General features: G+C 55.3%; 45 protein-coding genes and 1 other annotated feature. Of the genes, 41 read left to right on the top strand and 4 right to left on the bottom strand.

The genetic code is table 11. The features are described 5' to 3' along the window. The first annotated feature begins 38 nt into the window (after positions 1-38). Positions 39-812, top strand: a complete 774-nt coding sequence (locus tag GXX34_09345; GenBank protein ID HHW07714.1) for a GHKL domain-containing protein — start codon at positions 39-41, stop codon at positions 810-812. Positions 813-947: 135 nt separating this feature from the next. Then, on the top strand, positions 948-1,688 hold the full coding sequence (locus tag GXX34_09340; GenBank protein HHW07713.1) for a F420-0--gamma-glutamyl ligase: 741 nt from the start codon (positions 948-950) through the stop codon (positions 1,686-1,688). On the opposite strand, the gene GXX34_09335 is transcribed toward GXX34_09340, so the two are convergent. After that, complete coding sequence (locus GXX34_09335) at positions 1,678-3,270, bottom strand: polysaccharide biosynthesis protein (GenBank protein HHW07712.1); 1,593 nt, start codon at positions 3,268-3,270, stop codon at positions 1,678-1,680. The two genes, GXX34_09340 and GXX34_09335, sit on opposite strands and share 11 nt — an antisense overlap. A 180-nt stretch (positions 3,271-3,450) precedes the next feature. Next, positions 3,451-3,671: a binding site (T-box leader), on the top strand. A gap of 55 nt (positions 3,672-3,726) precedes the next feature. On the opposite strand from GXX34_09335, the gene GXX34_09330 reads away from it, so the two are divergent. From GXX34_09330 to rpmA, 22 genes are all read left to right on the top strand, one after another. Beyond that, positions 3,727-6,387, top strand: a complete 2,661-nt coding sequence (locus GXX34_09330; protein ID HHW07711.1) for a valine--tRNA ligase — start codon at positions 3,727-3,729, stop codon at positions 6,385-6,387. Between the two features lie 28 nt (positions 6,388-6,415). Then, a complete protein-coding gene (locus tag GXX34_09325) occupies positions 6,416-7,711 on the top strand; it encodes a bifunctional folylpolyglutamate synthase/dihydrofolate synthase (protein HHW07710.1) in 1,296 nt (431 codons plus the stop codon). Between the two features lie 138 nt (positions 7,712-7,849). Then, entirely contained in the window at positions 7,850-8,491 is a 642-nt protein-coding gene (locus GXX34_09320; protein ID HHW07709.1) for a redox-sensing transcriptional repressor Rex, read from the top strand. A 47-nt stretch (positions 8,492-8,538) separates the two neighbouring features. Continuing rightward, positions 8,539-9,111, top strand: a complete 573-nt coding sequence (locus GXX34_09315; protein HHW07708.1) for a septum formation inhibitor Maf — start codon at positions 8,539-8,541, stop codon at positions 9,109-9,111. A 65-nt stretch (positions 9,112-9,176) separates the two neighbouring features. Further along, on the top strand, positions 9,177-9,824 hold the full coding sequence (gene radC, locus GXX34_09310) for a DNA repair protein RadC (GenBank protein ID HHW07707.1): 648 nt from the start codon (positions 9,177-9,179) through the stop codon (positions 9,822-9,824). Between the two features lie 397 nt (positions 9,825-10,221). Beyond that, positions 10,222-11,262 carry a rod shape-determining protein gene (locus tag GXX34_09305; protein ID HHW07706.1) on the top strand — a complete coding sequence of 347 codons (1,041 nt, stop codon included), beginning with the start codon at positions 10,222-10,224 and terminating at the stop codon, positions 11,260-11,262. A 200-nt stretch (positions 11,263-11,462) separates the two neighbouring features. After that, positions 11,463-12,116, top strand: a complete 654-nt coding sequence (gene mreC, locus GXX34_09300) for a rod shape-determining protein MreC (protein HHW07705.1) — start codon at positions 11,463-11,465, stop codon at positions 12,114-12,116. After that, positions 12,117-12,614 (top strand): rod shape-determining protein MreD, encoded by a 498-nt coding sequence (mreD, locus tag GXX34_09295; protein ID HHW07704.1) that lies wholly within the window; start codon positions 12,117-12,119, stop codon positions 12,612-12,614. It abuts the gene before it with no gap. 22 nt (positions 12,615-12,636) lie between these two features. Continuing rightward, positions 12,637-14,724 carry a penicillin-binding protein 2 gene (locus GXX34_09290; GenBank protein HHW07703.1) on the top strand — a complete coding sequence of 696 codons (2,088 nt, stop codon included), beginning with the start codon at positions 12,637-12,639 and terminating at the stop codon, positions 14,722-14,724. Between the two features lie 211 nt (positions 14,725-14,935). Next, positions 14,936-15,394 carry a septum site-determining protein MinC gene (minC, locus tag GXX34_09285; GenBank protein HHW07702.1) on the top strand — a complete coding sequence of 153 codons (459 nt, stop codon included), beginning with the start codon at positions 14,936-14,938 and terminating at the stop codon, positions 15,392-15,394. A 33-nt stretch (positions 15,395-15,427) separates the two neighbouring features. Further along, positions 15,428-16,219, top strand: a complete 792-nt coding sequence (gene minD, locus GXX34_09280; GenBank protein HHW07701.1) for a septum site-determining protein MinD — start codon at positions 15,428-15,430, stop codon at positions 16,217-16,219. 24 nt (positions 16,220-16,243) lie between these two features. After that, entirely contained in the window at positions 16,244-16,537 is a 294-nt protein-coding gene (gene minE, locus GXX34_09275) for a cell division topological specificity factor MinE (GenBank protein ID HHW07700.1), read from the top strand. A 60-nt stretch (positions 16,538-16,597) separates the two neighbouring features. Continuing rightward, the gene (gene rodA / locus GXX34_09270) at positions 16,598-17,746 is read left to right on the top strand and encodes a rod shape-determining protein RodA (GenBank protein ID HHW07699.1); all 1,149 of its coding nucleotides are present in this window, start codon (positions 16,598-16,600) and stop codon (positions 17,744-17,746) included. 98 nt (positions 17,747-17,844) lie between these two features. Further along, positions 17,845-18,597, top strand: coding sequence for a M23 family metallopeptidase (locus GXX34_09265; GenBank protein ID HHW07698.1), 753 nt, complete (start codon positions 17,845-17,847; stop codon positions 18,595-18,597). Between the two features lie 13 nt (positions 18,598-18,610). Next, a complete protein-coding gene (locus GXX34_09260) occupies positions 18,611-19,480 on the top strand; it encodes a peptidase M50 (protein HHW07697.1) in 870 nt (289 codons plus the stop codon). 98 nt (positions 19,481-19,578) lie between these two features. Then, positions 19,579-21,468 carry a TIGR03960 family B12-binding radical SAM protein gene (locus GXX34_09255; protein ID HHW07696.1) on the top strand — a complete coding sequence of 630 codons (1,890 nt, stop codon included), beginning with the start codon at positions 19,579-19,581 and terminating at the stop codon, positions 21,466-21,468. Next, positions 21,446-22,138 (top strand): DUF2344 domain-containing protein, encoded by a 693-nt coding sequence (locus GXX34_09250; GenBank protein HHW07695.1) that lies wholly within the window; start codon positions 21,446-21,448, stop codon positions 22,136-22,138. The genes GXX34_09255 and GXX34_09250 overlap by 23 nt, the downstream gene beginning before the upstream one ends. Before the next feature lie 19 nt (positions 22,139-22,157). Continuing rightward, positions 22,158-23,801 (top strand): Rne/Rng family ribonuclease, encoded by a 1,644-nt coding sequence (locus GXX34_09245; protein HHW07694.1) that lies wholly within the window; start codon positions 22,158-22,160, stop codon positions 23,799-23,801. 13 nt (positions 23,802-23,814) lie between these two features. Then, positions 23,815-24,990 (top strand): YgeY family selenium metabolism-linked hydrolase, encoded by a 1,176-nt coding sequence (locus GXX34_09240; GenBank protein HHW07693.1) that lies wholly within the window; start codon positions 23,815-23,817, stop codon positions 24,988-24,990. A 108-nt stretch (positions 24,991-25,098) separates the two neighbouring features. Further along, positions 25,099-25,410, top strand: coding sequence for a 50S ribosomal protein L21 (gene rplU, locus GXX34_09235; protein HHW07692.1), 312 nt, complete (start codon positions 25,099-25,101; stop codon positions 25,408-25,410). Between the two features lie 3 nt (positions 25,411-25,413). Next, entirely contained in the window at positions 25,414-25,752 is a 339-nt protein-coding gene (locus GXX34_09230) for a ribosomal-processing cysteine protease Prp (protein HHW07691.1), read from the top strand. Further along, complete coding sequence (gene rpmA / locus GXX34_09225) at positions 25,749-26,036, top strand: 50S ribosomal protein L27 (protein ID HHW07690.1); 288 nt, start codon at positions 25,749-25,751, stop codon at positions 26,034-26,036. Before GXX34_09230 ends, rpmA begins: the two co-directional genes overlap by 4 nt. Before the next feature lie 219 nt (positions 26,037-26,255). On the opposite strand, the gene GXX34_09220 is transcribed toward rpmA, so the two are convergent. Further along, positions 26,256-27,161, bottom strand: a complete 906-nt coding sequence (locus GXX34_09220) for a radical SAM protein (GenBank protein ID HHW07689.1) — start codon at positions 27,159-27,161, stop codon at positions 26,256-26,258. 210 nt (positions 27,162-27,371) lie between these two features. On the opposite strand from GXX34_09220, the gene GXX34_09215 reads away from it, so the two are divergent. The 11 genes from GXX34_09215 to GXX34_09165 all read left to right on the top strand — a co-directional run bounded on the left by GXX34_09215 (position 27,372) and on the right by GXX34_09165 (position 39,274). Next, complete coding sequence (locus GXX34_09215; GenBank protein HHW07688.1) at positions 27,372-27,917, top strand: hypothetical protein; 546 nt, start codon at positions 27,372-27,374, stop codon at positions 27,915-27,917. A gap of 67 nt (positions 27,918-27,984) precedes the next feature. After that, the gene (gene obgE / locus GXX34_09210) at positions 27,985-29,277 is read left to right on the top strand and encodes a GTPase ObgE (GenBank protein ID HHW07687.1); all 1,293 of its coding nucleotides are present in this window, start codon (positions 27,985-27,987) and stop codon (positions 29,275-29,277) included. 96 nt (positions 29,278-29,373) lie between these two features. Further along, positions 29,374-29,661 carry a ribosome assembly RNA-binding protein YhbY gene (gene yhbY, locus GXX34_09205; protein HHW07686.1) on the top strand — a complete coding sequence of 96 codons (288 nt, stop codon included), beginning with the start codon at positions 29,374-29,376 and terminating at the stop codon, positions 29,659-29,661. A 17-nt stretch (positions 29,662-29,678) separates the two neighbouring features. Beyond that, positions 29,679-30,824 (top strand): glutamate 5-kinase, encoded by a 1,146-nt coding sequence (gene proB / locus GXX34_09200; GenBank protein ID HHW07685.1) that lies wholly within the window; start codon positions 29,679-29,681, stop codon positions 30,822-30,824. Beyond that, positions 30,817-32,070, top strand: coding sequence for a glutamate-5-semialdehyde dehydrogenase (locus tag GXX34_09195; GenBank protein HHW07684.1), 1,254 nt, complete (start codon positions 30,817-30,819; stop codon positions 32,068-32,070). Before proB ends, GXX34_09195 begins: the two co-directional genes overlap by 8 nt. A gap of 29 nt (positions 32,071-32,099) precedes the next feature. Beyond that, positions 32,100-32,732, top strand: coding sequence for a nicotinate-nucleotide adenylyltransferase (locus GXX34_09190; GenBank protein HHW07683.1), 633 nt, complete (start codon positions 32,100-32,102; stop codon positions 32,730-32,732). Further along, the gene (locus GXX34_09185; protein ID HHW07682.1) at positions 32,729-33,310 is read left to right on the top strand and encodes an HD domain-containing protein; all 582 of its coding nucleotides are present in this window, start codon (positions 32,729-32,731) and stop codon (positions 33,308-33,310) included. Before GXX34_09190 ends, GXX34_09185 begins: the two co-directional genes overlap by 4 nt. 6 nt (positions 33,311-33,316) lie before the next feature. Then, entirely contained in the window at positions 33,317-33,673 is a 357-nt protein-coding gene (gene rsfS, locus GXX34_09180; GenBank protein HHW07681.1) for a ribosome silencing factor, read from the top strand. A gap of 44 nt (positions 33,674-33,717) precedes the next feature. Beyond that, entirely contained in the window at positions 33,718-36,189 is a 2,472-nt protein-coding gene (locus tag GXX34_09175) for a leucine--tRNA ligase (GenBank protein HHW07680.1), read from the top strand. A gap of 118 nt (positions 36,190-36,307) precedes the next feature. Continuing rightward, positions 36,308-36,916 carry a ComEA family DNA-binding protein gene (locus GXX34_09170; GenBank protein ID HHW07679.1) on the top strand — a complete coding sequence of 203 codons (609 nt, stop codon included), beginning with the start codon at positions 36,308-36,310 and terminating at the stop codon, positions 36,914-36,916. Positions 36,917-36,946: 30 nt separating this feature from the next. Beyond that, complete coding sequence (locus GXX34_09165) at positions 36,947-39,274, top strand: DNA internalization-related competence protein ComEC/Rec2 (protein HHW07678.1); 2,328 nt, start codon at positions 36,947-36,949, stop codon at positions 39,272-39,274. Here the strand turns inward: GXX34_09165 and GXX34_09160 are convergent. Then, positions 39,255-40,562 carry a purine/pyrimidine permease gene (locus tag GXX34_09160; GenBank protein ID HHW07677.1) on the bottom strand — a complete coding sequence of 436 codons (1,308 nt, stop codon included), beginning with the start codon at positions 40,560-40,562 and terminating at the stop codon, positions 39,255-39,257. The two genes, GXX34_09165 and GXX34_09160, sit on opposite strands and share 20 nt — an antisense overlap. Before the next feature lie 187 nt (positions 40,563-40,749). Between GXX34_09160 and holA the strand changes: the two genes are divergently transcribed. Beyond that, positions 40,750-41,778: a DNA polymerase III subunit delta gene (gene holA, locus GXX34_09155; GenBank protein HHW07676.1), complete on the top strand. Its 1,029-nt coding sequence runs from the start codon at positions 40,750-40,752 to the stop codon at positions 41,776-41,778. 25 nt (positions 41,779-41,803) lie between these two features. On the opposite strand, the gene rpsT is transcribed toward holA, so the two are convergent. After that, positions 41,804-42,079: a 30S ribosomal protein S20 gene (gene rpsT, locus GXX34_09150; GenBank protein HHW07675.1), complete on the bottom strand. Its 276-nt coding sequence runs from the start codon at positions 42,077-42,079 to the stop codon at positions 41,804-41,806. A gap of 211 nt (positions 42,080-42,290) precedes the next feature. On the opposite strand from rpsT, the gene GXX34_09145 reads away from it, so the two are divergent. The 5 genes from GXX34_09145 to GXX34_09125 all read left to right on the top strand — a co-directional run bounded on the left by GXX34_09145 (position 42,291) and on the right by GXX34_09125 (position 47,639). Next, on the top strand, positions 42,291-42,575 hold the full coding sequence (locus GXX34_09145; GenBank protein HHW07674.1) for a phage holin family protein: 285 nt from the start codon (positions 42,291-42,293) through the stop codon (positions 42,573-42,575). Positions 42,576-42,685: 110 nt separating this feature from the next. Next, on the top strand, positions 42,686-43,774 hold the full coding sequence (locus GXX34_09140) for a hypothetical protein (GenBank protein HHW07673.1): 1,089 nt from the start codon (positions 42,686-42,688) through the stop codon (positions 43,772-43,774). 124 nt (positions 43,775-43,898) lie between these two features. Then, positions 43,899-44,444 carry an NADH peroxidase gene (locus GXX34_09135; GenBank protein HHW07672.1) on the top strand — a complete coding sequence of 182 codons (546 nt, stop codon included), beginning with the start codon at positions 43,899-43,901 and terminating at the stop codon, positions 44,442-44,444. A gap of 148 nt (positions 44,445-44,592) precedes the next feature. Beyond that, positions 44,593-46,230, top strand: a complete 1,638-nt coding sequence (locus GXX34_09130; protein ID HHW07671.1) for an AMP-binding protein — start codon at positions 44,593-44,595, stop codon at positions 46,228-46,230. Beyond that, positions 46,230-47,639, top strand: a complete 1,410-nt coding sequence (locus tag GXX34_09125) for a purine/pyrimidine permease (GenBank protein ID HHW07670.1) — start codon at positions 46,230-46,232, stop codon at positions 47,637-47,639. Before GXX34_09130 ends, GXX34_09125 begins: the two co-directional genes overlap by 1 nt. Positions 47,640-47,724: the final 85 nt, after the last annotated feature.

The following is a 47,724-nucleotide window of genomic DNA, read 5'->3' as shown; positions in this document are numbered from 1 at the left end:
TTTGCGGGTGTTGGTTTTATTTTGCGGCCTTTGGATTGATGACGGTTGATACACAATTCGTGGCGACTTTGGCGTTGATAGGGGGGCTGCTCCTTTCGGGAGCCGCTTTATATTTGATGATGGAAATCAATCGCCTAATTGAAAAAGAATATGAGCTGGAGATCAACAAAAGGATGCTGCAGAAAAACCAGGAGATGATCCGTGTCTTGCGGAGCCACCGTCATGATTTCCAGAACCATCTCCAGGTGATTATGGGATTGGTCCAACTGGGGCGCAATGAGGGCGCCGTCAGTTATATCAAAGAGGTGGTGCAGTCCTTCCGGGAGTCTTCCAGCCCTGTGAACATCAAGAATATCGATCTTGCCGCGTTATTTATTTCTAAGCAGCAGCAAGCTGAGGATCGGGGCATCCGGCTGGAGCTGGAATTGAGGTCCGATTTGGGAGGACTCGTTGTGCCTGCGGCGGATATTTCCCGGATTTTAGGGAACCTGGTGGATAACGCTTTTGATGCCGTCGAGGAATTGGATGACCCGGCGGAAAGGTTGGTCAAGGTCAGTTTTCAAGAGGATGAAGCCCATTTTATCATCTCCGTCTTAAATGAGCGTCCATTGATCCCGGAGACGATTCAGGATAAGATTTTCCAGGCGGGATTCAGCACCAAAGGTGTGCGGGGGACCGGTTTAGGGCTGGCCATTGTGCAGGAACTGACGGAAAAACACGGCGGCTCAGTACACCTGGTCAGCAATGCGGAGACCGGTACCGTGTTCACGCTGAAGTTCCCCAAAGCGCTGCCCTTGGAGGCGGTATTATAAGCCGGGAGTGGGTCGAAAGCTGGGATCGCGGCCGGTCTTTTTTTAGCGCCTCAAACGGTAAAGGTTAGTCGTTGACAGGCCCGGGGGAATTGTTTAGTGTATAGGTAGATTACCTACCAAAAGAGGTGACTTCAGATGCCGGAGGAGAAGAACCCCCTGGTCAAGATAAAAGAAAGTTATTACTTACGCATATCAATTAAAACCCATGTGCTGACCGAGGCTGATGACATGATCCGGGTGGTCGAGACTTACGCGGCGCCCCTTTATCAGACAGGAGACGTCCTGTTTGTGAGTGAGAAAGCGACCGCCATCACTCAGGGCCGGGCCATTCCGGTTAAGACCATCAAGCCCAGGTTTTTGGCGAAATTTTTATCCAGGTTTGTCAAGAAGGTAAGTTACGGCATTGGCTTGGGGATGCCGGAAACCATGGAAATGGCTTTCCGGGAGGTGGGAACGGTGAGAATCTTGTTGGCCGCCATGGTGGCAGCCGTAGGCAAGCTGCTGGGCCGGAGCGGCGATTTTTACCGGATTGCCGGGCGCAAAGTAGCCATGATCGACGGGCCTACACCATATACCCTTCCCCCCTACAATCAATATGTGGTACTGGCTCCGGCGGAACCGGAGAGAATTGTGGCCAGAATTGAGGAACAATTGGGCATCAGCTGTGCCATTGTTGATGTCAATGATATCGGCCGGGAAGTGATAGCCCTGTCCCCTCATGCGGTCTTGAGTGAAGGGACCATTGCCGAAGTATTGCGGGACAATCCTTTGGGGCAGGGCAGCCAGCAAACGCCCATGGGCCTCATCCGTAAACTCACCCAGGAAGAAGCGCAAAGCATGCTGGCTGTGGCTGCAGGCCGCGAGGCTACTGTTTAATAAACTTGCACTGCTCCAGGAGGCGGGCCAGTTTAGGGCCGATGCCGGGAATGAATTTTAGATCCGCGGCTTTTACGCCGCCGGTGGCCAGGATGGCGAAACCGTAAGTAATGATCCCGGTGCAGATCGCCACCAGCACCCCGGCGGTATTCCCGGCATGGCTGCTCACCAGCAGGTAGGCCAGCCGGGTCATGACGGCCATGAAGACGGTACAGACCAGGGGCAGGGAGATGGTTTTGCGCCAATCCAGGGAAAAGCCGGTGTATTTCCTGACAAAATACCAGTTGAGGGCGACGGATACGCTAAATCCCGTTACCGTGGCTATGCCTGCTCCCTGGATGCTGAGAAACGGAACGGCTACCAGCAGGTAGTTCAAAGTACCTTTAATGATGACTCCCACGGTGAGGTTGATGACGGGCAAATGGGTTTTCCCCATGCCTTGTAAAGTGCCCCGGGTGGTTTGGTATAAACCCAGCAGCAGGGTGGAGGGGGTCAGCACCGCTACGAGGGGACCTACCTCCGGCTTAGCGTACAGCATGTCACAGATAGGGGTGGCGAGAACGCCCAGGCCTGCCGCCGCCGGCATGCCGATTAAGAATGTGCTCCATAAGGCCTGGTTGACCCGGCGGCTGACTTCCCGGCGGTCATTCTTGGCCATGGCTTCCGCAATGATGGGGACCAGGGCCAGGGAAATAGAAATGGTAATAATCGGGGCGATGTTGATCAAGGGATTAGCCATCCCGGAAAACTGACCGTACAGGCCCGTAGCCATTTTCGGTGAGTGCCCGGCTACTTGCAGGCGCATGGGAATGATGGCAGCGTCAATAACCTGCATGATCGGTACCACCAGTCCCCCTACGGAAACGGGCAAGGCCAGGGTGATGATTCTCTTGAGCAGGTGCGCCACCGGTTCTTGTGGTTGTACTGGCTGCCACTTGTCCCGGTGATTTTTTTTGTGCCGGCGGTAATAGAACAGCAGTATAGCTACCGAGGCCATGCCCCCCGTTACCGCCCCGAAGGTGGCGCCGGCCGCCGCCCATTCCAGCCCGTGGGGTAGCAGTAAATAAGCCAGCAGCAAAACGGTGGCGACCCGGACAATCTGTTCGATAATTTGGGACAGGGCAGTTGGTACCATGGTTTGGTTGCCCTGAAAATAACCCCGGAAAGAAGACGAAACCGATGTCAACAGGATGGCCGGGCTAACGGCGAGCAGGGCAGAGTAGACCCGCGCATCCTGGAAAACATGATGGGCCAGCCAGGCGGCGCTGAGGACCAGCACCAGGGAAAAAAACAAACCGAAGGCGCCGAGCATGGCCGCGGACAAGCGAAAAATGCGCCGGCTGCCGTAGTAATCGTTTTCAGCCTGCTTTTCCGCCACCAGGATGGAGATAGCCACCGGCACCCCGGCGGTGGATAAGGTTAACAGGATGCCGTAAACCGGGTAGGCCATTTGGTACAGTCCCATGCCTTCATCGCCGATTAAGCGGGCCAAAGGTATCTTGTACAGGGCCCCGATAACTTTCACAAAGAGACCGGCCAGGGAGAGGACCAGAGCCCCCCGGAAAAAGCTTTTATTACTCACTGTCATTCCTACTTTCACGAACATGCTTACCTTCTTAAGTATAGTTTAGCCGGAACGGGAATGTAAATATCTTGCAAGTTTTTTGCCGCCACGACAGCCGGGCCTTTCCGGCAGGGAATACTTGACAAGGTTTGCACCAACGGGTATGATAAAGGACATGAAAAGATAGAACTCTACATTTTAGCGACGATGACAGGGAGTAGTAGCCCAACAGGGCCCATCCAGAGAGGAAACCCACGGCTGGAAGGTTTCTTGGGAGACTGGGGTGAAGTCGCCCTGGGAGTCACCCTGCTGAAGGAAGTAGGCGGGGTCGGGTCAGCCCGTTACAGCCCATGAGTGCCCTTTTGCCGGCAGGCAGGAGGGAAGTAAGGTGGTACCGCGAAGCTCTTCTCGTCCTTATGGATGGGAAGAGCTTTCTTGATGTTGGCATGAAGAAATTTTAGGAGGTTTGCGGTCATGGCTGCACATGAACAACTTGCTAAGACTTATAGTCCCAAAGAAGTAGAAGCCAAGTGGTATCGTTACTGGGAAGAAAACGGCTATTTTCACCAGGACGTGGACCCGGATAGAGAAGCTTTTTCCATCGTGATGCCCCCGCCCAACGTCACCGGTTCCCTGCACATGGGCCATGCCCTGGACAATACTCTCCAGGACATTTTGACCCGCTGGCGGCGGATGCAGGGTTATAATACTCTGTGGCTGCCCGGCACGGACCATGCCGGGATTGCGACCCAGGCCCGGGTAGAGGAAGAAATTGCTAAGGAAGGGCTGTCCAAGTATGATTTGGGCCGGGAAGAATTCCTGGCACGAGTGTGGGATTGGAAACATACTTACGGCAACCGGATTACCCAGCAGCTCAGGACCTTAGGGGCTTCCTGCGACTGGCAGCGGGAAAGGTTCACCCTGGACGAGGGCTGCTCCAGGGCCGTGCGGGAAGTCTTCAAGAAGCTGTATGATAAAGGCCTGATCTACCGGGGCGATTACATCATCAACTGGTGCCCGAAATGCCAGACCACGATTTCCGATATTGAAGTGGAACACCACGACTCCCAGGGGCATTTGTGGCATATCAAATATCCTTTTGCTGAGGGAGAAGGGTTTGTGGTAGTGGCTACCACCAGGCCTGAAACCATGCTGGGAGATATGGCGGTGGCCGTGCACCCGGAAGATGAACGCTACCGGTCGTTAATCGGCAAGAAGGTGATCCTGCCCCTGGTCAACCGGGAAATCCCGGTGATTGCCGATGAGTATGTGGACCCGGAATTCGGTACCGGCGTGGTGAAAATCACTCCTTCCCATGATCCCAATGACTTTGAAGTGGCCCTGCGGCACAACTTGCCGGGGCTGGCGGTCATGGATAAACAGGGCCGCATGAATGAGAACGCCGGGCCTTACGAGGGTTTAGACCGTTATGAGTGCCGTAAGAAAATCGTCGATGATTTAAAGGCCCAAGATTTACTCCTGAAAGTCGAGGAACACCAGCACGCGGTAGGCCAGTGCTACCGGTGTGATACGGTCATTGAGCCGATGGTTTCCAAGCAATGGTTTGTGAAAATGAAGCCCCTGGCGGAACCGGCCATGCGGGCGGTGGAAGAAGGCCGCATCCGGTTTGTGCCGGAGCGGTTCACCAAGATCTACCTGAACTGGCTGGAAAATATCAGGGATTGGTGTATTTCCAGGCAGCTGTGGTGGGGCCACCGGATTCCCGTCTGGTACTGCCGGGATTGCGAGGCGGAAATCTGTGCCCTGGATGAGCCGGCGGTTTGCCCGCAGTGCGGCTCCAAGAACCTGGAGCAAGATCCCGATGTGCTGGACACCTGGTTCAGCTCCGCCCTCTGGCCTTTTTCCACTATGGGCTGGCCGGAAGAAACGGAAGACCTCAAGAAATTCTATCCCACCAGCGTCTTGGTCACCGGCCGTGACATCATCTTCTTCTGGGTGGCCAGGATGATCTTCATGGGCTTGGAATTCATGCAGGATGTGCCCTTTAGGGACGTCTTCATCCACGGGCTGGTACTGGATGCCCAGGGGCGCAAGATGAGTAAATCCCTCGGTAACGGTATTGATCCGGTGGAAGTGATTGAGCAGTACGGGGCTGATACCCTGCGGTTCATGCTTATTACCGGCAATACCCCGGGCAACGACCTGCGGTTCCAGTTCGAAAGGCTGGAAGGGGCTAGGAATTTCTGCAACAAGATCTGGAACGCCTCCCGGTTCGCCCTCATGCATTTAGAGGATATGGATCCCAAGGCACCCCGGGACAACCTGGAGCTGTCGGATCGCTGGATCTTAAGCCGCTTGAATCAGACTGTGAGCCTGGTGACCCAGAATTTAGAACGATATGAGCTGGGCGAAGCGGCCCGGGAACTTTACGATTTCATCTGGAGTGAATTCTGCGACTGGTATATTGAACTGGTGAAACCCAGGCTCTACGGCAAGGTCACCCCGGAAAGCAGGGCCACGGCTCAACAAGTGCTGTGGTATACCTTAAGCGAGATTCTCAGGCTGCTTCATCCTTTCATGCCGTTCATCAGCGAGGAGATTTGGCAGCACCTGCCCCACCGGGAAGGCAGCTTGATGCTGGAGAAGTGGCCGGAGTTTAAAGAAGAACTGCATAACCCCGCCGCCGAAAAACAAATGTCCCTCATGATGGACGTCATCAGGACCATTCGCAATTTGCGGGCGGAGTTAAACGTTGCCCCGGGGAAAAAAGCGGAAGTGATCATTGAAGCCAACAGCCGGGAGAACTATCAGCTGCTGGACACGGGGTTGTCCTATATTAACCTGCTGGCCGCTGCGGAACCCGTGACCCTTGAGATAGAGCTGGCGGAAAAGCCGGCCCAAGCTTTAGCAGGAGTTGCGGAAGGGGGCGTGGAAGTGTTCCTGCCCTTTGCCGGCCTGATCGATGTGGAGGCGGAGAAAAACCGGTTGGCCAAAGAGCTGCAGGGATTGGAAAAAGAACGGCAGAGAATTGAAGCCAAGTGCCAGAACCCCAATTTCCTGGCGAAGGCACCGGCGGAAGTGGTGGCCAAGGAAAAAGCCAAACTGGAGGAATTGCTGGCGAAAGAGACGGCGTTAAAAGAACGATTGGCCCTTTTTGCCGGCACGACCAAGTAAACTATCAAGCAGGGAGTAACCGCTGATGATGACCTATGCAGAAGCACTAGCATTTTTGCGGGACTTGACGAAATTTGGTTATAACCTGGGCCTGGAGAGGATTACCCGACTGCTGCACCTGTTGGGTAATCCCCAGGCAGGACTGAAGGTTATTCATATCGGGGGCACTAACGGGAAGGGCTCCACCTCGGCCATGGTGACTTCCATTTTAAAGGAGGCGGGATACAAGGTGGGCCTCTTTACCTCCCCGCACCTGCACCGCTACACGGAACGCATGACCATCAACGGGGAAGAAATTCCTGAAGAAAAGGTGGCAGCTCTGCTGACGGAAATCCGGCCCCTGTTGGAGCAGATGGTGCAAGAAGGATGTGAACACCCGACGGAGTTTGAGGTGAACACGGCCCTGGCCCTATTATATTTTGCCAGGGAAAAGGTGGACTTTGCCGTGCTGGAAGTGGGCCTGGGGGGAGCCATCGACTCCACCAATGTGGTCAATCCCCTGGTAGCCGTGATCACCAATGTGGGGATGGACCACATGGATTACCTGGGCAATACCATCGAGGAGATTACCCGGGTCAAAGGAGGCATCATTAAGCCTCACTGCCAAGTGGTCACCGGTGCGGACCGGCCGGAAGTGATCAGGATTCTAGAGGAAATCGCCCGGGAAAAGCAGGCTCACCTCCGGCGGCTGGGCCGGGACTACCGGGTGGAAGTGGTATCCAGTACCATGGATGGGGTCACCTTTAATCTTAAAGGGCCCGGTGTGGCATACGATCACCTGCAGGTGTCCCTCTTAGGGGAGCACCAGGCCATCAACGGCGCCCTGGCGGTGGCGGCGGTGCACAGTTTAGCGGCGTATGGTTATGAGATTCCCTGGGAGGCCGTCTACCGGGGCCTGAAGGAAGCCCGGTGGCCGGCGCGGCTGGAGGTGGTGCGGCGCAACCCAACGGTCTTAATCGACGGGGCTCACAACGTGGACGGGGCCCGTACCTTGCGCCGGGCTTTGGAACAGTTATTTGCCTATGATAAGCTGGTCTTAGTCCTGGGTATACTGGGTGATAAGGAAAGGGAGAAAGTACTGGAGCTGCTGGCCCCCCTGGCAGCGGTGCTGGTGGTGACCAAGCCCAACAACCCCAGGGCCGGGAACTGGGAGGAAGTAGCGGCCCTGGGCGCCCGCCTGGTGAAGCAGGTGATAGTGCGGCCGGACACTAAGGAAGCGGTGGATGCGGCTTTAGCCCTGGCGGGACCCCAGGACCTGGTTTGCATTACCGGTTCTCTATACATGGTGGCGGACGCCAGGGGGCATTTGCTGGGCCTATCTTAATGAATAATTATTATCTTTTTTGTTAACACCTAACAAAAAATGCTAATTGCCTCTTTGTTTTTACCCGTTAATCGTTTATAATATACAATAGTTGTTATGTTACGTGATGAATTTAACTTACCTTGGGGAGGAATGGTGTTGAAGACTTTAAAGATCCCAGAAGCCACAATTATCCGGCTGTCGGTCTATTCCAGGTACTTGGCTTCCTGTGACCGGCGGGGTATTGTCACCATCTCTTCCAATGAGATTGCGGAAGGGGTCGGTGTGAGCTCGGCACAAGTGCGCAAGGATTTGGCGTATTTCGGTGAGTTCGGTACCCGTGGTGTAGGTTACAATGTGAAAGATTTGCATCATCACATTATGAAGATTCTCGGCCTAACGCAAAAGTGGCCGGTTGTGATTGTGGGGGCAGGTAACTTAGGGACCGCTTTGTCCATGTACGGCGGCTTTAGAGAGAGAGGTTTTTACGTCGTCGGTATCTTTGATAACGACCCGAACAAAATCGGGTACAAACTCAATGGGGTGGAAGTCTTCCCCCTGAACAAGCTCAAGGAAGTAGCGCAAGCGGAGAAAGCCAAGATCGGTGTGATCACGGTGCCGGCATCAGCTGCGCAGGAAGTGGCGGAGATGCTCATTGATGCAGGCGTCAAGGCGCTGTTGAACTTTGCCCCGGTGGTGCTGAATGTGCCTCCCGATGTGGAACTGCGCAACGTCGATCTGTCCGTGAACATGGAGATCTTGACTTTCAACCTCGGCTACCGGCGAGGGATTGAATTATAAAACGCCTTGGTTGCAAGGTGTTATTTTTTTATGGAGGAGGAAAGGGATTGCGGCTCATACTGGCTTCTGCTTCCCCAAGAAGGAAAATGCTATTGGAAACGCTGGGTATACCTTTTGCCGTACAAGCCAGCCAAGCAGAAGAGAAAGTAGATCAGGCTTTACCGCCGGAAGAAGTGGCCAGGCAGCTGGCCCTGCTCAAAGCGCAAGATGTGGCCGGGGAAGTCAAAGATGCGCTGGTGATAGGAGCTGATACCATCGTGGTCCTGGACGGGGCAGTCCTGGGGAAACCAAGTTCCCCGCAGGAGGCCAAGGATATGCTCCGCCGCTTGAGTGAACGGCGGCATGAAGTAATAACCGGCTTGGCGCTGGTGGACACAATTAACGGAGCCATCGATCTCTGTCATGAAACCACTGCCGTTTGGTTCCGCCGGCTGGAGGAAGAGGAGATTGACTGGTATGTGGCCACCGGGGAGCCGTTGGACAAGGCCGGTGCCTACGGCATCCAGGGCAAGGGCTCCATTTTGGTTGAACGCATTGACGGCTGCTATTTCAATGTTGTGGGGCTGCCCCTGACCAGGCTCTACTTGATGTTAAGAGCTAAAGGAGTCAAGCTCTCTTAACAGCTTTGTGACGGGGAGGGACCAGGTTGGACTACCGTTGGACCATTAAGGATTTACCTCCGGATATGCGTCCAAGGGAAAAAATGGAGAAAATGGGACCGGAGGCGTTGACGGACGGGGAATTGCTGGCCATCCTCCTGGGCACCGGCAGCAAGTATGAAAGTGCCCTGGAACTGGCCCACCGGATCCTGGCCCAGCCGAAAGGCCTGCGCTTCCTGGCGGAAGCCAGTCTGCATGATTTGCTGCAGATTCCCTGGGTTGGCTTGGCGAAAGCCAGCCAGATCAAAGCGGCCGTTGAACTGGGTCGGCGGCTGGCACTGGAAGGCGGGGAAGTGCGGCCGGCCATCAAAACGCCCCAAGATGTGGTGGCGCTCTTAATGGAAAAAATGCGCTACCTGGACCGGGAGCATTTCATCGTGCTCCTTTTGGATACCAAGCATCAAGTGCTGGCCACGGAAACCGTCTCCATAGGGAGTCTCAATTCCACCGTCGTCCACCCGCGGGAGCTTTTCAAGAATGCTATCAAAAGGAGTGCCGCCGCAGTGATCCTGGCCCACAACCATCCCAGCGGTGATCCCAACCCCAGCCCGGAAGACCTGTCCATCACCGGCCGGTTGGTGGAGGCGGGCCGGATCCTGGGCATTGAAGTGCTGGACCATGTGATCATCGGTGACGGCCGGTATTATAGTTTCAAAAAAGAAGGCAGACTGTGAGCGGCTCAGCCCGCAGGCACCGGGGCAGCCGGTGTTAACCGGAGTCCGGAGGAAGCCCCGTTCGGGGAAGGGCTCAATAACGGTCGTAAGAATCCAGCCGCCGGTCGCCGGGGGTCCGGGTCATCTTTTCGGGTCTAGACTTAAGCACAATGGAAACGCAACCCGGCGCCCGGCTGCCGGTGGCTTTTTGCCGTGATAGGCTCCTTTGCTCTTTTGCTTGCTACTCCAAATGGACCCTCGACTCACACCGGCTGCCTTCTCGTGGTATTCTCCTTTCCATGTTATACCATGTACCAGCCCGGAAACTTTTCTTGAATACTTAGAGTCAAACCTATACAATGATGTTTGTAACTAGCCATACTTTCTGGAGTTTCTTTGACATGGAAGGAGATATCTCATGTTATTCACCAGGGATCTCGGCATAGATTTGGGTACAGCCAACACGATTGTATATATGAGAGGCAGCGGGGTGGTGGTCCAAGAACCCTCCGTGGTGGCCATTGCGCGGGAAACAGGTAAAGTCTTAGCCGTGGGGGAAGAGGCCAAGAAAATGATCGGCCGTACCCCGGGTAATGTTGTCGCCATCAGGCCCATTAAGGATGGAGTCATTGCTGATTTCGACATCACCCAGAGCATGCTCCATTACTTTATTCATAAAGTCATCAAGAAAGGTTTTCTCATTCGTCCCCGGGTGGTGATCGGGGTTCCCTCAGGGGTTACCGCCGTCGAAGAGCGGGCCGTAAAGGAAGCGGCCCTGCAAGCCGGAGCCAAGGAGGCTTTTCTCATCGAAGAGCCCATGGCGGCGGCCATCGGTGCGGGGATGCCGGTGCATGAACCCACCGGCAATATGATCGTGGATATCGGTGGCGGTACCACGGAAGTGGCCATCATCTCTTTGGGCGGCATCGTCTCCAGCCGCTCCATCCGGATCGGCGGTGACGAGATGGATGAAGCCATCGCAAGCCACATCAAGAAAGCTTACAATTTAATGATTGGGGAAAGAACGGCGGAAGAAATCAAAGTGGCCATCGGGGCCGCTTATTTCGGCCGCGGGCCGGAGGCCGGGGAGAGACGTTCCCGCACCTACCAGGTGCGCGGCCGGGATATGGTAACCGGCTTGCCGAAAACCATTGAAGTGTCGGCTCCGGAGATTCAGGGCGCCCTGCAGGAGCCGGTGAGCCATATCATCGAAGGGATCAAAGTGTGCTTGGAAAAAACCCCGCCTGAATTAGCCGCTGACATCATGGACCGGGGCATTGTGATGGCGGGAGGCGGCTCCCTGCTGTGGGGATTGGACGAGCTGGTGCGGGAAGAGACCGGCATGCCGGTGCAGATGGCAGAAGAGCCTTTGACCGCAGTGGCAAAAGGTACGGGCAAAGTTTTAGAGAATATTAATATGTTAAAGAGGGTGTTAGTGCCACCGAGAAAGATGGTGTAAAAGGGGCGTGAAATACGGTGCGACGCCGGAGGGTGAACCAAAGGGTTTGGATCCTTTTGGCTGTTTTACTATTGTGTGTTGTACTGGCTTTTTTTACCAGAATGGAACGCCCTCTATTGACCCGGCTGGAGGCTTTTTGGCAGGATTTGCTTGCCCCTTTGGAAAGTGGTGTGACCACGGTAATTCAATCCTGCAGAAGTGTGGTAGATAGGGTGGCTCATTATCACCAACTCCAATTGGAGAATGAAGCGCTGAGACAGCAGCTGGCGGAATTGGAAAGACGGGTGCAGCTAACGGAGGAGTACCGTTTAGAGAATATCCGGCTGCGGGCTATGCTGAATTTCGGGGAGAACCTGGCCGACCATTTCGACATGCTGGCCGCCAGGGTGGTGGCCCGCAACCCTTCCAACTGGCGCCAGACCCTGACCATTGACCGGGGGCGAAACCATGGGTTAAGGGAAGGCATGGCGGTCATTACTCCCAAGGGAGTGGTCGGCAGGCTCGGTACGGTGGGAGAACGTTCGGCGGAAGTGGTGTTAATCCTGGATCACGAGGGTGCCCTGGGCGGCATGATCCAAAGCACTCGTTTTCCCGGCATCGTGGAAAGTACCGGGGATAAGGACATACCGTTACAGATGATCCAGCTTCCTCATGACAGCCCGGTGAAGGAGAACCAGACGGTGATCACCTCCGGGTTGGGAGGCATTTTTCCTAAAGGGCTACGGATTGGCTACGTGGTGGAAGTGGTGGACGAACCCAACGGGTTGATGAAAAAAGCGCTGATCATGCCTTTTGTGGACTTTGACCGGATCGAGGAAGTGTTTGTCATTCTCAGCGAGAAGGGAGGGGAATAAATGCACTATTTTATTTTAGGTGCCGCTTTATTCCTCTCTTTGACCTTAGAGGCAACCTTGTTTAACCACTTAACCCTGGCCGGTGTCAAACCGGATTTGCTCCTGGTGCTGGTCATCATCTATTCCTTATTCCGGGGCAGCGCAGCGGGAGCGAAGCTGGGGTTTGTTTACGGCCTGGTGGAGGACCTGCTGCTGGGCAATTATGTGGGGTTAAATGCGGCCTGCAAGATGCTGGTGGGTTATGCCATCGGCTGGGGCGAGAAAAGGTTTTTTAAAGACAATATCCTGGTACCGGTTTTCGCTGTGTTTACCGGCACCCTGGGTTTCTTGCTTATCTACTTCATGTTGTTTTCCCTGGTGGCAGGGGGAGGCGCCTGGGCACCTTTCAGCCACATGGTACTGCCTTTATGTGCTTATAACACATTGCTGGGGATTTTACTTTACCGGCCCTTGTACCGTTCTCTGACGGAAGGGCTGCTTCGCCCGGAACGCCGGTGATCTTGCCGAGGGGAGGGTGACCATGGAAGAGAACAAGGAACTGCACCTGAAGTTAAAAGTGTATTTTGGTGTAACCGTGCTCATTTTCCTGGTCCTGCTGGCCAGGTTGTTTATGCTCCAGGTCATCAATGCCGAGGCCTATCAATTAAAATCCGACGGCAACCGGATCCGGATGCTGTCCATTCCTGCCAGCCGGGGTGAGATCATGACCGCCGACGGCAAAGTGCTGGCCACCAGTAAGCCGGTCTATACCATCTCCGTGTCCCATCTCAACGATGCGGCACTGGAGAGGCAGGTGGCGGAAAGGCTGGCGGAACTCCTGGACGACCCGGAAATAACTGCCGACAGTATCATCCAAAAGTTGAACAATCACGCCAGGCGTTTCGAATCCCTGGAAATCTACCGGCTGCCCTGGGGTGAAGAAGCGGTTACTTTGATTACCAAGTTGGAAGAAAGGCGCAGCGAACTGCCGGGGCTGGTGATCAGGGCGGAACCCATGCGGTATTACCCGGAAGGAACCCTGGCGGGCCATATTATCGGGTACGAAGGTGCCATCAGCGAAAAGGAATTGGAACTGTACCAGGACTATGATTACAGCTTGAACGACCGGATCGGCAAGACCGGTTTGGAGCGGACCTATGAAATCTGGGAGGATGACCGGCAGATTATTGGCGGGCTGCGGGGACAAAAAGGAGCCCAGCCGGTGGAAGTAGATGCCAGGCACCGGATAGTGCGGGAATTCCCGGTGACCCTGGAGCCCACGCAAGGCCATACCCTTAAACTGACCATTGATTATGATTTGCAGAAAGTGCTGGAAGAGAGCTTGGAAGAAGTGATCCTGCAAATTCAAGCAAACAAAAATCCCAAATCCAGGGCCGGAGCCGGCGTGGTGATTGATGTCAAGACCGGTGCCATCCTGGCCATGGCTTCCTATCCCACCATGAATCCCAATGACTTTGTGGACGGCAGTTACGGGCAAAAAAGGGATTATTACAACGACCAGGATCTAAAGCCGGCGTTCAACCGGGCCATTCAAGCGGTGTATCCCCCCGGGTCCACGTTTAAGCCAGTTACTGCCTTGGCTCTGCTGGAGTCCGGGAAGTTAACCGGCGGAAATTTGTCGGTTAACTGTGCCGGGAGATACTGGAAACCGCCATATATCAAATGCTGGCAGGCCCATGGACGGGTGGACTTTGACCGGGCCATGGCCGTCTCCTGCAACACCTTTTTCCAGTATGCCGCCGAACTGGCGGGTATCGACCATATTGTCCGGGTGGGCCAGGCTTTAGGTCTGGGTTCACCGACAGGGTTGACGGACTTGCCCGGCGAAGCAAAAGGGGTCTTGCCGACACCGGAATGGAAGAAAGAGCTCAACACGGTGCTCATCAACCGCAAGTATGACAGGCTGCGGGAGAACCTGGCCAAGAAGTATGAGGACCTGCTGCAGCAAGCGGTCACCGAAGAGGAAAAGGCGGCCCTCCGGGCCAAGCAGCAGCAGGAAGAGCGGAGCTTGGAAGCCCGGTACCGGATCGATTTGAATTTCGAAACCACCTGGCAGCCTTTTGATACCTATAATACTTCCATCGGGCAGGGATCCAACAGCTACACCATGCTGCAGCTGGCCAATTACGTGGCCACTTTGGTTAACGGGGGCTACCGGTACAAACCCTACCTGGTGGATTCCATTTATGATGCGGAGGGCAACCTGGTCAAGCAATTTGAGCCTGAATTAATAATGGAGGTGCCTATGAACAAGGAAACCCTGGCCAGAACAGCCAGGGCCATGCTGAACACCACGGCGCCGGGGGGAACGGCTTACTCCCTTTTCCGCCATTTTCCGGAATACATCAAGGTGGGAGCCAAGACCGGCACGGCGGAGACCGGGTTGGCGGGCGACGGCAAAAATGATTTTCACGGCGTGTTTATTGCTTTTGCCCCGGTCGACGACCCGCAGCTGGCTTTTGCCGGTATTGTAGAATACGGCATGTCCGGCAGCGGTTCAGCCGGTTATGTGGCGAAAGCTGTTTTTGAAGAGTATTTCGGTCTCAATGAGAAAGAAGAAGAATTCACGCTCCCGCCGGAGTTCTATGTCGAGATTCCTGCCGAGTAAACGGCGGCTCAGAGGAAAAGGGAAACTGGTGTCTGAAAATGATGGAAAAACAAGGAAAAAACCGGCTCGTTTTTTTGGAGAAGGGGAAGGATTTGGGAGTGTTCTGTAGAAGTTAATTTTTAGCAATTGCGGTGGCATGGAGGACAAGCTCCCAAGACCTTCAGGGTTTAATCCGGGCAATGGTTTCTCAAGGTTTTCAGGAGGAGATGCTATGAAGTTTACCTCAAGGGTAGGCGAAGGACGAGCTCATGAAACAACTCCATCCCAAGGAGAGGATAAAAGTGGGTTAGCTCAAGAATGGCCGGAAATTGACGCGGAGAATACGATACTTTTGCAGCGCACCCTGCGGTCCGGCCAGAGCATCCGCTATCCCGGTAATGTCGTGATCATGGGAGATGTGAACCCTGGGGCCGAAGTCATTGCTGGGGGCAATATTATTGTAATGGGCAACTTAAGAGGAGTGGCGCATGCCGGTGCCACCGGAAATGAACGGGCTATGGTTGCCGCTTTCCGGCTTAATCCTTCTCAACTTAGGATTGCCAATCATTTTACCCGGGCGCCTGATGGGAAATACCCTGAACCGCAACAGCCTGAGATTGCCCGCATCGCGGGGGGCACCTTAGTGATCGAAAGTTACCCTCCCGGTAGTAACAAATTCTTCAACCAATAGGATAGTTTTCACTTAGGAAGAGGAGGAAAAGTCATGGGGGAAGTAATTGTAGTCACCTCTGGTAAAGGTGGAGTTGGTAAGACTACTACCACAGCCAACATCGGAACAGGGCTGGCGGTTATGGGCAAGAGAGTGGTATTGGTGGATACGGACATCGGCCTGCGCAACCTGGACGTTGTGATGGGGTTGGAGAACAGGATTGTTTACGATATCGTGGATGTGGTTTCCGGCAACTGCCGCCTCAAGCAGGCGTTGATTAAGGACAAGCGGTTTGAGGATCTTTTTCTTCTCCCGGCGGCCCAGACGAAGGACAAGACGGCGGTATCGGAGCAGCAAATGCAGGAGTTAACGGGCCAGTTGAAAGAAGAGTTCGATTATGTCATTGTTGACTGTCCCGCCGGGATTGAGCAGGGTTTTAAGAATGCCATCGCCGGTGCCGAAAAAGCTTTGGTGGTGACTACGCCGGAAGTGGCGGCCGTGCGGGATGCGGACCGGATTGTTGGTTTGTTGGAGGCGGCCGGATTGAACGATCCGAAGCTGATTATCAACCGGATTCGCCCCAACATGGTGAAGAAGGGCGACATGATGGACATCGATGATATGATTGAAATTCTAGCCATAGACCTCATCGGCGTAGTACCCGAGGATGAAACCATTGTCATTTCCACCAACAAGGGAGAACCAGCGGTGCTGGACCAAAGGTCAAAGGCCGGGGAAGCTTATCGTAATATTGCCAGGCGTATTACCGGTGAGCATGTCCCCCTGATGAATCTGGAAGCGGAAGGATTTTTCAAGCGGCTGCGCCGGTTGTTTGGTGCGGGCTAAAGTCAACACGAAGGGGGAGCGGACGTGTTAGAATTCATCCTGCGAGCTTTGGGTCTGAAAAGAGATCAGTCCACAGCCAGCAAGAATACCGCCAAAGAACGGCTGCGGCTGGTTTTGGTACAGGACCGGGCGAGCATGTCACCGGCTACTTTGCAAGCCCTGAAAGAGGATTTGATCCGGGTCATTTCCGAGTATATGGAAATCGATCAAACCGGTTTGGAAGTGAGTTTTAATAGCGATGACAATGCAGTGGCACTTGTGTGCAATATCCCTATTTTGAGGCTGAAAAGAAATGTCAAGGAGCAAGAGACGGTATAATTTTTGCCCCTTTTGATAAGGGGTTTTTTTCTTTATAATGGTCACTGGGGAGGTGAAACCGTGTATATCGAAAAAAAACTGCTGAAAAACTTGGATTTCCTCCTGATTGCGGTCATCCTGGCCATTTTGGCTTTCAGCGCCGTAGTGGTATCCAGTGCCTCCCAATCGGTGATACCGTCGAAACCGTATTATTATGCCCAGCGGCATTTGATGAATATTGCCCTTGGCTTAGTAGGCATGTTTGCGATTCTGGGCGTCAATTATGTCCAGTTCGCCCCGAGGCAAAAACAGATCTATGGGCTCATGGTGTTTCTGCTGGTCATCGTGCTGGTACCGGGCATCGGCCATACCAGCAAAGGAGCCCAGAGCTGGATTGACCTGGGGTTTATGCACCTGCAGCCGGCCGAAGTGGCAAAACTCTTGTTTATCATGACTTTTGCCCAGTTCTTGGCGGACCGGCAAAATGAGCTTAAAACTTTCCGGGATTTTTTGCCTACCTTTGTTTATGTGGCCGCCCCCATGGCCCTCATCATGCTGCAGCCGGATATGGGTACGGCGATGGTGTTTATCGGAATCTATTTCGGCATGATGTTTGTGGCCGGGGCGAACCTGCGGATCCTGCTGGCCCTGGGATTTGGCGGCTTAATTTTTGTCATCGTGGGAGTATGGTTTCACCTGAACGTTTTCGAGTGGCTGCCTCTTAAGACCCACCAAATCCAGCGCTTGCTGGCCTTCATTGACCCGTACAACGACGGCAAAGGAGGATTGGGATTCGGGTACAATGTCATCCAATCCATCGTGGCCGTCGGCTCCGGGGGCCTGTGGGGCAAAGGCTGGGGTAAGGGGTCCCAGGTGCAGGGGAACTTTTTGCCCGAGCACCACACTGATTTCATTTTTTCCGTTCTCGGTGAGGAATTCGGTTTTGTCGGGGCGGCCCTTTTCTTGCTCCTTTATCTCTTGCTCATTTACCGTTTACTGCTGATTGCCTTTCATGCCAAGGATATGTTCGGCTGTTTGATCGTCGTCGGCGTAGTTTCCATGATCCTGTTTCACCTGTTGATCAACGTCGGCATGACCATCGGCATCATGCCGATTACCGGGATCCCCCTGCCTCTCTTCAGTTACGGGGGCAGCAGCATGCTGGTCAATCTCACCGCCCTGGGGTTGGCCTTAAACGTGGGGATGCGGCGGCAAAAGATTCTCTTCTAAACACCGGTTGACCCCGGCCGGGACAGGAATGTTTGCATATTTTGGTAAGGACCGAATATATTACAGTAGAAGAATTGCCTGTCCTAGGGGGGTCCAAGGTGAAAGATACCTGGCGGGATTTAGAAGACATTTGGAATTCCGAGGATTACCGCCACCGCAGTATTGACAGCTTTTTCGAGACGGGTCACCGGCTGCCCCGCTTCCTAAGCAAGCGATGGGTTTGGCAAAGCGGCGTCGTGGTCATGCTGTTTTTCTGCTTGCTGTTCATTTTTCAACTGGAAAGCCCGCAAGCCCTGGTCGTGCAGGAGAATATTCGCTATGTCCTGGCGGCGCGGGAGAGCGATATGTCGCCGGTACTGGAAGCCATGGCCCGTTACGGTGTGTGGCTGGATCCCTTCGACAATCAGGTGCTGTACAAGAACTACCTGGAAGTGGGAGCCGGTACCGAGGAACTGCTGGCTATTCCCGTGTCGGGCAAAGTGGCCAGGGGTTTTGGCCGGCAAAGATCTCCCATTGATAATTCGCCGGTGTTTCACAGCGGCATCGACATTCTAGCGGAACCGGGGGCGCCGGTGCGGGCTACGTTATCCGGGGTAGTCGTCCGGGTGGACCAGGACCCTTACCTGGGGCGCGTGGTGGAATTAGACCATGGACGAGGTTTAACCAGCCTCTACGGGAACCTGGGGGAAGTGCTGGTGGACGAAGGCCAGGTGGTGGAGCAGGGGGCCATCATCGGCAAAGCCGGCGGCCGGGCCCCGAGCCATGTGAAAACAATTCATTTTGAGGTGCGGGAAAAAGGAGAACCCGTTGATCCATTGTCGCGCATGGCTCCGGTGAAGACCAGTATCTAGGAGTAGGTGTTGGATGCGGTTCGGCAGGCTGTTCGGCATCAAGTTCATCATTAATGACTTTTTTATTCTCCTCATGCTGGGTTATGCTTTGTTAGGGGTCTTAAAGGAGACCCTGCTTCTTTTTGCCCTGGTGACCATCCATGAACTGGTGCATTTGCTGGCGGCCCGGCGTTTCGGTCTCAAACCCGGGGAGGTGGAGATTTTTCCTTTTGGGGGAGTGGCCCGCATCGACGGTATGCTGGAGCATTCCCCCAAGGCGGAAATCCTGGTCAGCCTTGCCGGGCCTGCCTGCAATCTGCTGCTCTATGGTCTGGGCAGGCTCTTTTGGCCCTGGCTGGCCGCCTGGCCCCTGGGGGAGCTGTTCCTGCAAGCCAACCTGATGCTGGGGGTTTTTAACCTCCTGCCCGCCCTGCCCCTGGACGGGGGACGGGCATGCCGGGCTTGGCTGGCCAAGTCCATGGGCTTTTACCGGGCCACCGACGGGGTACTGAAGCTGAGCAAGGGGCTGTCGGCGGCCGTCGGCATATGGGGGTTACTAGGAATTTTCTTAGGGACCAGTAACCTCCATACCCTTTTTATGGCGGCGTTCCTGTACGGTGCCGTCTTGAAGGAAGAGAGCCGTTTCATTTATATCTTCATCCGGTATCTCATCCACAAAGGGGAGGAGTTAAAAAGGCAGGGGGTCCTGCCCGTCAAGCAGTATGTGACCACTGAAGGGATCACTCTGGGGGAGGTGGCGGAAAAGCTGACCCCCGGCTATTATCACCTGGTCTTGGTAATGGGAAAAGGCGGCCGGGAATGGCATACCCTGTCGGAGCATCAAATCGTACAGGCCTTATTGGAGCATGGCAAGTACCTTCCCCTTGGCAAGCTGGTCTCCTAAAACTGCCCGGCAAAGGATTTGGGGTATCCCATGTAGAAGTTTGTGCTAAAATTGGATAGACTAGATTTGAGTGAGGATCAAGCGGCAGGAGGAGTTATATGCGGCAATTGATAGAAGACCGGTTGCTTCCCCAGGTACTCAAACCGGCCCGGTACTTGGGAACGGAATGGAATGCGGTACATAAAGACTGGGACAGGGTGCCGGTGAAAATGGCTTTTGCCTTCCCTGATGTGTATGAAATAGGGATGTCCCATTTAGGGCTGCAGATCATCTACGGTTTGGTCAACGGGGGGGACGATTTCCTCTTGGAGCGGGTTTTTGCCCCCGGTCGGGATATGGAAGAGCTCATGCGGGCCCACCGGGTACCCTTGTTTTCCCTGGAATCCTATCGACCCCTTAAGGAATTTGACGTCATCGGCTTTACTTTACAATATGAAATGAGTTTCACCAATATCCTCAACATGTTGGACCTAGCCGGGATACCTGTGCGAGCGGAATACAGGGGCGAGCAGTATCCCCTGGTGATCGGCGGGGGGCCTTGCGCCTCCAATCCAGAACCCTTGGTTCCTTTTTTTGATGCCTTTCTTTTAGGGGACGGGGAAATACTTTTGCCGCAGTTCCTGGATTTGCTGAAGAGTTGGAAGGACAAGCACGGCGGCATCCCGGACAAGGAGCAGTTCCTGCTGGAAGCGGCCCGCCTCCCCGGCGTCTATGTGCCGCGCTTTTATGATATCCGGTACGGGGAGGACGGGTCTATCGTGGAAATCCGCCGCAACCGGGCGGGTGTGCCCCCGCGCGTGGCCCGGCAGGTGGTGTCGGACCTGGACCGGGCTTATTTTCCCACCCATCCCATCGTTCCTTACCTGGAGACGGTGCATGACCGGGCCATGTTGGAGGTGCTGCGGGGCTGCACCAGGGGATGCCGTTTCTGCCAGGCAGGGATTCTTTACCGCCCCGTGCGGGAACGGGATCCGGAACTCTTGGCCCGGCAGGCGGAGGAGCTCCTTAAGGCCACCGGCCACGAGGAGATTTCCCTGACTTCCCTCAGCACGGCGGATTATACCTGCCTGGAACCGTTAATCAAGCTGTTGATGGACAAGTACCAGGGAACAGGCACCAGCGTTTCGCTGCCGTCCCTCAGGGCGGATGCTTTTTCGGTGCACCTGGCCAAGGAGCTCCAGCGGGGCCGCAAGTCAGGCCTTACCTTTGCCCCGGAAGCAGGCACCCAGCGGCTGAGGGATGTGATCAATAAAGGGGTGAGGGAAAGGGACTTGATGGAGGCGGTGACCGCCGCTTTTGAAGCGGGGTGGACCGGGATTAAGCTCTACTTTATGCTGGGGCTGCCCACCGAGACCAGGGAAGACCTGGACGGCATTCGGGACCTGGCGGAGAAAGTGATGGAGGCGGGACGGCGGATCAGCAAGGAGCAGGGCAGGACGAAAAAAGTCCGGGTCACGGTCAGTGTTTCTACCTATGTGCCCAAGGCACACACCCCCTTCCAGTGGGAAGCCCAAATACCCTTGGCAGAAGTCAAGGCCAGGCAGCATTACTTAAAATCCATCTTGAAGAAAGGCATTACCTATAATTATCATGACGCGGAATTAAGCTTCCTGGAGGCCGTCTTCGCCAAAGGCGACCGGCGTTTAGGAGAGGCTTTGGAGCGGGCTTGGGAATTGGGCTGTAAATTTGACAGCTGGCGGGAGCATTTTTCCTTTGCCAGGTGGATGCAAGCTTTCCGGGAGACCGGCATTGATCCTGCTTTTTATGCCAACCGGCCCATTCCCTTGGAGGCGGTGCTGCCCTGGGAACACCTGGATATGGGCGTCAGCAAGCGGTTCCTGCTGCGGGAGCGGGAAAAAGCCTTTCAAGGAGTTTTGACCCGGGACTGCCGGGAAGGCCGCTGTACCGGTTGCGAGGTATGCGGCGGCTTCGGGGTGGATCTGGTGCTGAAGGGAGGGAAGGGCCATGCTGGTCCGGCTGGAGTATAGTGTCGGCAGCCAGGTGCGGTTCCTTTCCCACCTGGATTACTTGCGCCTGTTTGCCCGGGCCCTGCGCCGGGCCGGGCTGCCGGTAGCCTATTCCCAGGGATTCAACCCCCATCCCAAGCTGGCCTTTGGCCCGCCCCTGCCGGTGGGTGTGACCAGCAGTGCCGAATATTTGGACTTGGAACTGGCGGAGCCCGTTCCCCTGCCCGGATTAATGATGCAGCTGGGACAAGCGTTACCTGAGGGCATCCGGGTAAAAGAGGCCAGGGAAATAAAAGGCAAGGTCCCGGCTCTGATGGCGGTGATCGAACGCGCCAGGTACCGGGTCACGGTGCCTTTGCCGGAGATGGGGCCGGACCTGCCCTGGCCCGAGACGGTGGCCCGGTTACTGGCGCGTCCCAGTATCGTCATCTCCCGCCGGACCAAAGCAGGAGAACGGCCGCAAGAAATCCGCCCGGGCATTTTCAGCCTGGCCGCCGCGCCGGGAGAAGGGGCGGTAGTCTTCACCATGGATTTGCAAATCGGCAGCCGGGGGGCCGTCCGCCCGGAGGAAGTAGTCCAGGCTTTACGGGAACTGGAAGGAGTACCTGTTACCGGAGCCGTGAAGATTCACCGCCAGGGGCTGTTTGCCCTGAAGGGGCAGCGCCTGGTCACACCCCTGGAGATCCTGTAAGACGTTGGGAGTGGACCCGATGGAGCGTATCATTTTAATCCAGTCCGGGTTTCAGGAAAAGAGCCTGGCCGTGGTGGAAGACGGTAAAGTGGTCGAGTTTCATGCGGAAAAGCTGTACCATGAAAAGCTGGTAGGGAATATTTACCTGGGCCGGGTGGTAAATGTGCTGCCCGGCATGCAGGCGGCTTTTGTGGACCTGGGTCTGGGGCGGAACGCTTTGCTGCACGCCGGTGACGTTCACCTGCCCCGGTCGGAAGCAGGGTTTACCCCCGGGAAGAGAAAACCGGGGATTTCCGACCTGGTGAAAGAGGGGCAGGATATCCTGGTCCAAGTGGTAAAAGATGCCGTGGGGGCGAAAGGCCCCAGGATCACCACGAAAATCGCCCTGCCGGGACGGTTTCTGGTTTTCATGCCTTACCAGCACAACTTGTTTATTTCCCGCCGGATCCGGGATGAGGCGGTGAGGGCGGAACTGCAGGAAATGGCGCGCCGGCTTAGGAAGGACGGCGTGGGGCTCATTGTGCGCACGGTGGCCCAGGAAGCGGGATGGACGGAACTGCTGGCCGACTACCGGGAACTGGAAGAATTGTGGCACAGTATCCGGGAGAAAGCGAGCCGGGCCCGGAGTCCCGCCGTGATACACCGGGATGCGCCCTTATTGCCGGCTTTGTTGAAGGACCTGGTGGCCAGCGACGTGGACCGGATCCTGGTCAATACGCCCCAGGTGAAAGAAGAAGTGAAAGGTATCGTGAGCACCTGGGCGCCCCACCTGGCGGACCGGGTGGTACTGCAGGAGACGGATTTGCTGGAATTGTTCCATGTCCACACCCAGCTGGCCCAAGCATTGGGCCGCAAGGTGTGGCTCAACTGCGGCGGCTACCTGATCATTGACGGGGCGGAAGCCCTCACGGTAATCGATGTCAATACCGGTCGTTTTACCGGGACCACCAACCTGGCGGAAACGGCGTTGAAAGTCAACCTGGAGGCGGCGGCGGAAATTGGACGGCAGTTAAGGCTGAGAAACATTGGGGGCATGATCGTGGTGGATTTCGTGGACATGCCCGGGGAAAAAGACTGGGAACAGGTGCTAGAGGAACTGGAACGGCAAGCCCAAAAGGACCGGGTGAAAACCCAGGTGCTGGGCTTGACCAAGCTGGGGCTGGTGGAAATCAGCCGCAAGAAAACTAACCGGAGCCTGGCCGGGCAGTGGCTGAGTAACTGTCCTTACTGTAAAGGGCACGGTCGAGTGTTGAAAATCCAGCGGGTGGCCGGGCAGGCTTTGGAAAAACTGTTTCAACTGGCTCGTACCGTTAGTTCTCCTTTGATTGCCGTTCATTTGAATACTCAGGTAGCCCTGTTTTTCCTCCAGGAACCCCTGGCGGAGTTGGAAGCCCAAACGGGTAAAGAGATCCTGGTGGTGGGGCGGCCGGGCTGCCACCGGGAATACATCCACTTGGAACCGGCGGGCCCGGCAGCGGTAGACCGGCTGTTTTTGCCCTTTGAAGCAGGGCAGGTGGTCAGGTGGAAAGGGGTGACCCCTGCTTTTCTGGCGCAGTACGGTGTGCACCTGGTGGAGGAGAGAGGGGAAGCGGAGCCGGAGGCAGGCTGCAGCTTGGAGATCGTCCACGTCGACGCTGCCGGAGTCCAAGCAAGAAGATTATAAGGAGGACGAACAGATGGCAACGCAGGAACTGGTGGAGTTAGCCCGGCAGTTGATCCGGATCAAAAGTGTCACCGGTGCGGAACAAGAGCTGGCCGGGTTTGTCCGGGATTACATGCTGGAGAGCGGGTATGATGAAGCAGTCATTGATGAGGCCGGTAACGTGATCGGGGTCATCCGGGGCCGGGGCGGCACGAAGCTCCTGTTTGACGCCCACCTGGATACGGTGGGTGCGGGTGATGCATCGGCCTGGACTTATGACCCCTTTGGCGGCGAGGTGGCGGACGGGAAACTGTACGGCCGGGGAGCGGCGGATATGAAAGGAGCCCTGGCGGCGATGCTTTATGCCGGGGCCCAACTGGCGCACTGCCCGGAACGGCCCTTCGGCGATATTTACATCAGCGGCACCGTCTCGGAAGAGGTGGCGGAAGGACAGTGCTTCGAACTGGTGCTGGACCGGGTGCGGCCCGATCTCGTCATCATCGGGGAAGCTTCGGAGCTGAACTTGAAAATAGGCCAGCGGGGCAGGGCGGAGATATTGGTCAGGACCACCGGCAAGTCCGCCCACTCCTCCAATCCGGCACTGGCGGTGAATGCCGCGGAACACCTGGCGGACGCGATCCGGGCCCTGCGCCGGGCGAAGTTGGGCCATGACCCCCTTTTGGGGGACGCCATCATGGTGCTCACGGATATGATTTCCCATCCTTACCCGGGTCAATCGGTGATACCCTATGCGGCTCTTGCCACTTACGACCGGCGGCTGCTGGTGGGGGAAACGGAAGAAGGAATTTTGGCAGGCTTGCAGGAACTGGTAACCGGACTCAGGGAAGAAAACCCGAACCTACAGGTATCTTTTGAGATTGCCGCCGGGGAGCACCGGACCTATACGGGCTATCAATTTCTCAATAAGCGGTTCTTCCCTGCCTGGCAGCTGCCGCCGGAACATCCCTACGTCCGGCAAAGTCTAACCGCTTTACGGGCAGCCGGGCTGTCCCCGCAGGTTTCCGCTTACCGCTTCTGCACCAACGGCAGCGCCAGCATGGGAAAAAGAGGTATCCCTACCATCGGCTTCGGCCCCGGCCATGAGCACCAGGCCCATATCGTTGACGAATTCATTGATTTGACGGAACTGGAACAGGCCATGCTGGGCTACCGGGCTCTGATGGGCTGCCATTTTGTATCCTTGACATGAGTTGTGGATTGTGATAGATTATTCGTTGGATCGTTTAAAACCGCTTGAGCCAGGTTTCAAGCGCATGGGCCACCTGGGTTCAGCGAGTCTTTACGAGGAGGTAAGTCTATGTACGCAATCGTGGAAACCGGCGGTAAGCAGTATCGGGTTAGCCAAGGGGACGTCATCCGCGTGGAGAAATTGGCCGCCGGGGAAGGAGAAGTAGTCGAACTGGATAAGGTGCTGTTGATTGCCGGCGAGCAAGGAGTGAAGGTTGGCAATCCCTACGTGGAGGGAGCCAAAGTCACCGTTAAAGTCCAAGGCCACGGCCGGGGCAAAAAGGTGATCGTCTTCAAGTACAAGCCCAAGAAGAATTACCGCCGCAAGTACGGTCATCGCCAACCTTATACGGAAGTAGTAGTGGAGAAAATTCAAGGCTAAACCATGATCACCGTAGAGCTTTTCTATGATGATCAGGAGAGCCTGCGGGCCTTTTGTGTAAAGGGTCATGCCGGTGCCGCGCCCTACGGCCAGGACATTGTTTGCGCCGCCGTTTCCGTGCTCAGCCAGGCGGCGGTCATCGGTCTCAGCCATTTTTTGTCCAAGGCACCGGAAACGGAGATCAAACAAGGCTGGCTGCGCTGCGTCCTGCCTGGTGATCTCAGTGCCAAAGAGGAAGAACTGTCCCAAGTAGTGTTGAAAACCATGGAATTGGGATTGAAGGCGTTAGAACCGGATTACGGGAAGTATTTCAAGATCCACAAGAGGAGGTGGACACGATGATGAGAATCGATCTACAGCTTTTTGCGCATAAAAAGGGTGTTGGCAGCTCCAGAAACGGCCGGGACAGTGAAGCCAAGCGACTGGGGATCAAAAGGCACGACGGTCAGGTGGTGGCTGCCGGCAACATCCTGGTGCGTCAAAGAGGCACCAAGATTCATCCCGGCGTGAACGTAGGATTGGGCAAGGATCATACCTTGTTTGCGTTGGTGGACGGCGTCGTCCGCTATGAGAAGAAAGGCCGCGATAAAACACAAGTCAGCGTTTATGCTGAAGCAGTCATGTAGTTGAAAACCGCCGCAAGGCGGTTTTTTGCATAGTTGCCAAAGAGGCAAGCCGTGTTTAGACATAGACCGGAAGGGCTTTTGAGACCCGGGAGGATGAAAATGCAAACCTGACGTCTGACGGCGGAAGTCTGACCACCGCTGTTGACGTCACCGGCCACTGATTAATACCGCTTGTTATGGCTGCCGTTGGAGTATGAAAGAGGGACGGGAGCGGTGGGGCTACACCAGTCTCAGGCCGAGCTCCCCGGCATAGGCATAGGCGGCTTCATATTCCCGGCGGGACAGCCTCTTTGACAGCTCCGGATAGCGATGGGCCTGGTGGGCCGGGTAGTACTGGTCCATCAAGTTGACCAGGCAGTCCGGGGAGAGCTCCTCTTTGATGAAACGGAGGACTGCCTTCGTATCTGCCAAACCGCCGGGCAGCACCAGGTGCCTGATAAGGAGGCCCCGGTAAGCTAACCCGCCGGCATCCGTTTTTAAGCCCCCCACCTGGCGGTCCATTTCCCTTAAGGCTTTTTGGGCGATTTCAGGATAGTCCTTGACTTGCGAGTATTTTAAACCCCGTTCCAGTTGAGCATATTTAATGTCAGGCATATAAATGTCAATGACGCCGTCAAGCAAAGCCAGGGTCTCCAAGCTCTCATAACCGCCGCAGTTGTAGACCAGGGGCACGGTTAAACCTTGTTCGGCGGCCAAAGCCACCGCTTCGAGAATACCGGGGACGAAATGGGTAGGGGTGACCAGGTTGATATTGTGGCACCGGTAATCGTCCTGCAGCTTGAGCATGATGGAGGCCAGTTCTTGAGCGGACACAGGGGTTCCGGTGCCGCCGAAACTGAGATCCCAGTTTTGACAGTAAACGCACTGCAGGTTGCAAAACCCGAAAAAGATGGTGCCCGATCCATGGCGGCCTACCAGGGGAGGTTCCTCGCCGAAATGAGGCCCGTAGCCGGCCACCACAGGCCGGTGCGGGGCGCGGCAGACCCCCCGTTTTTCTTGCCGGTTCACCATGCACCTATGGGGGCAAAGACGGCACTCAGCCAGGTGCTCTTTTGCCAGTGCAACCCTTCGCTTCAATTCCCCGCCGGACCACAGTTTCCGGTAACCCGGTACCTGTTCCCGCATGGTTCCTCACTCCCGTTTCAGTGGTAGTGGAACAATTAGATGAAGCAAGCCGGCTTTCCTGCCGGACCGGTACGGGCCGGGCCGTGGCTCTGGTTAAAATTACATAGACAATCAAGGAATCCTGTGACAAAAAGAGAAATATTAACCTTACCATGGGGATTACTTAAAACAGAGGAGATGGTGGAAAAGGTGTACGGTCAGGCTGAACACATGATTCAATTGCTGCGGGCTATCAACCATGATTACCTGAATCATTTCCAGGTGATTTCCGGGTACCTGCAGATGGGCAGAGCCCAGCAGGCGTTGCTATACATAAAAGAAACCGTGGCCGCCATGCAACAGCGGAGTTCCTTGTTTCGTTTGACATATCCTACCATTGCCCTGCTCCTGCTGCAGTGGCAGCTCAAGTTTCATGAAAAGGGCCGGATTTTAGGTATTGAATGTGAAACGGATTTGAAGGAAATCAACATGGGCGACCAGGAACTGCAGCAGCTGCTTTCTTCCATCCTGCGCCTGGTGCATGCCGGCAAGACCGGTGCCGGCACGGAAACCTGGGTGCTGAGGATGTGGGATGATCTAGCAGGCTACCGGTTTGAAATCATTTCCCAAGACGCCGCCTGGCCGGGAGAAGACTGGGCGGAGGTGGAGCGGCAAGCCCAGGCGCTAGGTTACGAGGTGGAAATCTTGCAAGACGGCCCGCTCCACACCATCAGGTGTAGTGTACCCAAAAAATCTTCCTGGCTGGTGGCTGAGTAAAGGCGGGAAAAAAGGGTGAAGCTAGGAAATAACCAAATTCACAAGTTAGGAAGTACAAGGTGATGCCATGTTTTACGATACAGCAAAAATCTATGTCAAAGCCGGTGACGGCGGTGACGGCGTGATTTCCTTCCGGCGGGAAAAGTATGTCCCGGAAGGGGGGCCCGACGGGGGAGACGGGGGCCGCGGCGGCAACGTGGTCCTGATTGTGGATGAAGGGTTACGTACCCTGGTGGATTTCAAGTACAAAAGGCATTATAAAGCGGAAAGAGGCCAGCACGGCCGCGGCAAGAACATGCACGGCAGGGCCGGAGAGGACCTGATCATCCGGGTACCGCCCGGTACCGTGGTGAAGGATGCGGACACCGGTGAAGTCCTGGCGGACTTGATTGAGCCCGGCGCCCCGGTGGTAGTGGCCCAAGGCGGGCGCGGGGGCCGGGGGAATGCCAGGTTCCTCAGCAACAAAAACAAAGCGCCCCGGATGGCGGAAAAAGGGGAGCCTGGGGAAGAAAAGTGGCTGCTCTTAGAGCTGAAACTGCTGGCTGATGTGGGACTCCTCGGCTTTCCCAATGCAGGCAAATCCACGTTGATTTCCCGCATTTCGGCGGCCAGGCCCAAAATTGCCGACTATCCTTTTACCACCCTCACCCCCAATTTAGGGGTGGTCAACCTGGAGGAAGGCCGGAGCTTCGTGGTGGCCGATATTCCCGGCTTAATCGAAGGAGCCCACCAGGGAGCCGGTTTGGGACATGATTTTCTCAGGCATTTGGAACGGACCCGGGTGCTCATCCACCTGGTTGACCTGGCCAACTGGGAACGTGAGCCTATTGAGGCTTACCAAATCATCAACCGGGAGCTGGAGCTGTACAGCCGGGAGCTGAGCCGGAAGCCGCAAATCGTAGCTGCCAACAAAATCGACCTGCCGGAAGCCCGGGAGAGGCTGGACGGATTCGTGCAGGCCCTGGGTCCGGGGGTGACGGTAGTACCTATTTCCGCCGTCACCGGGGAAGGGGTGCAGGAACTGCTGCATCAGGTAGCCCGGCTTTTGGAGGAAACCGGTGAGCCGGAACCGGACCAGCCGCCGGAAGTGGCCTTCAAGGAAACTCGTTACCGGGGCGAAGAAGCACCATTTACCATTTCCTTGGCGGAAGGAGTCTACGTAGTCTCCGGCAAGCGAGTGGAAAGACTGGTGGCCATGACGGATTTGGAAAACGACGAGGCGGTGCGCCGGCTGCAGTGGATCTTCCGGAAGATGGGACTGGACGATGCCCTGCGCCAAGCAGGGGCCAAAGACGGAGATGAAGTGCGGATCGGTAAGCTGGTTTTTGATTTTGTTGAGCCCGGGTTCGTGGAGGAATAAGAGATAAAAGGGTAGGTACGGCAGGGAAGATATGATATAATAGTTTAACATTATATTTTAGGAGGTGCAGACTAACCTTTGGTTAGTAAGCCAGGCTTGATTGGAAAACAAAAGCGGTTTCTCAGGGCTTTAGGGACCGGTATCGATCCCATTATCCAGATCGGCAAGGCGGGTATTACGGAGCCCGTCCTGAAGCAGGTGGAAGAAGCCTTGGAAGCCAGGGAACTGATTAAGGTGCGGGTGTTAAACAACCATGAGGATGATCCGAAGAATACAGGCAAGATCTTAGCCGAAAAAACAGGAGCGGAATTAATTCAAGTGGTGGGCCGCAATTTACTGCTCTACCGGCGGTCCAGCAAAAAGTCAATCATAGAATTGCCGTAAGGGTGACAGCGGTGGAGATGCTAACGGCGGAGCGCATTGTAGTGAAGGTAGGGACCAGTACTCTCACCCATGCAACCGGACAGCTGGACTTGAAAAGAATAGAAAAACTGGCGCGGGATTTAGTGGACTTGGCTAATCAAGGGAAGAAGCTGGTCTTGGTGACATCAGGGGCGGTGGGTGCCGGGATGGGACGCCTGGGTTTCTCCCGGCGCCCTCGTACGTTAAGGGAAAAGCAAGCCGTGGCGGCCGTGGGACAAGGAATCCTGGTCCACATGTACGAGAAATTCTTCGCTGAGTACGGCCGGGTGGTGGCGCAGATCCTGCTGACCCGGGAGGACTTTTCCGACCGGCGCCGCTATCTCAACGTGAGCCATACCTTTTCCCAGCTATTAGAATATGATGTGATCCCCATCGTGAATGAAAATGATACCACGGCGGTGGAAGAGCTGAGGTTCGGCGACAACGACAATTTGGCTGCCCTGGTGGCCGGTGCCATTGATGCGGATTTATTAATCATTTTATCCGATATTGACGGCCTTTACGATGACAATCCCAGGACCAATCCCCAGGCCAGGAAACTGCCCGTGGTGAAAGAAATCACCCCGGAGATTGAAAGGCTTGCCGGCGGTGCCGGGTCCAGTTTCGGGACCGGCGGTATGTGTACCAAGATCCAAGCCGCCAAGGTCTGCACCAGTTCCGGCATCCCGGTGGTCATCGCCAGCGGGAATCAAGAAGGAGTGCTGCACGATATCGTGGCCGGCAAAGAAGTGGGCACCGTCTTCTTGCCCAGGGTGGATAAACTGCGGGGTAAAAAGAAGTGGATTGCCTACGGTTCAGCGGTAGTGGGCAGAATCATGATTGATGCCGGCGCGGCCCAGGCCCTCAAGGCGGAAGGGAAGAGCTTGCTGCCCATCGGTATTGTGGCGGTGGAAGGTCATTTTGAAGCCGGGGGGGTAGTGGCTGTGCATGATCCCGGCGGGAAGGAAGTGGCCCGGGGGATTGTTAACTACAGTGCCCAGGAATTAGAGCTGATTAAGGGCAAGAAGACCGGTGACATTGAGGCGATCCTGGGGTACAAGGACTACGATGAGGCCATACACCGTGATAATTTAGTATTGTGGGAAAATGGTGAAAGCGAAAGGGGTCAGGTGATGGATGTTTAGGGAAGAGCTGCTGGAACAAGGGAAAAAGGCCAAGGAAGCGGCAAGGAAACTTGCGGTCCTGTCTACCAGGGAGAAAAACGAAGCCTTGGAAGCCATGGCGGATCGGCTGCTGGACCAGCAAAACCGGATCCTGGCAGCCAATGCCGTCGATATGCAGGCAGGGAAGGAAAAAGGGCTGTCCAAAGCCCTGCTGGACCGGCTGCTTTTAACGGAACAGAGGATCCTGGACATGGCCAAGGAGCTGCGGGAAGTGGCCGCCCTGCCGGATCCCGTTGGCGAAATCACCGAGATGGTGACCCGTCCCAACGGGCTGCAAATCGGGAGAATGCGGGTGCCCTTAGGAGTGGTCGGCATGATCTACGAGGCGCGCCCCAATGTGACGGTGGACGCCGCCGGGTTGTGTTTGAAGGCGGGTAACGCGGTGCTCCTAAGGGGCGGATCGGAAGCCATCAACAGCAACCGGGTGCTGGTGGAGATCCTGCGGGAGGCTTTACAGGCTAAGGGCCTGCCGGCCGACGCCGTGCAGCTGGTCCAGACCACGGACCGGGATGCCGTCGATGTGATGGTCAAGATGCACGGCTACTTGGATGTGATCATACCCAGGGGCGGAGCGGCCCTCATCAGGCGAGTCATGGAAAATGCCACGGTGCCGGTCATTGAAACCGGCGTCGGCAATTGCCACGTGTACATAGATGAAGGGGCGGATGTGGAGAAAGCCGTTAACATTGCCGTCAACGCCAAGTGCCAGCGCCCCGGCGTATGCAACGCTATGGAAACCCTTTTGATCCATGCTAAAGTGGCGCCGGAAGTGCTGCCCAGGCTTGGCGCCGTTTACGGGGAAAAGGGTGTGGAGCTCAGGGCCTGTCCCAAGGCTTTGCCTTTCTTGCCCAATGCCAAACCGGCGACGGAGGAAGATTGGGCCACGGAGTACCTGGACCTGATCTTGGCGGTAAAAGTGGTGGATTCTTACGAAGAAGCGGTGGACCATATTCACCGTTACAGTACCGGCCATTCGGAAGCCATCGTCACCGAAGACTACACTAAAGCCCACGATTTCCTGAAGAGAATTGACGCAGCGGCGGTGTTTGTCAATGCTTCCACTCGTTTCACCGACGGCGGCCAGTTCGGTTTTGGTGCTGAAATCGGGATCAGCACCCAGAAACTGCATGCCCGGGGACCGATGGCACTGAGAGAATTAACCACCTACAAGTTTGTTGTTTTAGGGCAGGGTCAGATCAGAACCTAGAAATGGGGATGAACATGGCGACAGCATCGATGAAAAGGATTGGGATCATGGGGGGGACCTTTGATCCCATCCACTATGGGCACCTGGTCACGGCAGAAGCGGCTCTGCATGCTTATGGCCTGGAGGAAGTGGTGTTTGTGCCCTCGGGGAAGCCCCCGCACAAAAAGGATTACCATGTGACGGAGGCAGAACACCGTTATCTCATGACCATTTTGGCCGTGGCCACCAATGCCCGTTTTCATGTTTCCCGCCTGGAAATCGACCGGACAGGCTATTCCTACACCATTGACACTATCAAAGACTTCCGGGGGCTTTACGGCCCGCAGACGGAACTGTATTTCATCACCGGAGCGGATGCCATCTTGGAAATTCTCACCTGGAAAAACGTGCAGCATTTGCCGGAGCTGTGCCAGTTCATTGCCGCCACCCGTCCGGGGTTTGACTTGAAGGCGTTAGATAGAGTTTTCTCGGAGCTGCCGGAACTGGAGGGCAGGCTCCACCTGCTGGAAGTGCCTGCGCTGGCCATCTCTTCTTCAGACATCAGGCAGCGGGTGAGGGAAGGAAGGCCCATTAAATATCTCCTGCCGGAAACGGTGGAACACTATATATACAAAAAGGGCCTGTATCGACAGGACCATGGTCTGGACAGGGAGGAAAGATGAAGGCATTCCGTCACTATGCCGCTCGACTGGCGGGAAAACTCACCCCCAAAAGGTACCGGCACTCCCTGGCGGTGGCGCAAACGGCCCTGGCCCTGGCCAGAACCCATCAGGTGCAACCCGGTCTTGCGTACCTGGCCGGTTTGCTGCATGATTATGCCAGGGACCTGCCCAATCACCTCCTCGTCGAAGTGGCGAAGACCGCGGGGCTTCCGCCGGATCCCATGAAGGATGCCGTTCCGGAACTATGGCACGGCAGCGTGGGGGCCTTCCTGGTGGAAAAGGAATTGGGTTTAAAGCACCCGGCCTTGCTGCAGGCTATCAAGGACCATATTTTAGGATCTCCGGCGATGACTGATTTGGATAAAGTGGTTTTTTTGGCCGACATGATTGAACCCCACCGGGATTTCCCCGGGGTGGAGGTGCTCCGCGACCTGGCCTTTAGAAACTTGGATGAGGCGATGCTGGCGGCTTTTGATCAATCCATCAGGTACCTGTTGACCAAGAGGTCTCCAATTCACCCGTTGATGATAGATGCCAGAAACGGTCTTTTAGTGACGCTGAACACTGAAGGGAGATGAGATTTATTGCAGGATACCCGTGATATACTGAAGTTGGTGGCAGAGACTCTGCAAGAGAAGAAAGGATCTGACATCATGATCCTTGAAGTAAAAGACCTCACCTTGATCACCGATTATTTTGTGATTGCCACCGGTAATTCCCGCATCCAGGTGCAGGCCCTCGCCAGGCATGTGGAAGAGAAATTGGAAGAGCAGGGGATAAGGCCTTTCCGCGTTGAAGGTTTGCAGGAGGCCCAGTGGGTCCTGATGGATTACGGTACCGTGGTGGTGCATATATTCCTGCCGGAACAGAGGCAGTATTATAATTTGGAAAGGTTATGGGGAGACGCCAGAGTAATCACAGACCTCATAGACCCTGTTTAGATTGGTAAAAGTTTGGCAACAGTACCAGTAAGGGGAGTGAAGGTATGCAGGAACGGTATGATTTTTCGCAAATAGAGCCGAAATGGCAAGGATACTGGGAAGAAAAAGGCATGTACCAGGTAGACGAGGATCCCGGTAAAAAGAAATATTATGTACTGGAAATGTTCCCTTACCCGTCGGGGAATTTACATATGGGCCATGTGCGCAATTATTCTATCGGTGACGTGGTGGCTCGCTTTAAGATGATGCAGGGTTATAACGTGCTGCACCCCATGGGGTGGGACGCTTTCGGGCTGCCGGCGGAAAACGCCGCCATCCAGCACGGGATTCCGGCCAGTATTTGGACCCGGAAGAATATCGCCAACATGAAACGGCAGTTGAAATCCATGGGGATTAGCTATGACTGGCGCCGCGAGGTAGCCACCTGTAATCCTGATTATTACAAGTGGACCCAATGGCTGTTCTTGCAGTTTTACAAACGCGGGCTGGTCTTCAAGAAAAAGGCCGCCGTCAACTGGTGCCCTTCCTGCGCTACGGTGCTCGCCAACGAACAGGTGGTGGACGGGAAATGTGAACGGTGTGACTCCGTAGTGGACAAGAAGGAACTGGAGCAGTGGTTCTTCAAGATCACGGACTATGCCGATGAACTGCTCCGGGATTTGGAAAAACTGCCCGGCTGGCCGGAGAAAGTCAAAACCATGCAGTTTAACTGGATCGGCCGCAGTGAGGGGGCGGAAATCTGCTTCAGAACCGAGGCCGGGCATGATTTGACCGTTTTCACCACACGGCCCGACACCGTCTATGGGGTTACTTACATGGTGCTGGCCCCCGAACACCCCCTGGTGGCGGAACTGGTAGCGGGTACTCCCTATGAAGGTCCGGTGAAGGAGTTTGTCCAGCGGGTAAGAAAGATGTCCAGCATTGAGCGGGCCGAGCAGGAGAAGGAAGGTTTGTTCACCGGGGCGTATGCCGTTAACCCGCTAAACAACGAGCGCATTCCCATTTGGGTGGCCAATTATGTATTGATGGATTACGGTACCGGTATCGTCATGGGCGTGCCGGCCCACGACCAGCGGGATTTCGAGTTTGCCAGGAAATACAACCTGCCCATTCGCATTGTGGTGCAGCCGGAAGGAGCAGACCTGCAGCCGGACGAAATGACGGAAGCGTTCCCGGCGGAAGGCTTCCTGGTGAATTCCGGTCCTTTTAACGGCCTGGACAATAAAACGGCTATTGCCAAGATCACTGAATACGTTGAACAGCAGGGACTGGGACGTTTTCAAGTGCAGTACCGGCTGCGGGACTGGTTGATTTCCAGGCAGCGTTACTGGGGCACCCCCATCCCCATCATTTATTGTGATCAATGCGGTGTAGTGCCGGTGCCGGAAGAAGACCTGCCGGTGATCCTGCCGGAGGACGTGCAGTTTAAGCCCACGGGGGAATCTCCCTTAAAATCCATGCCGGAATTCACCGGTTGTCAATGCCCGCAGTGCGGTCAAAAGGCCGTGCGGGAGACGGAGACCATGGATACTTTTGTGGACTCCTCCTGGTACTTCTTGCGCTACTGCGATGCCAACAATGACGGGGAAGTCTTTGACAAGGAGAAAGCCGGTTACTGGATGAATGTGGACCAGTATATCGGCGGGGTGGAACACGCCATTCTCCACTTGATGTATGCCAGGTTTTTCACCAAAGTGCTGCGGGATTTGGGCTTGACCACATGTGATGAACCTTTCCAGAATCTCTTGACCCAGGGCATGGTGCTGAAAGACGGCTCCAAGATGTCCAAGTCCAAAGGAAACGTGGTCAGCCCGGAAGAAATCATCAAGAAATACGGTGCCGATACGGCCCGGCTGTTTATCCTGTTTGCGGCGCCTCCGGAAAGAGACTTGGAGTGGAGCGATCAGGGGGTGGAGGGCTGCTTCCGCTTCCTGAACCGGGTCTGGCGTTTGGTGTACGGCTACCACCGGCAGGTGCAAATGGTGGCACCTAAGGACGAAGCCCTGGATGAAGCGGACAAGGAACTGCGCCGCATGATTCACCTGACGGTGAAGAAAGTCACGGAGGATATTGATAAGCGGTTTAATTTCAACACCGCCATCAGCGCCGTCATGGAACTGGTCCACAGCCTGCACGATTACAGGGACCAGAAGGCCGGCGGGCAAGAAAACCTACCGCTGGTCCGGTTTGGCTTGGAACGGCTGGTATTGCTGCTGGCTCCTTTTGCCCCTCACATTACGGAAGAGCTCTGGCATGCATTAGGTAACGAAGACAGTGTCCACCTGCAGAGCTGGCCTGCCTACGATGAAAAAGCCCTGGAGCAAGACCGGGTGGAGGTGGCTGTCCAGATTAACGGTAAGGTGCGGGCCAGGATGAGCTTGCCGAAGGACATGCCGGAAGAAGAACTGAAACCCGTCGTGCTGGCGGAAAAACGGGTGCAGGATTTCGTCGCCGGCAAGGACATCATCAAATTCGTGGTGGTGCCGAACAAACTCATCAGCATCGTAGTGAAATAGCATGCCAAGCGGCTGTCACGGGACAGCCGCTTTTTGTACTTTTTGTAAATAACGGAAGGAAAAAACAAATTAATGACGAAAAATTCAGTAATTTAACTCGGTAAGTGGGGTGAAAACGGTGTTTGGGCTGTCCCGCCAGGTACAGCAAGCTCTAGCCGTTTTACTCTTCATCTTGGCTTTCGGCTTAGGGGTGATGTACACCCGCTGGCAGCAGGATCCGGCAGGGGAAAGCGTTTTCTTGCTGGAAACGGGGGATACCCAGGCGGCCGTGCAGGTCCGGGAGGAACCGGCACCGGAATTGAAGGTCCATGTGGCCGGGGCGGTTTTGCGCCCGGGGGTCTATGCTTTCCGGGAAAAGAGCCGGGTGGAAGATGTACTGGCCTTAGCCCAGCCGTTGCCGGAAGCGGATCTGGACGCCATTAACCTGGCCGCTTATTTAAAAGATGAACAGCGGATCTACGTTCCTTTCCGGAATGACGGTGCCGGGGGAACCGGGGTACCGGGTTCGAAGGGGAATCAACCGGCAGGGGAAACCGGAAAAGTCAATATCAATACCGCCGGTCGGGAGGAATTGATGACCCTTCCCGGCATCGGCCCGGCCCTGGCCCAGAGAATCATTGATTACAGGAATAATCACGGACCCTTCCGGTCCTTGGATGAATTGAAAAATGTCTCCGGCATCGGGGAAAAGAGATATCAAGACCTGGTACCGTTGATTACTCATTGAGGTTGAAGGGCGCTCATGAAAGAAAGGATTTTGGTATTTGTAACCGGGCTCTATGCCGTGGGCATCTTAACCGCCCACTGGATCAAAATGCCCGTGCTCTGGTGGCTGGGTTTGTTCACCGGGGCTTTTCTTTTTTGGTGCCTGGGCAGCCGCCGGCCGGAGAAAAATACCGGCTGGCTTTTGCTGGTGGCTTTCTTTTGCCTGGGCGGCTTGGCTTACCAGCTAAAAACGGATTACCAGCACCGTCTCTTAGCTTCCCTGCCCTTAGACCGGGAGTCACAGGTGACGGGCCGGATCGTTTCTGAACCTGCTTCTTATCCCACCAGGACTCTCTATACGCTTCAATTACCCCAGGGGGCGAAAATACAGCTGGTAGTGAGGGGAGAAGAGCGGGCGTTTTTGCAGCCGGGAGACGTGATCAAAGCCCGTGGTTTCTTGGCCAGGCCAAGACAAGCCCGGAACCCGGGGGAATTTGATTACCGCGCTTATCTCTGGCAGCTGGGGATCGTAGCCGAGTTATCAGCTGAACCGGAAAGCATCACTGTTTTGGAAAGGGACGCTCTCCACTGGCGAAACCTGATCTATCAAGCCAAGACGGTTTTCTTAAACAGAGTTGATGAAAGCATGTCTACCCGGGCCGGGGCCGTCGCCAGGGCTTTGATTTTTGGGGACAAAACGGCCTTGGAAAAGGACCTGAAGGAGATGTTTCTCACCCTGGGCATCATGCACTTGATGGCCGTCTCTGGCCTGCATGTGGGCTTCCTGCTGGTCCTGACCAAATGGCTGCAAAAACTGTTGGGTCTTGGCCCGGTAGTGTATTTCTGGCTGGCCCTGGGGCTGGTTGGTTTCTATTGCGCGGCCACCGGGTTTGCTCCTTCCGTGCTGCGAGCTTCTTTGATGGCTGCCGTGGTACTGCTCGGGGATGTCCTGAAAAAAGAAAAGGATTTTTATACCGGCATTGCCGCCGCTGCTTTGATCATCCTGTTGTATAATCCTTTCTATCTTTTTCACAGCGGTTTCCAGCTTTCCTTTTTGGCGGCTTGGGGGATTGTCTACTTTAGTCCCCTGGTGAGCGCCTTGCTGCCCCGCACCCTGCCCTGGCGCGAAGTGCTGGTTATCCCGCTGGCGGCCGGGATTGCCGTTTTGCCGGTGACGGCTTATTACTTCAACCTTTTTTCTCTCATGGGCATTTTCGCCAATGTGGTGATTGTGCCCCTGGCCGGCCTGGTGGTGATCCTGGGCCTGGTGGCGTTCTTCGCGTCGCTGGTTTCCGGCGCCCTGGCCGGTTTCATGCTTTTAGCCGCCGGGGCCCTGGTGGAAGGGATCGTCCGGTTATGTACCCCATTGGAAGCCCTGCCTTTTAGTGCTTTTGTGGTGGCTACCCCGGCCCCGGCTGCTATAATCAGCTATTACCTGGTGGGTATGCTGGTGCGGGAACTGGCGGTGCGCGAGGATTTCCGCGCCGGGCTGCGGCCTTACGGTAAGGCGGCCCTGGTGGGCGGCGGCCTGCTGGTAAGCGCTGTGTTTCTCTGGCAGCAAAACACGCCTCGCCCGTTAGAAATCGTTTTTCTCGACGTGGGACAGGGAGACGCTATTGTCATCCATACCCCCGGGGGCCGAACCGTGCTGGTGGACGGAGGGGGCACCCCGGCCTGGCACCAAAGCGATTTCCGGGTCGGCCGGGAAGTGGTGGTACCATACTTGCACAGGCGGGGTATCAAGAAAGTAGACCTCATGATCAGTACCCACCCGGATACGGACCACCTGCAGGGGTTGGAGGACGTGCTGGCGGAACTGGACGCCGGGACCGTCATCATCCCGCCCGGGCAGCTTTTTGGGAACGGTTACGACCAACTGCTGCAGTTGGCGGCCATGAAACGGGTACCGGTCCGGGAAGTAATGGCCGGGGACAGGCTCATCCTGGAGAGGGGCATGGAGATCAGGGTGTGGAATCCCCCGGGCCGTTCTCCCGTTTTCACTTCAGCTCCGGATAACAATCATTCTTTGGTTTTACAAATCAAGTACGGTACAGCCGGGATCTGGCTCACCGGTGACATCGAGGTGGAAGGACTCCAGCGCTTACTCCGGCAGGGGCATTTTGGCCCTGTGCACGTGTTTAAAGCGCCTCATCACGGCAGCCACACCGGCTACTATGAGCCCTTCCTGGACGAAATCAACCCGGTGGCGGTGGTCCTGTCGGTGGGCCGCAACAGCTATGGCCATCCTTCACCCCGGCTGGTCCGCTATTGGGAGGAGAGAGGAGTGGACATCTACCGTACCGATGAGCACGGCGCCGTCATTGTGAGCACCGATGGGCAAAAGATGCAAATAACCCCTTTTATTGCCGGGGTCGAATAGTTCTAGGCGAGCGGAAAATAATGTGTTCCATGATCAACACGGTGAAAACGCCGGCGGCGAAGCCGTTGCTCAATACAGGCTTCAGGAGGGCGGGAAAATCCGCCACGGTATGTTCGGGTAAAAAGGAAACGATGATGCTTAACAAGATAGGGAATCCCATCACCAGTCCATGCTCCAGTTTGAACTCCTCCGCGGCGCCGGCGCAAACGGTTAATCCTGCCGCGATTTGGGAACACATAATATACAAAACGGTGCTGCCGGTGATTAAGAGGGGAATCCGGCTCATGAAGGCAATGGTACGGGGGAGAAAGGACAAAACAATCAATCCCAAGGCCATAGGTGTCAGGGTATGCCGGGAAGCGCAGCCGGTGGCGGCAATCACCCCCGGGGTAAGGGAAAAGTTGACCGGTCCCGGCACCCCGAGGAGGCCCGCCAGGGTGTTACCCAGGCCGGAGACGGCAATGCCCCTGGTGATTCTCTTTTCCAGGTGATCCGGCCGGACAATTTCTCCCACCGCTTGGATGGAGCCTAGATCGTTTACGGCCAGGGCCAGGAAGCAAAACAAAAAGGACAGGACCAGGCCCGGATTAAGGGAAAATTGAAAACCGAAGCTGTCCATAAAGCCGGCGGCCAAGGGGAATCCGGCCGGTGTGCCGGCGGATTCCGGGGGAAAGAGCCAGGCATGAAGAGCGGAACCGGAGATTATGGCCCACAAGATCAAGGTTGCTTTCCAGATGCCGGTCAAGTAGCGATTGGCGACGAACATGGCGAAGACGAAAACCAGGGCAAAGAGGAAGCGGGAAAACCCGTCGTCCTCACCGCTTCCGGTAATCAGGTCAATCATCATCGGGGTAAGGGTGATGGCGATCAGGATCAGTACCGTGGCCACCACCCGGGGAGTAAAGAGCCGGCGCAAGTACCCGAAAAACCCGGTGATACTGACCAGCATGAGCAAGAAGCCCCCGGTCATGATGGCGGAATAGACCTCGTGATAGTCTTCCCCCTGACTGGCCATAATGCCGATCAGGAGCACAGTAGCCGGCCCGGTGATTACCGGCAGGCGGTGTCCCCAGAAAAGCTGTACCAGGCTAACTGCTCCCGTGAGGAAAAACAGTTTTTGGAGGTAACCGACTTGAAAGACTGCTTGGGACCCGTGGAGTTCCGCCGCCACCCGACCGATGATAATCACGATGGGGACCGTGATGATGAACCACTGCAATCCGTACAGGAGGGTCTCACCCAAAGGCGGGTGGTCATCCCATTGATAATGTAAGCGAATCTTGCTCAAAACCGGCACCTTCTCCCCATAGTTTATTATCCACATTATACCACGACTCGTTGCCGTGCCGCCTGTCTCTTTTGCCGTCCGGCGGAAACCTTTGCCTGCCGTGGCACCGGCTTCTCTTGTGAGGGACCCGGCCTTGGATTAAAATAGTACTAAATCAGGGAACTAAGGCCGGGAGGAAAAAACAACTATGCAAGATTTCCGGAAAATCCTGGCGGATATCCGCCGGGGGCGCATCGCCCCGGTGTATTTGCTGGCCGGTGAGGGCGCCTACTTTAAAGAACAGGTTTTATATTGTTTGGAAGAAAAGCTGCTGGAGAACGGTGCCGACGACGTCAATTATGAGGTCTTTGACGGGGAGGCGGTGCTTTTATCTACCGTCTTGGAAAGCGCTTGGCTGGTGCCGATGTTTGGGGCAAAAAGACTGGTGGTAGTGAAAAATGCTCCCTGGTTTGACGGTAAGGGCACCGGCAAGGAAACGGCGGGTAGTAAAGAAGCGGATGAACTCTTATTGTCCTACCTGCAGGAACCTTCACCCACTACTTGCCTGGTGTTTTTGACGGCGAGTAACCCGGATAAGCGCAAGAAGGTTTACAAAGAACTGGCCGCCAAGGGAGTGGTCTGGGAAAGCCGGCCGCTGGCCGGCACGGCCTTAAAAGATTTCGTGAAAGACTGGTTGGCGGGGCGGGGTAAGAATATTTCGCCCGCAGCCCTGGAGCACATTGTGACCCGGGACCAGGGCGACTTGGGGCTGCTGGTGCAGGAGTTGGAAAAACTGGTTCTATACCTGGGCGACAAGGGAGAAGTGGGGCCGGAAGATGTGGAAGCGATTATGAGTTTTCCGGAGCAGTACAGTATCTTTGCTTTGACCGATGCCGTAGGGGCTAAAGAAAGCGCCGCCGCCCTCTGGCATTTGCGAGCCATGCTGCGCACCGGGGAACAGCCCTTGATGATTCTAGGCATGCTGGCCCGCCAGTTCCGGCTCATCCTCTACGGACAAGCCCTGGCGGAGGAAGGTTATTCCCAGGAAAACATAGCCCGGCAGATGCAAGTGCATCCTTATGCCGTGAAGAAAGCACTGGCCCAGAGCAGGTACTACCGCCGGCAGGAATTGATTGAAGCTTTGGCCAAGCTGCTGGACGTTGATGTGGCCATCAAGCGAGGCCAAGGGGAACCGGCGAACCTGCTGGAGCAGGTCATCCTGGAATTATGTTCATAAAAAACAAAAGGCCGCTAGGCCTTTGTTAACTGATTGCTTGCTTGGTTTGATTGAGCTTCCTGTACAGGGCGGATTTCTTTCTGGCGGCATTGTTTTTATGGATTAAGCCCTTGGATGCCATTTTGTCAATGGTCTTAATGGCATGCTTAAAGGTGGCTTGTATTCTTTCAGGCTCGCCGGAAGCCAGGCTCTGCTCGAAACGCTTGATTGCCGTTTTCATCATCGACTTGCGGGCAGCGTTGATGCGGGTACGTTTCCTAGCGATTTCGATTCTTTTGATCGAGGATTTTATATTAGCCACGGGTTTTGTCACCTCCTAGCAGTGGACTTTAAAGCAATAATTAACAAAGTACATTTTAACATGTGGATTGAAGTAAATCAAGGCATGGACACGGTATATACCTCCTTTTTTCGGGAAAACTATTATTAGTCTTGGAAAAAGGAGGTGAATCCAGGTGAAGGGAAGCTTAATCGGTACGATTGTACGGTTTATCGTGTCTGCCCTGGTCTTGATGCTGGTAGGTTGGCTCTTACCTGGCATTTCCGTCAACGGTTTCATGGGTGCACTCTTGGCTGCTGTGGTCATTGCTGTCTTAGGTTACCTGGCTGAACTGATTCTAGGCGAAAAAATCTCACCCCAAAGTAGGGGCATTGTCGGCTTTATCGTGGCAGCGGTAGTCATCTATTTGGCCCAGTTCATCGTGCCCAATTATCTCAGCGTTAATATTCTGGGTGCTTTGCTGGCCGCCCTGGTCATCGGTGTCATCGACGCCTTTGTACCTACGGAGCTGCGTTAATCCATTCATGGTTCCGAACACCCCACCTCCGGGGTGTTTTTTATTTATGGCATAACCTTCCTTTTTGGGCATAGAAATAGAATATGCTGAAAGAGGGGAGGACAGCCTGTATGATACGTTTCTACTTGCGCCGCCGGTTGAACATGATGGGACGAGGCAAACCCTTCTTGATGCTGGCGGTCGGTATCCTGTTGAGCATCGCCCTCTTATATTCCCCTTCTGCCCCGTCCGGCCAGGGGAATGGCCCGGACCGGGTAAAGCAGATCTTGGCTATCGCCGGCGTTGATAGCCAGACCTACAAGAACATCCTGAGGAGCGGGTTGCCCCCTGTCCACCGGCAGGCGGACCTTCCACCGGAGGGATACGTCACCGCTTTCATGCGAGCCGTTTTTAATGTGGACCTGGCAAACCCGCGCTCCCTGTTTGGACAAGGGATGACGGCGGTGGGAGCCATGGAAGCCCTGGCGGCGTCCCAAGTGGAGAGCTATCCGTTGTTTGAAGATGAATCCATTGTGGAGATTCCCGATGTGCCCCCGGAGGAACCACAAGCCCCGGTACCGGAACCGGAGCCTCCGGTACAAGCTGTAGCGGAAGGGGCGGAAGTGATTATCATTAATACCCATAACGCCGAAACCTACCGGGCTACCGACGGGGTCAGCAAGAAAGAAGGGGAGAATGCGGGCGTTGTCAAAGCCGCCGCTCACTTGGAAAATGTGCTGCAGCAAAAATACCGTATGAGGACGGAACGTTCGGAAACAATTCATGATTATCCCGAGTTTGAAAAGTCATACACCAATGCGGCGGTAACCCTGGAAGACATGCTCAAACGGAATCCCCAAGCCCGGGTGGTCATTGACGTTCACCGGGATGCAGGCCAGTCGAAGCCTTTGACGGCTACCATCAACGGGAGGAAAACCGCCCAGATCAGGTTAATCGTGGGCAGTGATGCCAGGCTGCCTCATCCCGGCTGGATGCAGAACCGGGAATTTGCCAGGCAGCTGGCGGAGAAAATGGATGAGTTGTATCCCGGTTTGTCCTTGGGTTACCGGGTGCAAAGCGGCCGGTATAACCAGCACCTGCACCCGCGAGCCGTCCTGTTGGAAGTGGGCAATGACTTAAACTCCTTGGATGAAGCGCTGGCGGCGGTGGAGCTGTTTGCCGATGTTCTTTACCAGGTCCTGAGGAACACCGAGGTTTAATATTAATTGAGACAAAAACGGAAAATAATTGTTGACTTGGAGGGTAAACAATTGTACAATATTAGTAACGATTACTAATAATTAAATTTTGCAGCATTCAAATTCAAGGAGGGGGTCTTCTACAATGAAGAAATTTGTTTGTCAAATCTGCGGTTATGTTTATGAGGGCAATGAAGCGCCGGATACCTGCCCACAGTGCAAGGCTTCCAAGGAGAAGTTCGTAGAACAGCAAGGGGGAGCTTTGGTTTGGGCAGATGAACATAGAATTGGTGTGGCCAAAGACGTGGATCCGGAGATTATCGAGGGACTGCGGGCCAACTTCATGGGTGAGTGCACGGAAGTAGGGATGTATTTGGCTATGAGCCGCCAGGCTGACCGGGAGGGTTATCCCGAGGTGGCGGAAGCTTACCGGAGGATCGCTTTCGAAGAAGCAGAGCACGCGGCCAAGTTTGCCGAACTGTTGGGGGAAGTGGTCTACGCCGATACCAAGAAGAACCTGCAAGCCAGGGTGGAAGCCGAATACGGGGCTTGCCAGGGTAAGAAGGACCTGGCAGCCAAAGCGAAACAGCTCGGTTTGGATGCCATTCACGATACGGTCCATGAAATGTGCAAAGACGAGGCCCGGCACGGCCAAGCCTTCAAAGGGCTCTTGGAGAGATATTTCAAGTAAATCCGGGTTTAGGCCTACCGGCGGGAACACCGCCGGTAGGCTTTTTCAATTGGAAGACGGTTGCTAAATGACTTTGGTCATTTTATAATCTAAGATAAGTATTTATACGACCTCAGCGTAGTATGGCAGGATGGGAGGAGAAACTGACATGCCGATTACGGAATTCTTAGCCAGAAATGCAAGGTTGTACGGTCATGAGAAGTGTTTAACCGAGATCAATATGGATTTGCAGGAGGAACACAAGGTTACCTGGCTTGATTATGAACTCATTGAAAACAGCCCCCTGGGCGAATACCGGCGGTCCATGACCTGGCGGGTTTTTGACGAGAAGGCTAACCGTCTCGCCAACTTGCTCATCAAAAGAGGTATCAAGAAAGGCGACAAAGTGGCGATCTTGCTCATGAACTGCCTGGAATGGCTGCCGATTTATTTTGGCATTTTGAAAGCCGGGGCCGTGGCCGTTCCCTTGAATTTCCGCTATTCGGCGGAGGAGATCAAGTACTGCCTGGAGTTGAGTGAAGCCAAGGCCCTGCTTTTTGGGCCTGAATTTATCGGGCGCATTGAGACTATTTACAACCAGATTATTTCTCAAGTGAAATTGATCTTTTTCGTCGGCGAAAACCGGCCCACTTTCGCGGAAAACTATGATCGCCTCACGGCCAACTGCCCGTCGGAGGCCCCGGAAGTGGAGATTTCCGATGAAGATGATGCCGCCATCTACTTTTCTTCAGGCACGACGGGGTTCCCCAAGGCCATTTTGCACAGGCACGGCGCCCTGGTAGCTTCCTGTTATACCGAAGCGGCGCACCATGGACAAACCCGGGAGGATAATTTCTTATGCATTCCCCCCTTGTATCATACCGGGGCGAAGATGCACTGGTTCGGCAGCCTGCTTACCGGCAGCAAAGCCGTCCTCTTAAGGGGCGTCCGGCCGGAATGGATCCTGAAAACCGTGTCTGAAGAGAAAATTACCATTGTCTGGCTGCTGGTGCCCTGGGCCCAGGATATCCTGGATGCCATTGAAAGAGGGGACGTGACGCTGGAAGACTATGATCTTTCCAGCTGGCGGCTGATGCATATCGGTGCCCAGCCGGTGCCGCCCAGCCTCATCCACCGCTGGAAAAAACACTTCCCCCATCACCAATACGATACCAACTATGGTTTAAGCGAATCTACCGGTCCCGGGTGCGTGCACTTGGGGGTGGAGAATATTCATAAGGTGGGGGCCATCGGCATACCCGGTCATAACTGGGAGGCCAGGATCGTGGACGAGAACGGCAACCCCGTCCCGCCCGGGCAGGTAGGGGAACTGGCGGTGAAAGGCCCGGGCGTGATGAAGTGTTACTACCGGGATCCGGAAGCTACCGCCAGAGTGCTGAAGGACGGCTGGCTTTATACCGGTGATATGGCCCAGATGGACGAGGACGGCTTTATCTACCTGGTGGACCGGAAGAAAGACGTGATCATCAGCGGCGGGGAAAACATCTACCCGGTGCAAATCGAGGACTTCCTGCGGCAGCATGATGCCATCAAGGATGCGGCGGTCATCGGGCTGCCCGACAAGCGGCTGGGTGAAATTGCCACAGCCATCATCGAATTGAAGCCTGGGGTGGCGTGCACGGCGGAGGAAATCCATGAGTTCTGCAAGCAGCTGCCCAGGTACAAGCGGCCGCGCCGGATCATCTTCGACCGGGTGCCGCGGAATCCCACCGGCAAGATTGAAAAACCTAAATTACGGGAAAAATACGGAGCAACTAGGCTTGTGGCGGCACAAACCCAAAGCTGATGTCTATCCTAACGCTGGGGAAGGTAATCTCCAGCGTTTCCGTTTCCGGAGCAGGAGATGCTAAATCAACACCGGAGGTGACGGAGATGGAAAAGGAGCAAGAGCTGCATTACCGGCTGGAAGATCGTCCTTCCCCCACGGAGACCGTCTTGCTGGCCCTGCAATGGGCTTTGTTCATGTATTCGATCAATTTGATCTATCCTTTGGTTATTGGAGATATTTTTCAATTTCCCCCGGCGGAGACTACGGCGCTGGTACAAAGGAGCACCTTCCTGGTGGGGCTCGGTTCCTTATTGCAGGTAATGTGGGGGCACCGGGTCCCCATCACGGAAGGCGTGGCTGCCGTTTGGTTTAGCATTTTTATCCTGTCCTACCAGGCGGGAGTGCCGGCCGGGCAAAGCCCGGGAGCAGTGCTGCAATCCATGGAGTTTGGTTTGATTTTTGCCGGCGTGCTCATGATCTTGTTGAGTTTAGGCGGGGTGTTAAACGCCATCCAGAGACTGTTTACCCCTTTGGTCATTGGGATGGCCCTGATTCTTATTGCCTTACAGGTTTCCGGCACTTTCGTGCAGGGCATGGTAGGATATGAAAACGGGCAGGTCAGGGGTTTGGTGGCCCTGTGCAGCATCCTGGTGGTGGCCCTGGTGACCTTTTTGAGTTATCGAGGCAATGCCTATTTGAAAAACTTTTCGGCGTTAATCGGGCTCCTGGTGGGCTGGGGGCTGTACAGCCTGCTGGGGCTGGGGGGCACCCAGGCAGCCGGGACGGTACCGGACCGCCTTATTTATTTACCCCAGTTGTTGGCCTGGGGTGCACCACGGGTGTCGGCAGCGGTGGCGGTAACGGCCCTCATTTGTTGCCTGGTGCTGGTGGCCAATCACCTGGCCAGTTATGCGGCGGCCCGGTCCGTGCTGGGACAAGAGCTGCCGGCGGGCACCATCAAGAAGGGCGGGGTCTGTAACGGCATTTCCAATTTGCTTTCCGGCCTCCTGGCCGGGATCGGCACCGTTCCCATCGCCAATGCCGCCGGTTTTGTGGAAATGACCGGGGTGGGCGCCCGCCTTCCTTTCCTGCTGGCTGCCGTGATCTTGATGCTGGTAGGGTTGATTTGGCCTTTGGGCCAGTTTTTCACCAGCATCCCGGCCCCGGTGGTTTATGCCGTTTCCTTTGTGGCCTTTACCCGCATGGTGGGCATTGGTTTTACCAACCTCCTGCGGGTCCGGCTCAACCAGCGCAATCTAATCATTATCGGGTTAACCTTGTGCATCAGCGTGGGCTTAATGTTCGTGCCGCCGGCGGCTTATGCCGGCTTGCCGGTGGTCTTCCAGCTGGTGTGCGGTAACGGCCTTTTGATGGGCATTGTGCTGGTCTTGCTGCTGGAGCACCTGGTGTTCCGGGCCGGCAGGTAATAGCCCGGCTTTAACCGCTGCGGGAGTTGCTCGCACCTTCCATGTATTCTTTGACAACAAACTGGCAAGATTTATAATGATCACG

Source organism: Clostridia bacterium (assembly GCA_012840125.1).
In the GTDB taxonomy this organism is placed as follows: Bacteria; Bacillota; DULZ01; order DULZ01; family DULZ01; genus DULZ01.
This window is presented reverse-complemented; position numbering and strand designations above follow the sequence as displayed.

Bases quoted from the DNA above. Each gene is read 5' to 3' on its own strand.
- GXX34_09345 (HHW07714.1), top strand. From the start codon at position 39: ATGACGGTTGATACACAATTCGTGGCGACTTTGGCGTTGATAGGGGGG.
- GXX34_09340 (HHW07713.1), top strand. From the start codon at position 948: ATGCCGGAGGAGAAGAACCCCCTGGTCAAGATAAAAGAAAGTTATTAC.
- GXX34_09330 (HHW07711.1), top strand. From the start codon at position 3,727: ATGGCTGCACATGAACAACTTGCTAAGACTTATAGTCCCAAAGAAGTA.
- GXX34_09325 (HHW07710.1), top strand. From the start codon at position 6,416: ATGACCTATGCAGAAGCACTAGCATTTTTGCGGGACTTGACGAAATTT.
- radC (HHW07707.1), top strand. From the start codon at position 9,177: ATGCGTCCAAGGGAAAAAATGGAGAAAATGGGACCGGAGGCGTTGACG.
- GXX34_09305 (HHW07706.1), top strand. From the start codon at position 10,222: ATGTTATTCACCAGGGATCTCGGCATAGATTTGGGTACAGCCAACACG.
- mreD (HHW07704.1), top strand. From the start codon at position 12,117: ATGCACTATTTTATTTTAGGTGCCGCTTTATTCCTCTCTTTGACCTTA.
- GXX34_09290 (HHW07703.1), top strand. From the start codon at position 12,637: ATGGAAGAGAACAAGGAACTGCACCTGAAGTTAAAAGTGTATTTTGGT.
- minC (HHW07702.1), top strand. From the start codon at position 14,936: ATGAAGTTTACCTCAAGGGTAGGCGAAGGACGAGCTCATGAAACAACT.
- minD (HHW07701.1), top strand. From the start codon at position 15,428: ATGGGGGAAGTAATTGTAGTCACCTCTGGTAAAGGTGGAGTTGGTAAG.
- GXX34_09260 (HHW07697.1), top strand. From the start codon at position 18,611: ATGCGGTTCGGCAGGCTGTTCGGCATCAAGTTCATCATTAATGACTTT.
- GXX34_09255 (HHW07696.1), top strand. From the start codon at position 19,579: ATGCGGCAATTGATAGAAGACCGGTTGCTTCCCCAGGTACTCAAACCG.
- GXX34_09250 (HHW07695.1), top strand. From the start codon at position 21,446: ATGCTGGTCCGGCTGGAGTATAGTGTCGGCAGCCAGGTGCGGTTCCTT.
- GXX34_09245 (HHW07694.1), top strand. From the start codon at position 22,158: ATGGAGCGTATCATTTTAATCCAGTCCGGGTTTCAGGAAAAGAGCCTG.
- GXX34_09240 (HHW07693.1), top strand. From the start codon at position 23,815: ATGGCAACGCAGGAACTGGTGGAGTTAGCCCGGCAGTTGATCCGGATC.
- rplU (HHW07692.1), top strand. From the start codon at position 25,099: ATGTACGCAATCGTGGAAACCGGCGGTAAGCAGTATCGGGTTAGCCAA.
- GXX34_09230 (HHW07691.1), top strand. From the start codon at position 25,414: ATGATCACCGTAGAGCTTTTCTATGATGATCAGGAGAGCCTGCGGGCC.
- rpmA (HHW07690.1), top strand. From the start codon at position 25,749: ATGATGAGAATCGATCTACAGCTTTTTGCGCATAAAAAGGGTGTTGGC.
- GXX34_09220 (HHW07689.1), bottom strand. From the start codon at position 27,161: ATGCGGGAACAGGTACCGGGTTACCGGAAACTGTGGTCCGGCGGGGAA.
- GXX34_09215 (HHW07688.1), top strand. From the start codon at position 27,372: ATGATTCAATTGCTGCGGGCTATCAACCATGATTACCTGAATCATTTC.
- obgE (HHW07687.1), top strand. From the start codon at position 27,985: ATGTTTTACGATACAGCAAAAATCTATGTCAAAGCCGGTGACGGCGGT.
- proB (HHW07685.1), top strand. From the start codon at position 29,679: ATGCTAACGGCGGAGCGCATTGTAGTGAAGGTAGGGACCAGTACTCTC.
- GXX34_09195 (HHW07684.1), top strand. From the start codon at position 30,817: ATGTTTAGGGAAGAGCTGCTGGAACAAGGGAAAAAGGCCAAGGAAGCG.
- GXX34_09190 (HHW07683.1), top strand. From the start codon at position 32,100: ATGAAAAGGATTGGGATCATGGGGGGGACCTTTGATCCCATCCACTAT.
- GXX34_09185 (HHW07682.1), top strand. From the start codon at position 32,729: ATGAAGGCATTCCGTCACTATGCCGCTCGACTGGCGGGAAAACTCACC.
- GXX34_09175 (HHW07680.1), top strand. From the start codon at position 33,718: ATGCAGGAACGGTATGATTTTTCGCAAATAGAGCCGAAATGGCAAGGA.
- holA (HHW07676.1), top strand. From the start codon at position 40,750: ATGCAAGATTTCCGGAAAATCCTGGCGGATATCCGCCGGGGGCGCATC.
- GXX34_09145 (HHW07674.1), top strand. From the start codon at position 42,291: ATGCTGGTAGGTTGGCTCTTACCTGGCATTTCCGTCAACGGTTTCATG.
- GXX34_09140 (HHW07673.1), top strand. From the start codon at position 42,686: ATGATACGTTTCTACTTGCGCCGCCGGTTGAACATGATGGGACGAGGC.
- GXX34_09135 (HHW07672.1), top strand. From the start codon at position 43,899: ATGAAGAAATTTGTTTGTCAAATCTGCGGTTATGTTTATGAGGGCAAT.
- GXX34_09130 (HHW07671.1), top strand. From the start codon at position 44,593: ATGCCGATTACGGAATTCTTAGCCAGAAATGCAAGGTTGTACGGTCAT.
- GXX34_09125 (HHW07670.1), top strand. From the start codon at position 46,230: ATGTCTATCCTAACGCTGGGGAAGGTAATCTCCAGCGTTTCCGTTTCC.